Annotated in this window: 57 protein-coding genes and 2 tRNA genes; 33 read left to right on the forward strand and 26 right to left on the reverse strand. The window is 63.1% G+C overall.

Annotated elements, in window-relative coordinates; all coding sequences use genetic code 11:
- A partial coding sequence (locus NCHOL11_RS18475) for an OmpA family protein (RefSeq protein WP_255254696.1) occupies positions 1-398 on the forward strand: 398 nt, incomplete at its 5' end.
- 220 nt (positions 399-618) lie between these two features.
- Positions 619-1167, forward strand: coding sequence for a superoxide dismutase family protein (locus NCHOL11_RS03815; protein WP_097092710.1), 549 nt, complete (start codon positions 619-621; stop codon positions 1165-1167).
- Positions 1168-1194: 27 nt separating this feature from the next.
- Here the strand turns inward: NCHOL11_RS03815 and thpR are convergent, their stop codons facing one another.
- Positions 1195-1740, reverse strand: coding sequence for an RNA 2',3'-cyclic phosphodiesterase (thpR, locus tag NCHOL11_RS03820; RefSeq protein ID WP_097091137.1), 546 nt, complete (start codon positions 1738-1740; stop codon positions 1195-1197).
- A gap of 159 nt (positions 1741-1899) precedes the next feature.
- On the opposite strand from thpR, the gene NCHOL11_RS03825 reads away from it, so the two are divergent.
- Positions 1900-2634 (forward strand): Bax inhibitor-1/YccA family protein, encoded by a 735-nt coding sequence (locus NCHOL11_RS03825; RefSeq protein WP_097091138.1) that lies wholly within the window; start codon positions 1900-1902, stop codon positions 2632-2634.
- Between the two features lie 78 nt (positions 2635-2712).
- Here NCHOL11_RS03825 and NCHOL11_RS03830 read toward each other — a convergent pair whose 3' ends face one another.
- From NCHOL11_RS03830 to NCHOL11_RS03840, 3 genes are all read right to left on the reverse strand, one after another.
- A complete protein-coding gene (locus NCHOL11_RS03830) occupies positions 2713-3342 on the reverse strand; it encodes a glutathione S-transferase family protein (protein ID WP_097091139.1) in 630 nt (209 codons plus the stop codon).
- A 228-nt stretch (positions 3343-3570) separates the two neighbouring features.
- Positions 3571-5889: an ATP-dependent Clp protease ATP-binding subunit ClpA gene (clpA, locus tag NCHOL11_RS03835; protein ID WP_097091140.1), complete on the reverse strand. Its 2319-nt coding sequence runs from the start codon at positions 5887-5889 to the stop codon at positions 3571-3573.
- Positions 5890-6046: 157 nt separating this feature from the next.
- On the reverse strand, positions 6047-6244 hold the full coding sequence (locus NCHOL11_RS03840; protein WP_097091141.1) for a DUF1192 domain-containing protein: 198 nt from the start codon (positions 6242-6244) through the stop codon (positions 6047-6049).
- 101 nt (positions 6245-6345) lie between these two features.
- Here NCHOL11_RS03840 and NCHOL11_RS03845 point away from each other — a divergent pair, with 101 nt between their 5' ends.
- The 7 genes from NCHOL11_RS03845 (at position 6346) to NCHOL11_RS03875 (ending at position 13001) form a co-directional block, all read left to right on the forward strand.
- Complete coding sequence (locus NCHOL11_RS03845; RefSeq protein WP_097091142.1) at positions 6346-7350, forward strand: NAD(P)H-quinone oxidoreductase; 1005 nt, start codon at positions 6346-6348, stop codon at positions 7348-7350.
- Positions 7351-7451: 101 nt separating this feature from the next.
- Positions 7452-8312 (forward strand): UDP-2,3-diacylglucosamine diphosphatase, encoded by an 861-nt coding sequence (locus NCHOL11_RS03850; protein WP_097091143.1) that lies wholly within the window; start codon positions 7452-7454, stop codon positions 8310-8312.
- Positions 8312-9340: a glycosyltransferase family 4 protein gene (locus tag NCHOL11_RS03855; protein ID WP_097091144.1), complete on the forward strand. Its 1029-nt coding sequence runs from the start codon at positions 8312-8314 to the stop codon at positions 9338-9340. Before NCHOL11_RS03850 ends, NCHOL11_RS03855 begins: the two co-directional genes overlap by 1 nt.
- 114 nt (positions 9341-9454) lie before the next feature.
- On the forward strand, positions 9455-10138 hold the full coding sequence (locus NCHOL11_RS03860; RefSeq protein ID WP_097091145.1) for a DUF1013 domain-containing protein: 684 nt from the start codon (positions 9455-9457) through the stop codon (positions 10136-10138).
- A 62-nt stretch (positions 10139-10200) separates the two neighbouring features.
- Positions 10201-11907: a long-chain-fatty-acid--CoA ligase gene (locus NCHOL11_RS03865; protein WP_097091146.1), complete on the forward strand. Its 1707-nt coding sequence runs from the start codon at positions 10201-10203 to the stop codon at positions 11905-11907.
- Positions 11908-11950: 43 nt separating this feature from the next.
- A complete protein-coding gene (gene msrA, locus NCHOL11_RS03870; RefSeq protein ID WP_097091147.1) occupies positions 11951-12484 on the forward strand; it encodes a peptide-methionine (S)-S-oxide reductase MsrA in 534 nt (177 codons plus the stop codon).
- A gap of 262 nt (positions 12485-12746) precedes the next feature.
- On the forward strand, positions 12747-13001 hold the full coding sequence (locus tag NCHOL11_RS03875; RefSeq protein WP_176502175.1) for a hypothetical protein: 255 nt from the start codon (positions 12747-12749) through the stop codon (positions 12999-13001).
- A gap of 215 nt (positions 13002-13216) precedes the next feature.
- On the opposite strand, the gene NCHOL11_RS03880 is transcribed toward NCHOL11_RS03875, so the two are convergent.
- Entirely contained in the window at positions 13217-14173 is a 957-nt protein-coding gene (locus NCHOL11_RS03880) for an L-threonylcarbamoyladenylate synthase (RefSeq protein WP_097091149.1), read from the reverse strand.
- 109 nt (positions 14174-14282) lie between these two features.
- Between NCHOL11_RS03880 and NCHOL11_RS03885 the strand changes: the two genes are divergently transcribed.
- Positions 14283-15101 carry an ATP-binding protein gene (locus tag NCHOL11_RS03885; protein ID WP_097091150.1) on the forward strand — a complete coding sequence of 273 codons (819 nt, stop codon included), beginning with the start codon at positions 14283-14285 and terminating at the stop codon, positions 15099-15101.
- Positions 15102-15312: 211 nt separating this feature from the next.
- On the opposite strand, the gene NCHOL11_RS03890 is transcribed toward NCHOL11_RS03885, so the two are convergent.
- Both NCHOL11_RS03890 and NCHOL11_RS17980 read right to left on the reverse strand, forming a co-directional pair.
- A complete protein-coding gene (locus NCHOL11_RS03890) occupies positions 15313-16641 on the reverse strand; it encodes a PQQ-dependent sugar dehydrogenase (RefSeq protein ID WP_097091151.1) in 1329 nt (442 codons plus the stop codon).
- Positions 16642-16682: 41 nt separating this feature from the next.
- The gene (locus tag NCHOL11_RS17980; protein WP_141397804.1) at positions 16683-16982 is read right to left on the reverse strand and encodes a hypothetical protein; all 300 of its coding nucleotides are present in this window, start codon (positions 16980-16982) and stop codon (positions 16683-16685) included.
- Positions 16983-17074: 92 nt separating this feature from the next.
- On the opposite strand from NCHOL11_RS17980, the gene NCHOL11_RS03895 reads away from it, so the two are divergent.
- Positions 17075-17284: a hypothetical protein gene (locus tag NCHOL11_RS03895; protein WP_176502176.1), complete on the forward strand. Its 210-nt coding sequence runs from the start codon at positions 17075-17077 to the stop codon at positions 17282-17284.
- A 10-nt stretch (positions 17285-17294) separates the two neighbouring features.
- On the opposite strand, the gene argC is transcribed toward NCHOL11_RS03895, so the two are convergent.
- Genes argC through NCHOL11_RS03915 form a run of 4 tightly spaced genes read right to left on the reverse strand, consistent with a single transcriptional unit; the run spans position 17295 to position 20970 of the window.
- On the reverse strand, positions 17295-18239 hold the full coding sequence (argC, locus tag NCHOL11_RS03900; protein ID WP_097091152.1) for an N-acetyl-gamma-glutamyl-phosphate reductase: 945 nt from the start codon (positions 18237-18239) through the stop codon (positions 17295-17297).
- Positions 18236-19144 carry a C40 family peptidase gene (locus NCHOL11_RS03905; RefSeq protein ID WP_097091153.1) on the reverse strand — a complete coding sequence of 303 codons (909 nt, stop codon included), beginning with the start codon at positions 19142-19144 and terminating at the stop codon, positions 18236-18238. The genes argC and NCHOL11_RS03905 overlap by 4 nt, the downstream gene beginning before the upstream one ends.
- Entirely contained in the window at positions 19104-19511 is a 408-nt protein-coding gene (locus tag NCHOL11_RS03910; protein WP_097091154.1) for a MarR family winged helix-turn-helix transcriptional regulator, read from the reverse strand. Before NCHOL11_RS03910 ends, NCHOL11_RS03905 begins: the two co-directional genes overlap by 41 nt.
- A 55-nt stretch (positions 19512-19566) precedes the next feature.
- The gene (locus NCHOL11_RS03915; protein ID WP_097091155.1) at positions 19567-20970 is read right to left on the reverse strand and encodes a leucyl aminopeptidase family protein; all 1404 of its coding nucleotides are present in this window, start codon (positions 20968-20970) and stop codon (positions 19567-19569) included.
- Between the two features lie 141 nt (positions 20971-21111).
- Between NCHOL11_RS03915 and NCHOL11_RS03920 the strand changes: the two genes are divergently transcribed.
- Both NCHOL11_RS03920 and NCHOL11_RS03925 read left to right on the forward strand, forming a co-directional pair.
- Positions 21112-21315 carry a hypothetical protein gene (locus NCHOL11_RS03920; RefSeq protein WP_097091156.1) on the forward strand — a complete coding sequence of 68 codons (204 nt, stop codon included), beginning with the start codon at positions 21112-21114 and terminating at the stop codon, positions 21313-21315.
- 11 nt (positions 21316-21326) lie between these two features.
- Positions 21327-22163, forward strand: coding sequence for a DUF4163 domain-containing protein (locus NCHOL11_RS03925; protein WP_255254697.1), 837 nt, complete (start codon positions 21327-21329; stop codon positions 22161-22163).
- A gap of 78 nt (positions 22164-22241) precedes the next feature.
- Here NCHOL11_RS03925 and rimO read toward each other — a convergent pair whose 3' ends face one another.
- The 4 genes from rimO to serS all read right to left on the reverse strand — a co-directional run bounded on the left by rimO (position 22242) and on the right by serS (position 26903).
- Positions 22242-23624, reverse strand: a complete 1383-nt coding sequence (gene rimO / locus NCHOL11_RS03930; RefSeq protein WP_176502177.1) for a 30S ribosomal protein S12 methylthiotransferase RimO — start codon at positions 23622-23624, stop codon at positions 22242-22244.
- Positions 23625-23662: 38 nt separating this feature from the next.
- Positions 23663-24721 carry a potassium channel family protein gene (locus NCHOL11_RS03935; RefSeq protein WP_097091158.1) on the reverse strand — a complete coding sequence of 353 codons (1059 nt, stop codon included), beginning with the start codon at positions 24719-24721 and terminating at the stop codon, positions 23663-23665.
- A gap of 19 nt (positions 24722-24740) precedes the next feature.
- Positions 24741-25505 carry a 5'/3'-nucleotidase SurE gene (gene surE, locus NCHOL11_RS03940; RefSeq protein ID WP_097091159.1) on the reverse strand — a complete coding sequence of 255 codons (765 nt, stop codon included), beginning with the start codon at positions 25503-25505 and terminating at the stop codon, positions 24741-24743.
- Between the two features lie 120 nt (positions 25506-25625).
- Positions 25626-26903 carry a serine--tRNA ligase gene (gene serS, locus NCHOL11_RS03945; RefSeq protein ID WP_097091160.1) on the reverse strand — a complete coding sequence of 426 codons (1278 nt, stop codon included), beginning with the start codon at positions 26901-26903 and terminating at the stop codon, positions 25626-25628.
- Between the two features lie 91 nt (positions 26904-26994).
- Here serS and NCHOL11_RS03950 point away from each other — a divergent pair, with 91 nt between their 5' ends.
- Complete coding sequence (locus NCHOL11_RS03950; protein ID WP_097091161.1) at positions 26995-27432, forward strand: host attachment family protein; 438 nt, start codon at positions 26995-26997, stop codon at positions 27430-27432.
- A gap of 267 nt (positions 27433-27699) precedes the next feature.
- Here the strand turns inward: NCHOL11_RS03950 and NCHOL11_RS17985 are convergent, their stop codons facing one another.
- Positions 27700-27795, reverse strand: a complete 96-nt coding sequence (locus NCHOL11_RS17985) for a PEP-CTERM sorting domain-containing protein (protein WP_141397805.1) — start codon at positions 27793-27795, stop codon at positions 27700-27702.
- Between the two features lie 19 nt (positions 27796-27814).
- Here NCHOL11_RS17985 and NCHOL11_RS03955 point away from each other — a divergent pair, with 19 nt between their 5' ends.
- The 3 genes from NCHOL11_RS03955 (at position 27815) to NCHOL11_RS03965 (ending at position 29884) form a co-directional block, all read left to right on the forward strand.
- Positions 27815-28426, forward strand: a complete 612-nt coding sequence (locus NCHOL11_RS03955) for a hypothetical protein (RefSeq protein ID WP_255254698.1) — start codon at positions 27815-27817, stop codon at positions 28424-28426.
- 566 nt (positions 28427-28992) lie between these two features.
- Positions 28993-29457 carry an RNA polymerase-binding protein DksA gene (gene dksA, locus NCHOL11_RS03960; protein WP_097091163.1) on the forward strand — a complete coding sequence of 155 codons (465 nt, stop codon included), beginning with the start codon at positions 28993-28995 and terminating at the stop codon, positions 29455-29457.
- Positions 29458-29521: 64 nt separating this feature from the next.
- On the forward strand, positions 29522-29884 hold the full coding sequence (locus tag NCHOL11_RS03965; RefSeq protein ID WP_097091164.1) for a PilZ domain-containing protein: 363 nt from the start codon (positions 29522-29524) through the stop codon (positions 29882-29884).
- 128 nt (positions 29885-30012) lie between these two features.
- Here NCHOL11_RS03965 and NCHOL11_RS03970 read toward each other — a convergent pair whose 3' ends face one another.
- Entirely contained in the window at positions 30013-30168 is a 156-nt protein-coding gene (locus NCHOL11_RS03970; protein WP_097092713.1) for a YdcH family protein, read from the reverse strand.
- Between the two features lie 189 nt (positions 30169-30357).
- Here NCHOL11_RS03970 and NCHOL11_RS03975 point away from each other — a divergent pair, with 189 nt between their 5' ends.
- The 5 genes from NCHOL11_RS03975 to NCHOL11_RS03995 all read left to right on the forward strand — a co-directional run bounded on the left by NCHOL11_RS03975 (position 30358) and on the right by NCHOL11_RS03995 (position 38210).
- Positions 30358-30537: a YdcH family protein gene (locus NCHOL11_RS03975; protein ID WP_097092714.1), complete on the forward strand. Its 180-nt coding sequence runs from the start codon at positions 30358-30360 to the stop codon at positions 30535-30537.
- A gap of 111 nt (positions 30538-30648) precedes the next feature.
- The gene (locus NCHOL11_RS03980; RefSeq protein ID WP_097091165.1) at positions 30649-31128 is read left to right on the forward strand and encodes a DUF1465 family protein; all 480 of its coding nucleotides are present in this window, start codon (positions 30649-30651) and stop codon (positions 31126-31128) included.
- Between the two features lie 70 nt (positions 31129-31198).
- Positions 31199-33247 (forward strand): autotransporter assembly complex protein TamA, encoded by a 2049-nt coding sequence (locus NCHOL11_RS03985; protein WP_097091166.1) that lies wholly within the window; start codon positions 31199-31201, stop codon positions 33245-33247.
- A complete protein-coding gene (locus NCHOL11_RS03990; protein ID WP_097091167.1) occupies positions 33247-37422 on the forward strand; it encodes a translocation/assembly module TamB domain-containing protein in 4176 nt (1391 codons plus the stop codon). Before NCHOL11_RS03985 ends, NCHOL11_RS03990 begins: the two co-directional genes overlap by 1 nt.
- Before the next feature lie 134 nt (positions 37423-37556).
- Positions 37557-38210 (forward strand): outer membrane protein, encoded by a 654-nt coding sequence (locus tag NCHOL11_RS03995; protein ID WP_097091168.1) that lies wholly within the window; start codon positions 37557-37559, stop codon positions 38208-38210.
- A gap of 48 nt (positions 38211-38258) precedes the next feature.
- On the opposite strand, the gene pyrF is transcribed toward NCHOL11_RS03995, so the two are convergent.
- On the reverse strand, positions 38259-38933 hold the full coding sequence (gene pyrF, locus NCHOL11_RS04000) for an orotidine-5'-phosphate decarboxylase (RefSeq protein ID WP_097091169.1): 675 nt from the start codon (positions 38931-38933) through the stop codon (positions 38259-38261).
- On the reverse strand, positions 38930-39265 hold the full coding sequence (locus tag NCHOL11_RS04005; protein ID WP_097091170.1) for a DUF1049 domain-containing protein: 336 nt from the start codon (positions 39263-39265) through the stop codon (positions 38930-38932). The genes pyrF and NCHOL11_RS04005 overlap by 4 nt, the downstream gene beginning before the upstream one ends.
- Before the next feature lie 166 nt (positions 39266-39431).
- On the opposite strand from NCHOL11_RS04005, the gene ku reads away from it, so the two are divergent.
- Genes ku through NCHOL11_RS04020 form a run of 3 tightly spaced genes read left to right on the forward strand, consistent with a single transcriptional unit; the run spans position 39432 to position 43055 of the window.
- Positions 39432-40310: a non-homologous end joining protein Ku gene (gene ku / locus NCHOL11_RS04010; RefSeq protein ID WP_097091171.1), complete on the forward strand. Its 879-nt coding sequence runs from the start codon at positions 39432-39434 to the stop codon at positions 40308-40310.
- Positions 40311-40313: 3 nt separating this feature from the next.
- Positions 40314-42809 carry a DNA ligase D gene (ligD, locus tag NCHOL11_RS04015; protein WP_097091172.1) on the forward strand — a complete coding sequence of 832 codons (2496 nt, stop codon included), beginning with the start codon at positions 40314-40316 and terminating at the stop codon, positions 42807-42809.
- 60 nt (positions 42810-42869) lie between these two features.
- Positions 42870-43055, forward strand: a complete 186-nt coding sequence (locus NCHOL11_RS04020) for a hypothetical protein (RefSeq protein ID WP_097091173.1) — start codon at positions 42870-42872, stop codon at positions 43053-43055.
- Between the two features lie 110 nt (positions 43056-43165).
- On the opposite strand, the gene NCHOL11_RS04025 is transcribed toward NCHOL11_RS04020, so the two are convergent.
- Positions 43166-43543: an EF-hand domain-containing protein gene (locus NCHOL11_RS04025; protein WP_255254699.1), complete on the reverse strand. Its 378-nt coding sequence runs from the start codon at positions 43541-43543 to the stop codon at positions 43166-43168.
- A 267-nt stretch (positions 43544-43810) separates the two neighbouring features.
- On the opposite strand from NCHOL11_RS04025, the gene purB reads away from it, so the two are divergent.
- Positions 43811-45127 carry an adenylosuccinate lyase gene (gene purB, locus NCHOL11_RS04030; RefSeq protein WP_097091175.1) on the forward strand — a complete coding sequence of 439 codons (1317 nt, stop codon included), beginning with the start codon at positions 43811-43813 and terminating at the stop codon, positions 45125-45127.
- Positions 45128-45275: 148 nt separating this feature from the next.
- On the opposite strand, the gene NCHOL11_RS04035 is transcribed toward purB, so the two are convergent.
- Together NCHOL11_RS04035 and NCHOL11_RS17990 are read right to left on the reverse strand one after the other, a co-directional pair.
- Positions 45276-45352 (reverse strand) — tRNA-Pro (locus tag NCHOL11_RS04035).
- Between the two features lie 99 nt (positions 45353-45451).
- A complete protein-coding gene (locus tag NCHOL11_RS17990; RefSeq protein ID WP_255254700.1) occupies positions 45452-45796 on the reverse strand; it encodes a JAB domain-containing protein in 345 nt (114 codons plus the stop codon).
- A gap of 123 nt (positions 45797-45919) precedes the next feature.
- Here NCHOL11_RS17990 and thyA point away from each other — a divergent pair, with 123 nt between their 5' ends.
- The 4 genes from thyA to NCHOL11_RS04055 all read left to right on the forward strand — a co-directional run bounded on the left by thyA (position 45920) and on the right by NCHOL11_RS04055 (position 51065).
- The gene (thyA, locus tag NCHOL11_RS04040; RefSeq protein ID WP_176502178.1) at positions 45920-46867 is read left to right on the forward strand and encodes a thymidylate synthase; all 948 of its coding nucleotides are present in this window, start codon (positions 45920-45922) and stop codon (positions 46865-46867) included.
- Positions 46868-46972: 105 nt separating this feature from the next.
- Complete coding sequence (locus NCHOL11_RS04045) at positions 46973-48418, forward strand: 3-methyl-2-oxobutanoate dehydrogenase (2-methylpropanoyl-transferring) subunit alpha (RefSeq protein WP_255254701.1); 1446 nt, start codon at positions 46973-46975, stop codon at positions 48416-48418.
- Between the two features lie 217 nt (positions 48419-48635).
- Positions 48636-49640 carry an alpha-ketoacid dehydrogenase subunit beta gene (locus NCHOL11_RS04050; protein ID WP_097092716.1) on the forward strand — a complete coding sequence of 335 codons (1005 nt, stop codon included), beginning with the start codon at positions 48636-48638 and terminating at the stop codon, positions 49638-49640.
- Positions 49641-49643: 3 nt separating this feature from the next.
- Positions 49644-51065 (forward strand): dihydrolipoamide acetyltransferase family protein, encoded by a 1422-nt coding sequence (locus tag NCHOL11_RS04055; RefSeq protein WP_097091177.1) that lies wholly within the window; start codon positions 49644-49646, stop codon positions 51063-51065.
- Positions 51066-51107: 42 nt separating this feature from the next.
- Here NCHOL11_RS04055 and NCHOL11_RS04060 read toward each other — a convergent pair whose 3' ends face one another.
- Both NCHOL11_RS04060 and NCHOL11_RS04065 read right to left on the reverse strand, forming a co-directional pair.
- A complete protein-coding gene (locus NCHOL11_RS04060) occupies positions 51108-51407 on the reverse strand; it encodes a GIY-YIG nuclease family protein (protein WP_097091178.1) in 300 nt (99 codons plus the stop codon).
- A 71-nt stretch (positions 51408-51478) separates the two neighbouring features.
- Positions 51479-51946, reverse strand: coding sequence for a hypothetical protein (locus tag NCHOL11_RS04065; RefSeq protein ID WP_441339467.1), 468 nt, complete (start codon positions 51944-51946; stop codon positions 51479-51481).
- Positions 51947-52125: 179 nt separating this feature from the next.
- Here NCHOL11_RS04065 and NCHOL11_RS04070 point away from each other — a divergent pair, with 179 nt between their 5' ends.
- Together NCHOL11_RS04070 and NCHOL11_RS04075 are read left to right on the forward strand one after the other, a co-directional pair.
- On the forward strand, positions 52126-53280 hold the full coding sequence (locus NCHOL11_RS04070) for an AI-2E family transporter (protein WP_097092717.1): 1155 nt from the start codon (positions 52126-52128) through the stop codon (positions 53278-53280).
- A gap of 41 nt (positions 53281-53321) precedes the next feature.
- Positions 53322-53398: transfer RNA gene (locus NCHOL11_RS04075), tRNA-Asp, on the forward strand.
- A gap of 172 nt (positions 53399-53570) precedes the next feature.
- On the opposite strand, the gene NCHOL11_RS04080 is transcribed toward NCHOL11_RS04075, so the two are convergent.
- Positions 53571-53810 carry a DUF2842 domain-containing protein gene (locus NCHOL11_RS04080; protein ID WP_255254702.1) on the reverse strand — a complete coding sequence of 80 codons (240 nt, stop codon included), beginning with the start codon at positions 53808-53810 and terminating at the stop codon, positions 53571-53573.
- The gene (locus NCHOL11_RS04085) at positions 53807-54385 is read right to left on the reverse strand and encodes a 5-formyltetrahydrofolate cyclo-ligase (protein ID WP_097091180.1); all 579 of its coding nucleotides are present in this window, start codon (positions 54383-54385) and stop codon (positions 53807-53809) included. Before NCHOL11_RS04085 ends, NCHOL11_RS04080 begins: the two co-directional genes overlap by 4 nt.
- Positions 54386-54417: the final 32 nt, after the last annotated feature.

The following is a 54417-nucleotide window of genomic DNA, read 5'->3' on the forward strand; positions in this document are numbered from 1 at the left end:
CCCCGCCGCCCCCGCCGCCTCCGCCGCCGCCTCCGCCGGTCGCTGAGTGCAGCCCTGGGCCGTACATCGTCTTCTTCGAATGGGACAAGTCGGACATCACGCCTGATGCCGCCACCATTCTGGACAACGCGGTTTCGGCCTACAGCAACTGCGGCAGCGCCCAGGTCATGCTGGCAGGCTATGCGGACCGTTCGGGTTCGGCCTCGTACAACGTCGGCCTGTCGCAGCGCCGTGCGGACGCCGTCAAGGCCTACATGGCTTCGAAGGGCATCCCCGATGGTGTGATGACGACCCAGGCGTTCGGTGAATCGAACCCCCGCGTCGAAACCGCCGACGGTGTTCGCGAACTGCAGAACCGTCGTGTGGAAATCACCTACGGTCCGGGTTCGGGTCAGTAAGCAAGATCTCCATCTTTCGGGATGGATCAAGGTTGAGGGGCTGGTCGAAAGACCGGCCCCTTTTCCTTTGCGGGGTGTAGGGCGACATGGTGCTGCACAGCACCGGAGGAAAGGGGAGCGGCGGCGATCCGCTCGACGGGTTGGCATTCTGAACTATATGCGCAACAAACAGCGTCTTGCTGCGTTCGCCAGCCATGCTTCATCGGGAGTGCATTTGATCATGAAACGTGCTGCAATCGTCTTCGCGCCGCTCGCCCTTAGTCTTGCCGCATGTGCAAGCACTGACGTCAGCACCGTCAATAGCGGGGCCGCTGGAGCCTCCAGCGCCCGCGCCGTTCTTCTGGCGGCGGATGGTTCGCGCCGCGGCGAGGCCATGGTGACGGAAGCGGTGGACGGCTTGCATGTGGCGGTACGGGCGATGGGGATCACCCCTGGAGTTCATGCGGTTCATGTGCACATGACGGGTACTTGCACGCCTCCCGACTTTGCCAGCGCGGGCGGCCATTGGAACCCCACGGCCAGGCAGCATGGCAAGGACAATCCTGCGGGCATGCACATGGGAGATATGCCGAACCTCACCGCTGGTGACGATGGCACGGGTCGGATGGAGTTCGTGATAGCTGGCGCTACGCTACGTAGCGGAGCCAATGCTGTGCTCGACGCGGATGGCGCCGCGATCGTGGTTCATGCGCAGGCGGATGATAACAAGACCGATCCTGCGGGGAATGCAGGCGGGCGCGTCGCCTGTGGGATATTGTCCGCTGCATAAGGCGACATCGTGGTGGACGCACGCACTCTATAAAGCGGCGGACGTGGCGGGATAGGTCGCCGCAATCTCGTAATGCGCGCCGCTCTGGGTCAAATGGCTTTCGAACAGGGCAACTTCATCCACCGTGAAAGGCGCACTGGAGAGACCGGCATGATGGGTGATGAAGCCTTCCGTATCGCCGCCGCTCCTTCCGAAGCGCGCCAGGGTTATATGCGGCAGGTAGGCGCGTTCTTCTGCCGGGAAGCCTGCTGCGACGCAGGCGCGGTCAATCTTCCGGTGAAGGTGTTGGAGAGCGTCGTGCGGCTGGACGCCTGCCCATAATATATGGGTGCGTCCCTTGCGATCGAACTGGCCGAGGCCCGCCAAGGAGAGCGCGAAGGGCGAAAAGCGAAGGGACGACAGCGCTTCCGCAAGGTCATTGGCGTGGTGGCGGTCGGCATTGCCTATGAAGCGCAACGTCAGGTGAAGTTGATCGTCGTCCTGCCAGCGTGCTCCGGCAATGCCGCCCATCAACGACAGCAACCGCGTCCGAATGTCCTCCGGCGGGCGAATGGCGACGAACAGGCGGTGCATGTTGCCGATATAGTGATGTCTGGCCGGGGCGCCAGCGGACAAGCGTGCCGATGTGGCGCTATTCCTTCCCCGGAGCGTTGGCTCTTCCCTTGAATTGCCACTCATATGGGGCGATAATAGCGATATCGGCGAAAGTGCGCCGGCGAAGGAGACTATCTCATGGCCAATTGGTCTGACCCCCGATCGAATATTGCCGGTTTCGGCGGGGCGACAGTGGCGCGCGGCGAGGCTTTCGACGCTGGCCTGCGCAGCTACATGCTATCGGTTTACAACTATATGGCGAGCGGCGTGCTGCTGACCGGCATCGTCGCAATGCTGTTCGCGTCCAGCGGCTTTGCCTACCAGATCCTGGCTGGGCCGGGCATTCTAAAATATGTGATCATGCTCGCACCGCTTGCCTTCGTGATGGTGATGAGCTTCGGCATGAACCGGCTGTCGACGGTCGCCATGCAGGCTCTGTTCTGGGCCTATGCGGTGACGATGGGGCTTTCGCTCTCATCGGTCCTGCTGGTTTATACCGGTACGTCGGTGGCGCAGACCTTCTTCGCGACGGCTGCAGCCTTCGCGGGGCTCAGCCTGTGGGGCTACACGACGAAGAAGGATCTATCGGGCTTCGGCACCTTCCTGATCATGGGCGTGGTCGGCCTGCTGGTCGCATCGCTCATCAACCTGTTCCTGCGCTCTAGCGCGCTGGACATGGTGGTCAGCTTCATCGGTGTACTGCTGTTCGCAGGCCTCACCGCCTACGACACGCAGAAGATCAAGAACATCTACGCCCATGTCGCAGGGACCGACATGATGGGCAAGTCGGTGGTGATGGGGGCGCTGAACCTCTATCTCGACTTCATCAACATGTTCCTGTTCCTGCTGCGCTTCATGGGCAATCGCGACTGATCGCACGCTTGCGGACGAATCGAAAAGGCCCGGTGGAGCGATCCGCCGGGCCTTTTTCTATGGGTAGTTCAAGAGGAGTCAGGATGACTTTTGCATCTGCGCAATGAGTGCGCCGTCCAATTCCTTCTGCCGTTTGTAGGCCGGGCGTTCGCGCAGGCGGGCGGCATAGGCTTCGAAGGCTGGGCGGCTATCGATGGTGCCGAAGGTCAGGCCCCAATCCACTTGAGAACCGACATAAACATCGGCGGCGGTGAACTGGTCGCCGCAGATCCATTGGCCGCCCGACACCGCTTTCTCCAGTGTGGTGACGGTCTGGTCATAGCTGCCATAACCCATCGACCGTTCTCGGCCTTCGGGCACAGTGAGGCCGAGCGCCTTGTTGGAGACCGCTGCCTCGACCGGACCAGCGGCGAAGAACAGCCAGCGGTAATAGTCGGCCCGCTGGTCGACGGACGGGGCGAGACCGGCGTCCGGGAAAGCGTCGGCCAGATAGGCGCAGATCGCGGCGGCCTCGGTCACGACCTTGCCCTTGTGCACGATGGCGGGAACCTTGCCCATCGGGTTGATGGCGAGATAGTCGGCCGCGTTCATCGTGCTGTCATAGTCGAGGATGGTCATGTCGTAGGGTTGGCCAACCTCCTCCAGCATCCAGCGGGCGATTTGTCCGCGCGACATGGGGTTGGTGTAGAAGGCGATGTCTGTGGGCATGGGGTTCTCCCTTAAGTGCGTGAGCGGGAGAGTGCCGCAAGTCGAGGCTGTGGACTATCGGGAATTTTGGTTGGTGGCTGCGATCGTGAGCGCCTCGGCTGTTGCGCTGGCCCACCCCCTGGCGCCCTTCCGCTTGCGGGAGGGGGGACAAGTTGATCCCGGCCTCTTTGCCCCAAAAAAAAGGGCGGCTTCAGGAGCCGCCCTTTCATCTCATCCGCTTCAGGCCGCTTACTTGGCCGGTTCGGCGGGCTTGGCCTTGCCACCCTTCTTGCCCTTCTTGGGGGCCGCCGGGATGATCTCGAAGGCGAGCGCCTCGTCCTTCAGCCTGACATGCACTTCACCGCCATGCACCAGCTTGCCGAACAGCAGTTCCTCGGCGAGCGGCTGCTTGATCTTTTCCTGCATCAGGCGGCCCATCGGGCGAGCACCGTAGAGCTTGTCATAGCCCTTCTTGGTGAGCCAGCCCTTCGCCTCGTCGTCCAGCGTGATGTGGACGTCGCGGTCGGCCAGTTGCAGTTCAAGTTGCAGCACGAACTTGTCGATGACCCGCGCCACGATTTCCGGCGGCAGATAGCCGAATGGCACGATGGCATCCAGACGGTTGCGGAATTCCGGGGTGAAGAGCTTCTTCACCGCATCTTCCTGCACATCGTCGCGGGTCAGTTCGCCAAAGCCGATGCTTTCCTTCGCCATGTCCGACGCACCGGCATTGGTGGTCATGATGAGGATGGTGTTGCGAAAGTCCACCGTCTTGCCGTGGTGATCGGTCAGGCGGCCATTATCCATCACCTGCAACAGGATGTTGAACAGGTCCGGGTGGGCCTTCTCGATCTCGTCCAGCAGGAGGACGCTGTGCGGGTTCTGATCGACCGCATCGGTCAGCAGGCCGCCCTGATCATAGCCGACATAGCCCGGAGGGGCGCCGATCAGGCGGCTGACCGAGTGGCGTTCCATATATTCCGACATGTCGAACCGCTGGAGCGGAATGCCGAGCAGATTGGCCAGCTGGCGGGCAACCTCCGTCTTGCCGACGCCGGTGGGGCCGGAGAAGAGATAGCTGCCGATCGGCTTTTCCGGATCGCGCAAGCCCGCCCGCGACAGCTTGATCGCGGAGGACAGAACTTCGATCGCCCGGTTCTGGCCGAACACGACGCGCTTCAGATCCGTGTCCAACGTCTCCAGCACCGACTTGTCGTCGGCCGAGACGGTCTTGGGAGGGATGCGCGCCATGGTCGCGATGACCTGCTCGATCTCCTTGGGCGTGATCGTCTTCTTGCGCTTGCTCGGCACCACCAGCATCTGCATCGCGCCGACTTCGTCGATCACGTCGATCGCCTTGTCCGGCAGTTTGCGATCGTTGATGTAGCGCGCCGACAGCTCCACCGCCGCCTTGATCGCGTCGGGGGTGTATTTGACGTTGTGATGTTCCTCAAAGGCGTTGCGCAGGCCCGCGAGGATCTTGACCGTGTCCTCGACCGAAGGTTCGTTGACGTCGATCTTCTGGAACCGGCGCAGCAGCGCGCGGTCCTTCTCGAAATGGTTGCGGAACTCCTTGTAGGTGGTGGAGCCGATGCAACGGATCGTGCCGCCCGACAGGGCAGGCTTGAGCAGGTTGGACGCGTCCATCGCCCCGCCGCTGGTCGCGCCAGCGCCGATCACCGTATGGATTTCGTCGATGAAGAGCACCGCATGCGGCATCTTCTCAAGCTCGGTGACGACCGCCTTCAACCGCTCCTCGAAATCACCGCGATAGCGGGTGCCCGCGAGCAGCGCGCCCATGTCGAGGGAATAGATCACCGCTTCCTTCAAGACGTCGGGAACCTCGCCCTCGACGATCTTGCGCGCCAGGCCCTCCGCGATCGCGGTCTTGCCGACGCCCGGATCGCCCACATAGAGCGGGTTGTTCTTCGACCGGCGGCACAGGATCTGGATCGTCCGGTCGACTTCGGCGCTGCGGCCGATCAGCGGGTCAACCTTGCCCCGCGTCGCCTTCTCATTGAGGTTGACCGTGAACTGCTCCAAGGCACTGTCCTTCTTGCCCTTGCTGTCCTGCGCCTTCTTTTCCTCCTCCTGAGAGCCCTTTGCAGCGCTTTGCTCAGGAGCGGCAGTACCCTTGCCGACGCCGTGGCTGATGTAGCTGACGGCATCCAGTCGGCTCATGTCCTGCTGCTGGAGGAAATAGACGGCGTAACTCTCCCTCTCGGAGAAAAGCGCGACGAGCACATTGGCTCCCGTCACTTCATCCTTTCCGGAAGATTGCACGTGCAGGATGGCGCGCTGGACCACGCGCTGAAAGCCGCTGGTGGGGGAGGGGTCGCTTGATCCCTCCAGCTTCAGGCTGTCGAGTTCGCTGTCGAGATATTGGGTGACGGCGTCGCCCAGTTCGCCAAGTTCTACACCGCACGCCTGCATCACCTTCGAAGCGTGCTCGTCATCGATCAGCGCGAGGAGCAGATGCTCCAGCGTCGCATATTCGTGGCGGCGCTCCGACGCATGGGTCAGCGCGTTGTGCAACGTGGTTTCAAGGGCGGGTGCGAAAGATGGCATTTCTATTCTACTCCTGAGCCCGCAAGAGGGGCTGTCTTGAACCATATGTCGGCATTGCTCGACGGCGGATCAAGGAGGGGTCCCTGATCGCCGGAATTGCCAGACTGCCCGTGCCCGAAGAGACCCTGTTCAGGGCCGCAAGGGGCGGGGCGCGGGTTCATCGCTTGAATAACGCCTCGGCACTTGATTTGTGGTTAACGGCGCTTTCAATCTTTGATCTGGTGCGGGCTATTTCACCCTCCAGCGCCGCGATGCGCTCTTCCAGATCGGCAAGGGACAAGGGACCCAAATCCTGTCGAAGCAGTTGGGCCAGCGGATCATCAATCTTGCGAGGCAGATCGTCGTCCATGTCCATATATGCCAATGTTGACCCTCGCGGCGGCTCTGTCAATAAGGGGCTTGAGCCGCTGGCGAATTTCAGCTGCGGCTTGATGATGGGGCTGGGGGAACGTGATCATGGCGATTGAGGCGGCGTTGCCCCAGGAAATGATGGCGGTCGCCATTCCCGTTCCGGGCGGCCCTGAGGCGCTGCTGCTCGAACGCCGGCCTGTGCCTGTCCCGGCCGAGGATGAGGTGCTGATCCAGGTGGCGGCGGCGGGCGTCAACCGGCCTGATGTCTTGCAGCGGGAAGGAAAATATCCGCCGCCGCCGGGCGCTTCGGACATTCCTGGGCTGGAAGTTGCCGGAACCATCGTCGCGGCTGGCGGCAGCGCCGGACGGCTGATCGGCCAGCGCGTCTGCGCCCTGCTGCCGGGCGGCGGCTATGCGGAATATGCGGTCGCGCCTGCCGGGCAGTGCCTCCCCGTTCCGGACAGCTATGACATTGTCGAGGCGGCGGCCTTGCCAGAGACGCTCTTCACCGTCTGGACGAATTTGTTCGAGCGGGCCTATGTCGTCGGCGGTGACACGGTGCTGGTGCATGGCGGGACCAGCGGCATCGGCACCATGGCGATTTCGCTTTGCCGCCTGTTCGATATCACCATCATCGTCACCTGCGGCAGCGACGCGAAATGCGAGCAGGCAAAGGCGTGGGGCGCGGATCATGCCATCAATTACCAGGAACAGGACTTTGTCGAGGAGGTGAAGCGCATCACCGGTGGGCAGGGCGTGCAGGCCGTGCTGGACATGGTGGGCGGAGACTATGTGCCGCGCAATCTCCAATGCCTTGCCGAAGATGGCCGCCATGTATCCATCGCGGTGTTGGGCGGTCCAAAGGCGGAAATCTTCATTCCGGCGGTGATGTCCCGGCGGCTGACGCTGACCGGATCGACGTTGCGCCCTCGCTCCTCCGCCTTCAAGAGCCTGGTCGCCGATGAAATCGTCCGTGAGGTCTGGAGCTTCGTCCAGGAACGCAGGCTGCGGCCGGCGATGGACCAGCGTTTCCCGCTCGCCGAGGCGGCACGGGCTCATGCGCGGATGGATGCTGGGGAGCATTTCGGAAAAATCGTGCTGACCGTCTGACGCGGCGCCACAGTAGCAATTCCGTCACATTCGGCGCGGGATTGTAACATTGCCCGGCTAAGGATTCGGTCCCGAGGACAACAGCTCCAAAGGCCCGCTTCATGAATGCCATCACGCGCTTGCCCTTTCTGGCGGACATGGATGAAGGCGCGCGCAGCCTTGATACGCCAGAGCGTGCGGGGAAGCGCAAACGTTACCGCACCATCTGGATCTCCGATATCCATCTCGGCACGCGCGGCTGCAATGCCCGGATGCTGATCGACTTCCTCGACAGCGTCGATAGCGAGACAATGTATCTGGTCGGCGACATCATCGACGGCTGGAAGTTGAAGCGCCGCTTCCACTGGCCTGCCGCGCATAATGACGTGGTCTGGCGCATCATGAAGCGGGCCAAGCGCGGCACCCGCGTCGTCTATATTCCCGGCAATCATGACGAAATGTTCCGCCAGTTCACCGGCCTCAGCTTCGGCGGCGTCGAAATCAGGCGCAAGGCGATCCATGAGACCGCCGATGGCCGCAAGCTCCTCGTGCTGCACGGGGACGAGTTCGATACCATCATGCTCGCCCATCGATGGCTCGCTTTCGTGGGGGACGCGGCCTACACGTTGCTGATGCGCCTGAACGTCGTGGTGAACGCCGTCCGCCAGCGCATGGGCCTGCCCTATTGGTCGCTCAGCAAGACGGCCAAGCACAAGGTCAAGAATGCGGTCGAGTTCATCTCCCGCTTCGAGGAGGTCGTCGCGCATCAGGCGGGCACGCGCGGCGTCGATGGCGTTGTGTGCGGTCATATCCACAATGCCGAAATGCGCGAGATCGGCGGCATCCAATATTATAATGACGGCGATTGGGTGGAAGGCTGCACGGCGCTGGTCGAACATTTCGACGGACGCATGGAGGTGCTGCACTGGGCCGATGAGGTTGCCGCGCGCACCGCCGCCGCCGACGCGAAGATGGCCGCCTGATGCGCATCGTCATTGTGACCGACGCCTGGTCGCCCCAGGTGAACGGCGTCGTCCGGACGCTCCAGACCATCATGGCGGAGCTTGAGGCGCGGGGTCATGCCGTCAAGATCATCTCGCCCGATCTCTACGGTTCCCTCCCTTGCCCGACCTATCCGGAAATTCGGCTCGCATTCGTCCGATCAAGCGTCGTTGGCGAGGCGATCGCGGCCTTTCAGCCGGACGCGGTCCATATCGCGACCGAAGGACCATTGTGTCTGGCTGCGCGGCGCTGGTGCCTGCGGGGCGGGGTGCCTTTCACCACCGCATATCACACGCATTTCCCCGACTATGTCTCGCGCCGGACGGGGCTGCCCGCCAGCTGGTTCTGGTCCTATATCCGCTGGTTCCATGGTCCTGCCCGGGCGGTGCTCGTCTCCACGGGATCGGTGCGGCAGCAGCTCCGCGCGCATGGCCTGGCGCAGGTGCGGCCGTGGGGCAGGGGCGTGGACCTTGCCGCCTTCACGCCCGAGGCAGAGCCGCCAGCGCTCTTCGCTAGCTTGCCGCGGCCCATCCAGCTCTATGTCGGCCGCGTCGCGATCGAGAAGAATCTCGAAGCGTTTCTCGGCAACGCGCATCCCGGCAGCAAGGTCGTCGTTGGGGATGGTCCCGCCCGGGCCCAGCTGGAAACCGCCTATCCCAACGCGCATTTTCTCGGTCCGCTGTTCGGGGCGGAGCTTGCCGGCGCCTATGCGGGGGCTGACGTGTTCGTCTTCCCCAGCCGCACCGACACGTTCGGCCTTGTCATGATAGAGGCGATGGCCTGCGGGACGCCCGTCGTCGCTTATCCCGTCAGCGGCCCGATCGACATCGTGACCCCGGCGAGCGGCGCGCTTTCCGATGATCTGGAGGACGCCATCACCCTCGCGCTGCGTTGCGATCGTGCCGCCTGCGCCGCCCAAGGCCGACGCTTCAGCTGGGCACGCAGCGCCGACGAGTTTCTCACCGGCCTCCACTGCATCGATGTCGCCGCGAGAGACAGCGCGGCCTGACGCTTTTCCTTGCTCCACCGGGCTTCTTGCACTATCTCAGGACGGGCGTGGCCGCCCTGCTTGGGCGGCCCTTGTTGTTTTTAGTGCCGGAGAATCCTCGTGTCCCAGCCTCTCATGCCCCATGCGACCGCCAGTTGGCTGGTCGACAATACCGCGCTCGGCTTTGATCAGATCGCGGAATTTTGCGGGCTGCACATCCTGGAAGTACAGGCGATCGCCGATGACACGGCTGGCATCAAATATACCGGCCGCGATCCCGTCCGCGCCCATGAAATCACCATGGACGAAATCCACAAGGGTGAGGCGAACCCCGATTACCGTCTCAAGATGCTGAAGGGTCCCGAGCCGGTTCGCCGTACCAAGGGGCCGCGCTACACGCCGGTGTCGAAGCGTCAGGACAAGCCAGATGGCATCGCCTGGATCCTGCGCAACCATCCGGAAATCTCGGACGGCGCGATCGGCAAGCTGATCGGCACCACCCGCACCACCATCGCCGCGATCCGCGATCGCACGCACTGGAACATCTCCAACATCGTGCCCAAGGATCCGGTGACGCTCGGCCTCTGTTCACAGCGCGAGCTGGATGCGCTGGTGACGAAGGCCGCCAAGAAGGCGGGAATCGAAGCGCCGACCGACTCCCGCCTGGATGGCGACCGCGAAGCGCTGATCGAAGAACTGCGCCGCGAGCGCGACGATGCCGCCCGCCGCGCCGAGGAAGCGTTGAAGAGCGAGTCCGACCTGATCTCGGGCGCCGCGACCATCCTCGACCCGTTCAGCAACAACCAGGGTCAGGTCTGATCCTCTTCTGATGCCCTGCTTTACGCTTGCGTAAAGCAGGGGTCCGGCTTACACCTGCCTTAATGGAGAGCAGCGAAGCGGTCTGGAAAGACCATTATAATCATCCCAATGCCTGGGATCAGTCCTTTCCCCCCCTGTCGATGGTCGACATGGTCGTCGCCAGCGCGAAGGCCAATCCCGACGCGGCGATGATCGATTTCCTCGGCCGCCACACAACCTATGGCGAGATGCTGCACGCCATCCGCCGCGTGGCCAAGGGCCTTCAGGACATGGGCGTGCGCAAGGGCGACCGGGTCGGCCTCTACCTTCCCAACGTCCCCCATTATGTCGCCGCCTATTATGGAGCGATGATGGCGGGGGCGATCGTCGTCAATTTCTCCCCCCTCTACACCGCCGCCGAACTGGAACATCAGGTCGAGGATAGCGGCACAAAGATCCTCTTCACGCTGTCCGCCAAGGCGCTGCTGCCGACCGCGCTGGAGGTGCTGGACAATAGCAGCCTGGAACGGCTCGTCGTCGGCTGCGTGGCGGAGGCCTTGCCCCCTGCCAAGTCGGTCCTCTTCCGCCTCTTCAAGCGCAAGGAGACGGCGCAGATCCCCCATGATCCGCGCATCACCAACTATGCCGACCTGCTGCGCCATGGCGAAGATTCGGCGGCTGTGGAGATCGATCCCGTCAACGATGTCGCCCTGCTGCAATATACCGGCGGCACCACGGGACGGCCCAAGGGCGCGATGCTGACCCACCAGAATCTGACCGCCAACGCCCGCCAGATCCGCCTCATCGATCCCCACCCGGAGGCCGTCGATCGCATCATCGCGGTGCTGCCCTTCTTCCACGTCTTCGCCAACACCTGCGTTCTCAACCGCACGGTGCTGAATGGCGGAGAGATGGTCATGCTGCCCCGCTTCGAAGCCGTGCAGGTGCTCGCGGCGATCCAGCGGACCAGCCCCACATCGATGCCCGGCGTGCCCACCATGTTTCAGGCGCTGCTCGATCATCCGGCGACGCCCAATATCGACTTCTCCTCGCTGCGCCTCTGCATTTCCGGCGGCGCGCCATTGCCGCTGGAAGTTAAGCAGCGGTTCGAGGCGGCGACCGGCGCGAAACTGGTCGAAGGCTATGGCCTTACCGAAAGCAGCCCCGTCGTCTGCTCCAATCCCTATGAAGGGCTGAACAAGTCCGGCACCGTGGGCCAGCCGATCCCCGGCACCCACGTCAAGCTGGTCGATCGCGAAGACCCGACCCGCCCGCCACCACCCGGAGAACCGGGCGAATTAGTCTTCGCCGGGCCGCAGATCATGAAGGGCTATTGGCAACGCCCCGACGCCGACAAGGATGTCTTTGTCGATGGCTGGCTCCGCACAGGCGATGTCGGCCTCATCGACGAGGACGGCTATGTGAAGATCGTCGACCGTTTGAAGGACATGATCGCCGTCGGTGGTTTCAAGGTGTTCCCAAGCCAGGTCGAAGCGGTGCTCTACCATCACCCCGCCGTCAAGGAAGCGCTGGTGATCGGCATCCCCGACGCCTATCGCGGCGAATGCCCCAAGGCGTTCGTCACGCTTCAGGAGGGCGCGGACATCGATGGGGAGGGCCTGAAAGCCTGGCTCAACCCCCAGCTCGGCAAGCATGAAAAGGTCTGCGAGGTCGAAATCCGCCTGAACCTGCCCAAGACGCTGGTCGGCAAATTGTCGCGCAAGGAACTGGTCGCCGAGGAACGGGCCAAGGCGCAGTCAGCGACGCGGCAGGCTGGAACCACTGCCTGACCGTCCCTATCTTGTGCGCCACACAGGATAAGGAACCAAGCGAATGGCCGAAGACATCGCGACGCTGGCAGGTGGCTGCTTCTGGTGCACCGAGGCGGTCTACCAAAATCTGAAAGGCGTCCGGTCAGTCGAGAGCGGCTATATCGGCGGCCAGCTGCCAAACCCGAGCTATGAGCAGGTCTGCTCCGGTGCGACCGGCCATGCCGAAGCGATCCGCATCGCTTATGATCCGGAGGAGATCTCCTATGGCGACTTGCTCGACATCTTCTTCGCCACGCATGATCCGACGACGCTGAACCGCCAGGGCAACGACATCGGCACCCAATATCGCTCGGCCATCTTCCCCCATTCGCCAGAGCAGGAAGCGGAAGCCAAGGCTGCGATCGCCCGCGCGCAACCGGATCATCGGAACTCGATCGTCACCACGATCGAGCCTGACGCGCCCTGGTATCCCGCCGAGGACTACCACCAGAAATATTGGGACCGCGTCGGTGACCGGAACCCCTATTGCATGGCGGTCATCCCGCCCAAGCTCGCCAAATTGCGCAAAGGCTTCGCCGAACGGATCGAAGGCTGATTACCAAAAATAGGCCCCTCCCTTTTAAAGGGAGGGGAAAGGCGTGGGTAACGAGCGCCAGCGAGCCGCTTCTTCCAACACCCTTCCTCCGTTCGCCCTGAGCCTGGCGAAGGGCGTTCTTCCTTTTCTTAGAAGAACGAGGCTTCCACAGGCTCATCCCAGACGGGAATAGATTGGAAACCCCAAAAGCGCTTAGGCTAAGGTTAATCCAGACCATGCCATGCCCGCAGCAGTTCACAGGGGAATATCCATGCGCCCATTCATGACGATCGCCGCAGCCACTATCATGCTCACGCTGCCGGGCTGCATCGCAAAGACGGCGCTCGACGTCGCCACGCTGCCGGTCCGCGCCGGGGCGCAGGCCGCCGACTGGGCGACCACCAGCCAGGAAGAGTCCGACCGCAACTACGGCCGCCGCATGCGCAAGCAAGAGGCACGAGAAGCCCGCGAACGCAAGCAAGCCGAAGAACAACGCCGTCGCGAGTGCAAACGCGCTGGCTATCGGGATTGTTATTGAGCGCGCAGGCCCCGCTAACCTCAATACTCTCCTCCGTTCGCCCTGAGCCTGTCGAAGGGCTCCACTTTTTAAGGACAGAGGGGCCCTTCGGCAGGCTCAGGGGAGGCTTCGACAAGCTCAGCCCGAACGGGGTGGGTGTGATTTCGATCTAAGGCACTAAGCCACGACATCCTGTGCCTCCGCGCCCCACGCACCTAAACCAAACACCCGCCGGATCAAGCCGCCGCCCGCCGCAACCGATCATTGATCGCCACCCCGATCCCTTCGTCCGGGATGGGCGCAACCGCGATATGCGACGCAGCGCTCGCATCGGCCACATGCAGCGCCGCGAACAGGTTGGCCGCCGCTTCCTGCACATCGGCATCGGGGCTGAGGTTCAGATTGCACGGCATCAGGCCAAAGCCGATCAGATATTCATCCTTCTCCGCCCGCAGCGCGTTCAGCCGCACCGGCTTGGATGGCGCATAATGGCTTTCCAGCTGTCCCGGCGCTTCGATCCTGGCCTTCTCCGCCCCGACCACCACCGGTAGCCCGCTCGCGTCCTTCAGCATCGCCGCCGTCACCGGTCCAGGCCGCAGCAGTCGGATGCGATCCTCCTCTGGCGCAACAATCGTGGATTCCAGTCCTTCGCTCGTCGGCCCTTCGTCCAGGATCAGCCGCACCTTGCCGTTGAGGCTGGCCAGCACATGCTCCGCCCGCGTTGGGCTGATCGCGCCGCTGCGATTGGCGGACGGCGCGGCAAGCGGCCGGTGACTCTCCCGGATCAGCGCCCGCATCGCCGGGTGCGCGGGCAGGCGCAATGCCACGGTCGGAAGGCCCGCCGTCACCAGCGATGACAGGCCGCTTCCTTCCCGCACCGGCAGCACCATGGTCAGCGCGCCGGGCCAGAAGCGCGCTGCCAGCCGGTCCGCCACTGGCGAAAAGACGGCAAGCCGCTCCGCCATCTCCTGGTCCGCGACATGGACGATCAGCGGGTTGAAGCTTGGCCGCCCCTTGGCGCTGTAGATTGCCGCGACCGCACTATCGTCCGTCGCATCGGCGGCGAGCCCATAGACCGTCTCGGTCGGCACCGCGACGGGCTCGCCCGCGCGGATCAGCAAGGCGGCCTCGCGCAGGGCTTCGGTGCCATAGCGGCAGATGCGGGTGGAATAGACAGGATTTGGGATGGTCACGGCCCCCGCGATATAAGCCCCTCCGACGTGGAGTAAAAGTCCATTACTACAGAAGAATGACAGGCCCGTTCGCCTTGCCGGGGCGGGGCAGGGGGGCTAAGCCCGCCGCATGACCGACGATATCCTCAGCCGCATCGCCAGCGCGCTTGAGCGCATGGCACCGCCGCCCGCGCCCTCGGCGGACCTCGGCGCCGCATCCGCCTATGTCTGGGACGGCAGCGCGATCCAGGCTGTCGACGCGTTCGAGCCGGTAAATTATGACCTCCTGACCGGCATCGATGCGCAAAAGGCGACGCTGCTCGAAAACACCCGCCGCCACGCCGCGCACCATGCCGCGCATGACGTGCTGCTCTGGGGCGCGCGCGGCACGGGCAAGTCCGCCGTCGTCGCCGCTGTCGTTGACCGGCTCCAACGGGAAGGGGCGGACATCGCCCTGCTGCAATGCGCGATCGATGAACTGGCCAGCCTGCCGCGCCTCTTTTCGCTCCTGCGCACGACGCAGCGGCCGTTCATCCTCTTCCTCGACGACCTCGGCTTTGACGAAGGCGGCGTCGGCGACGCACGCGCGCTGCGCTCCCTGCTTCAGGGCGGGACGGCGGCGCGGCCCGCCAATGTCCGCCTCTACGTCACCTCGAACCGTCGCCACATCGTTCCGCGCCACCTTTCCGAGCAGGATGACCCCGTCAATCCGCGGGACGTGATCGATGACAAGATGGCGCTGTCCGATCGCTTCGGCCTCAGCCTCGGCTTTCACGCCATCGACCAGCAGGCCTATGTCGATATCGTCACCGGCTATGCCGACAGTCTCGGCCTCAGCTTCGACCCGCTCGAAGCGATTCAGTGGGCGACGCAGCGCGGCAGCCGTTCGGGCCGCGTCGCCTGGCAATATGTGGTGGAGCTGGCAGGCCGCAACGGCCGCGCGCTCTGATCCTTTGTTTGCCGATTTCCTAACCAGCACTCGGTTTGGAGCGCTTGGAAATCGTCCATGATCATGTTTTGAATGATCGTCACCCCGGACTTGATCCGGGGTCCCGCTTCTTATCTCACGCCGCCCGGGGAGCGGGACCCCGGGTCAGGCCCGGGGTGACGGAAAAGGAGCCTTGGTGCGGATGCGCCCGCATATGCGATCACGGCCTCAATCACTTGCCCCCAGTCACCCGCCAGATCACGCCGCCGACATCGTCGCTGACCAGTAGCGCCCCCTTCGCGTCGCCAGCGACATCGACCGGCCGCCCCCGCGCATGCCCGTCCGCATCCAGAAAGCCGGTCAGCACATCGACAGGCTTGGCCTTGCTCACTTCGCCATTGGCGGCGAAGGGCACGAAGACCACCTTGTAACCCGCCGCAGGCTTGCGGTTCCAGCTCCCGTGCAGTCCGACAAAGGCTCCGTTCGCGAACGCGCCGCCGATCTTCACCTTGTCGGCAAAGGCCAGCCCCAGCGGCGCGACATGATTGCCCAGCGCATAGTCGGGACGCTTGGTATATTCGCGCACTTCGGGCCGCTGCGGCTGGACGCGGCGGTCTTCGTAACCGCCCCAATAATTCCACGGCCAGCCATAAAAGCCGCCGAACTCGATCCGGGTCAGATAGTCGGGCACCAGGTCGCTGCCCAGCATGTCGCGCTCATTCACGACACCCCACAGCGCGCCGCTCTTGGGCTCGAATGCCAGCCCGACCGGATTGCGCAGGCCCGAAGCATAGATGCGATAGTCGCCGGTCCTGGGATTGACCTCCAGCACCGCCGCCCGGTTCGCTTCGCCTTCCAGACCGTCTTCGGCGATATTGCTGTTGGACCCGACGCCGACATAGAGCAGCCCCGTCGGGCCAGCCGTCAGGCTCTTGGTCCAGTGCATGTTCGGCGCATTGGCGGGAAGGTTCAGGATCTTGCGCCCCTTTGCGGTGATCCGCGTCTCGCCCTCCTTATAGGGGAAGGCCATCAGCGCGTCGGTATTGGCGACGTAGAGCGTCCCATCGACCAGTGCCATGCCATAGGGCGAATTGAGCCCGGTCAGGAACGGCGTCTTCACCTCCGCGCGCCCGTCGCCATCGGCGTCGCGCAGCAAGGTGATGCGATTGGCCGAAGGCACGCCCGCGCCCGCCTTGTTCATCAGGTAATTCATCACCCGATCGACCAGCCCACCGGACGGGCGCGGCGGGCTGTTCGTCTCGGCCACCAAAATATCGCCATTGGGCAGCACCAGCATCGATCGCGGATGGGCGAGTCCGTCGGCAAAGCGCGCGAGGGCAAGGCCCTTGGCCGCCACCGGCTTCTCGCCCGCCGTCCACACCTTCACTTCAGCGACGTTGATCGTGGGGATGAGTTCGCTGCGAGGAGCGGTGAACACCGGCTCCTTGCCCGTATCGGCGCCCGCCGCCAGCTTCGCCTTATCCCCTTGCGCCAGATAGAAAATGACGCCCCCAGCGATCAGCAGGAGGATAAGGGTGATGGCGATCAGATGCTTCTTCATGGCGCTTGTCTATGCTGCCGCAACGCGCGCCGCAAGGCGTGCTATCGGTCCCGTTCGCGCAGCCACAGCAGCAGCGCGATCACGCCGCCCAGCGCCGCGCCCGCCAGCAGCCCCGCGCTCGGCTGGCCCATCATGCCGCCGATGATCGCGCCGCCCAGGATCAGCAGCGCGATGATGGCGCCCGCGCCCGTCGGATTCTTCTTGCCATTGGTCATCGCCACCGCCCTTGCCACGACCCGCGGGCCAAGGCCAGCGCTTTGCTCACCGGCCCGCCATGGCACATGCCCGTCCCGATCCAACACAACTGTGCCGCAACGGGACTTGGCTAACGGACCATTCACCCTCGTAACCCGCCGCAGCCCGTCAAAGCATCAAACTGGCACGGCGCTTGAACCGTGCCTCCCATCGGGGTAAGTTTTTTCAAGGGGTTCTCATGCAGTTGCCATATCTGTCCGGCCGCAAAAGCTATGAGGATGCGGCGGAACTGATGGCGGCCTTTGGTGACAATGCGGGCTATGAAGCGGCAGCGCGCGCCGACCGCAGCCGCGACCTTGGCAACTACATTCATTTCTGCCACTGGCGCCAGATCGAGCGGCTGATCGTGCTGCTCGCGCACGACATGCCGCTCGGCACGGTTCACTAAGCGCCGGGGTTCAGAGCCGCAGCCCGGCCGTCTCCGGCAATCCCGCCAGGATGTTGAGGTTCTGCACCGCAGCACCCGCCGCCCCCTTGCCCAGATTGTCGAGCGCCGCCACCAGCCGCACCTGACCCGCATCGTCATTGCCGAAAACGAACAGCGCCAGCCGATCCGTCGCACCGACATGCTCGATCGCGACCTGGCCAAGCACGGCGCTTTCCTCAAGCGGAGCGACGCTCACGATCGGCGATCCCGCATAAGCGTTCGCCAGCGCCGCATGGATGTCGGCAACCTTGGGCGCCCCCGCCATCGCGCGCAGTTGCAAGGGCACCTCGACGATCATGCCGCGATAGGCGTTAGCCACCGCAGGCGCAAAGATCGGCGGATGCGACAGCCCCGAATAGCGCAGCATTTCCGGGATATGCTTGTGCGTCAGGCTAAGCCCATAAGGCCGGAAAGCGCTCGGCGCGCCGCCTTCACTCTCGAACTCCGCAATCATCGCCTTGCCGCCGCCGGAATAGCCCGACGCGCCCGACACCGTCACCGGCCAGTCTGCTGGCAGCAGTCCGCCCAGCACCAGCGGCCGCACCAGCGCCAGGAAGCCGGTCGGCCAGCAGCCCGGATTGGACACGAACCGCGCGTTTGCCAGCTTTTCCCGATGACCCGGCTCCAGCTCGGCAAAACCATAGGTCCACCCATCCGCCACGCGATGAGCGGTGGACGCATCGATCACGCGCGTGCGGTCATTGTCGATCAAGGCCACCGCTTCGCGCGCGGCGTCGTCGGGCAGGCACAGGATCACGATATCGGCGGCGTTCAAAGCCTCCCGCCGTGCCGCCGCATCCTTGCGCTTGTCTTCGTCCAGCGTGATGAAGGACAGTTCGGGCCGTCCTGAAAGCCGCTCGACAATCTCAAGCCCGGTGGTGCCGATCCCGCCATCGATGAAAATCTTGTGAGTCACGCGCCGATCCTCCGCCGCGAAATAATGGGTTCTGCATGATCATCCGCCAGCCGGGCGACCACGTCCGCCAAGGGTTCGACCACCACGGCCATCCAATGCGCATTGGCATGCAGCAGATTGTCGCCGTCCGTCATGATGCCGACATGGCCGGGGAAGAAGACGAAGTCGCCCCGCCTCAACGGCTCGTCGGAGGGCAGGGGGTCGCCAATGCCCTCGCGCTGCAAGTCCGTGTCGCGCGGCGCCTTGATCCCGCACTGGCCAAGCGCGACCTGGACAAGCCCCGAACAGTCGATGCCGCGATGGCCGCGACCGCCCCAAACATAGGGCTGGCCCAGATAGCGTAGCGCCACCGCGACCCAATCGCTTTCCAGAACTTCGGCGCCCACGGCATGGCGCTCATGCACATAACCTTCGGCGCAGGCGATAAAGCCGTCCTCGGCTTTTCCGGTGAAGAGCGCGCCGCCCGGCCAATAGTCGCGAATGGGCGACTTGATGTCGGCCGCGCTGAACAGGGGCGCTGTACCAGCGAACACCCGATGATCGGTCTGTTCGTGCACGTCCAGGGCGTCGCGCCGCACATAGCCGACATAGCCGTCATGCCCGCAAAAGCCCCAGGCCCAGTCCGTCGTGACGTCCAGCGCATGAAAGCTTTCGCCGCGCAGCAATTCGCTTACCGCAGTCGCGGTAACCGTCGCTGAGGCAAGGACCGGCGCTCCCGCCGCGACGCAGGTCAGTTCGATCGAGCGGGCGTAATGGGCTGAAAACAGCACCCCTGCCAACGACAAGTCGGCAAGATCGCCGCGCGCGGCATGGATGCGGCTGTCCAGCTTGACGGAGCGGCCGTCCAGTTTGAACCGGATGCGTTCAGGCGGTGCGTTCCGCAGAGTTGAAGTCGTGGCGTTCATCGCGGCCGGTTCCTGCGATGAAATGGTGAAACGCGTCAAGGAATTCCGCCCCTTTGGCGGTCCGGGTGATGAAAATATTGCGCCGGTCGGCCGCATCGCGCTCCCGGCGAAGATATCCGAGCGCGGAAAGCTTGTTCAGCGCCCGGGTAATCACTGGCTTCGACACATGCAGCGCTTCCGCGAGTCCCCTGACCGTATGCGGCCCGGAGCTGATGTACACTGTCATCATCAGCGCCATTTGCCGATTGGTGAGGTCGGGCCTGCCGGATCGCACATAATCGACCAGCGTTCGCATCCATTGGCCGAGTTGTTTCAGACCGGGGCGGTTGAGCTCAGAGCTCTGATCATGTGCAGAGGCGGCATCCATGCCCCCGTAACGCATAATGCACAATCCGGTTGCGTAACGGCCTCATGCCACAGGATCATTTCCGCCCTGATTTTTCATAACGTTGTTCCAGCAGACGGAAAACGGCGCGCAGGCCCAATGCCTCACCACCCTTGGGCCGCCCCGGCTTTGGCGACGGCCGCCAGGCGAAGGTGTCGAGATGAATCCATTTCGCCTTGTCCGGCACGAACCGCTTCAGGAACAGTGCGGCAGTGATCGCGCCAGCAAAGCCGCCTTCGCCCGCATTGTTGATGTCGGCGATGTCCGACTTCAGCATGTCGGCATAGCCATCCCATAATGGCAGGCGCCAGCTCGGGTCGTCCACTTCGCCGCCCGCCGCGTCCATCTCTGCCGCCAATGCATCATCATTGGTGAAGAGGGCAGGGAGGTCGGGTCCAACGGCGACCCGCGCCGCCCCCGTCAGCGTGGCATAATCGATGACAAGCTCCGGATCATCTTCGCCCGCCAGCGTCAGGGCGTCGGCCAGCACCAGCCGTCCTTCCGCATCGGTATTGCCGATTTCCACCGTCACCCCCTTGCGGCTGCGCAATATGTCCCCCGGCCGGAAGGCGTTCGCGCCCACCGCATTTTCCGCCGCCGGGATCAGAACATGCAACTGCACCGGCAGGCGCGCGCCCATGATCAGCCGGGCGAGCGCCAGCGCATGCGCCGCACCGCCCATATCCTTCTTCATCAGGCGCATGGCCGATGACGGTTTGATGTCCAGTCCGCCGCTGTCGAAGCAGATGCCCTTGCCGACGATGGCGACGCGCGGATGCTTGGGATCGCCCCAGCGCAGTTCGATGAGGCGCGGGGCAAACTCCTTGCCCGCCGCCCGCCCCACGGCATGGATCATCGGAAAGCCCTGCTCCAGCGGGTCGCCCTTCGTCACCGTGAAGCGCGCGCCGAAGCTTTCCGCGACCTTCGCCGCTTCCTCCTCCAGTTGCGCAGGCCCCATGTCGCCCGCCGGAATATTGACGAGGTCGCGCACCAGCGCCACCGCCTGCGCCAGCCTTACCGCCGCGTCGATCTGCGCCACCTCGCCGGTCAGCAGCACGCGCGGCCCAGCGGCATTGTCGTCGCGGCGATAGCGGTCGAACCTGTATTGCGCCGTCAGCCAGCCAAGCATGGCTGGCCCGGCCGTCCCCTCCGCCAACCGATATTGCCCCTCGGGCAATGTCTCCGCCAGCTTGGCGAGGCACCAGCTGCTGAGTTTCGACCTGTTCGCGACCCCCGCGACCACCGACCAGTCCGAAGGCTCGTCGCCCGGAATGATCGCATGCTCATAACCTTTGCCCGCGAATTTCTGGGCGGCAACGATGGCGCGCACTCGCTGCGGCTGGGCGGAAAGCCAGCTTTCGAAGCTTTCCGCATCGACGATCTGGATCATATGGGCGGGCTGGTTGTTATCTGCTTTCAGCAGGTCGGAATAATCGGTCATGGGCAGGGTTCTGGACAAGGATGGCAGGGTTGGAAAGCCCCATTTTCGCCGCGCTGCCGTCTCCATCTGCCCTCGCCATGTTTGCGCCTCAGGCGCGAAAGGCCTAGATTGATGTCAACGCTAACTGGCAAGGAGAGAGACATGGTTATGCATGGCGATGATGCGCGGCAGCAGGCGCTCCGTGCACGTGCCTATCAACTGGCGGAAAGCGGAAGGTTCGACGGCGCACATGCGGTCGAACAAGCCCTGATCGCGGAAGGTTGGCCCAATGCCGCCGCCGCTCTTCAGAGCAGCTATGCCCGCAAGGCGATCAGCGAGCGCTGTCTGGCGGCCAAGCCGCATTGATGCAGCAATCGATGATGCGAAAGAAGGCGGGGCCGGTCGCAGGACTGGCCCTCTTTCTCTGTGCCTGCACCCCGACCGCCAGTGATCAGCCGGAACGGCGCGCCGACAAGGGTGAAGATGCCGCTACGGCAAATTTCCTCAACCGCATGGCAGGCGCGGAACAACCCAAGCCGCCGTCCGAGCCTTTCCAGCAGGCTGAAAAGACCGATCTGCTGGAGTTTCTCTACGCCTGGCCCGCCCAGGCGTCTGCCGTGCCGCAGATCGCCGCCAAGTTGCGCAAGGATATGGAAAGCGGCAAGGTGGACGCGCTCAAGATGGCTGCGGACGACCGGAAATCGGCGCAGCAGTCCGGCTTTCCTTTCCACGCGCATAGTCTGGAGACGCGCTGGACCGTCGCGGCCGATACGCCGCGCTTCCTGTCGCTTCGCTCCAGCCGCTACACCTATACGGGCGGCGCGCATGGCATGACGGGCTATGACGTGCTGCTGTGGGACAAGGCGCGCAAGCGGGAAACCAGCGTGAACGCGCTCATGACCTCACCCGCCGCCTTTGCCGAAGCCATCCGCACGTCCTTCTGCGACGGCCTGGACAAGGCCCGCGCGAAAAAGCGGGGAGGGCCGATCATGCGCGGCGATGATCCTTTCACCCAATGTATCGATCCGATGAAGGAAGTGCTCGTCCCCACATCTCGCGGCGGCAAGCTGATCGACCGGATCGTCGTCGTTGTCGGCCCCTATAGCGCGGGCTCCTATTCGGAAGGAACCTATGAAGTCCCGCTCGCGGTAGACGCCGCCATGCGGAAGGCGATCAAGACCGAATATCAGAACGCGTTCGCGGGAGGCTCATAACGACACCTCTCCCCCGTTCGCCCTGAGCTTGTCGAAGGGCCTTTCCTTTAGCCTGTCGAGACCTCTGGTTAGGCCAGCCTAAGCCACCGGCGCGCCATAAAGATCATGCTCGTCGGCATCCTCGATCACCACATCCAGGATGTCGCCAGCTTTCAGCCCTTCACCAACATCGCGCAGGAACACATTGCCGTCGATCTCCGGCGCATCTGCCTGGCTCCGCGCGGTCGCGCCGACCGAACCATCCTCGTCCGGCTCGCCGACCTCATCGATGATCACCGGCAGCACGCGCCCGACCTTCGCCTGCAACTTGGTGGCCGAGATCGCGGCGGTCTTCTCCATGATCCGCTGATAGCGTTCTTCCTTGACCTCTTCCGGCACCGCGCCCGGCAAGTCATTGGCCGCCGCGCCCTCCACCGGCTCGAACCGGAAGGCGCCCACACGGTCCAGTTGCGCCTCGTCCAGCCAGTCGAGCAGATATTGGAAATCCGCCTCCGTCTCGCCGGGGAAGCCGACGACGAAGCTCGAACGGATCGCGATGTCCGGGCAGATGTCCCGCCACTTGCGGATGCGGTCGAGCACCTTCGCCTCGTTGGCGGGCCGCTTCATCGCCTTCAGCACATTGGGCGATGCATGCTGGAACGGAATGTCGAGATAGGGCGTCAGCAGCCCCTCGGCCATCAGCGGGATCACATGATCCACATGCGGATAGGGATAGACATAGTGCAGCCGCACCCACGGAGCCGCGCCCTCGCTCGTCCTGAACTGGCCCAATTCACGCGCCAGGTCGGTCATATGCGCGCGCACCTCACGGCCCTTCCACTGGCGCGGATCATGCCGCGTATCGACGCCATAGGCAGACGTATCCTGGCTGATCACCAGCAGTTCCTTCGTGCCAGCCGCGACCAGCTTCTCCGCTTCGCGCAGCACCGCATCGATCCTGCGCGATACCAGGTCGCCCCGGATCGAGGGAATGATGCAGAAGGAGCAGCGGTGGTTGCAGCCTTCCGAAATCTTGAGGTAGCTGTAGTGACGCGGCGTCAGCTTCAGCCCGCCTTCGGGCACCAGGTCGACAAAGGCGTTGGGGATCGGCGGCGACGCGTCATGCACCGCATTCACCACCTGCTCATATTGATGCGCGCCCGTAACGGCCAGCACCTGCGGGAATTTCTGGCGGATCAGTTCCGCCTCGTCGCCCATGCAGCCCGTCACGATGACGCGGCCATTCTCCGCGATCGCCTCGCCGATCGCCTCCAGCGACTCTTCCTTCGCGGAATCGAGGAAACCGCAGGTATTGACCAGCACCACGTCTGCCCCGGCATAATCGGCCGACATCAGATAGCCGTCGGACCGCAGCTTGGTCAGAATGCGCTCGGAATCGACGAGGTTCTTCGGACAGCCGAGCGACACCATGCCGACCTTCGGCGCTTCGGGAATTTTGGTTGCCATGATCGGCGCGCACATAGGGATTTTCGCGCCAAATGTCACGCCCGTGCGAAAGATCAGCCGGGGCTGGGCGCCTCACCCACGCCATGCCCTTGAACAATCTCGATGATAAGGTCGCCGGGCTCCAGCCTTTGTGCCCCCTCTTCCCAAAAGCCGATGACCCGCTCGCCACGATAGATGCGCACGCCCAGCCCGGTGCGGATCGCCGAGAGCGGCCCGCCGATCTCCTCCGCCACGGCCGGGCGTTCATGCAGTTTCACCGCGCCGCCGGACGCCGCCAGGTCCGCCATATAGTCCGCGATATGCCGCCCGCTCGTGCTCCCCGCCAGCAGCAGCCCGGCAAAGCTCACCGGGTTGATCACCGTCGTCGCGCCAGCCTGCCGCGCGGGCAGCTCATTATCCTCGTTCCGCACGACGATGCTGATCGGCAGCCGAGGGGCGAGATGCCGCGCCGTCAGCGTGATCAGGATCGACGTATCGTCCCGCCCGGCCGACACGATCATGGATCGCGCCCGATCGATCGCCACGTCCTTCAGCGTCTTGTCCCGCGTCGAATCGCCGCACATCACGTTGCAGCCCAGATCCTCCGCCTCCACCAGCGGCTTTTCCTGCGGATCGACCACCACGATCTCGCGCGGATCGACGCCCCGTGCCAGCAGTTCCCGCACCGCCTCGCTCCCGCTGGTGCCGAAGCCGGTGACGACGATATGATTATGCAGATCGGCCTGAATGCGAGCCATGCGCCACCTGTAGAAGATGTTGCGGAAAAAGAGATTATAGGCCGTCCCCAGAAAGATCAGCCATACGAACAGCCGGATCGGCGTCACCAGCAGCGCCTCGAACAGCCGCGCTTCCGGGCTCACCGGCACGATGTCGCCATAGCCGACCGTGGTCACGGTGACGGTCGTGAAATAGAGCACGTCAACAAAGCTGATCTGGTCGTCCAGATTGTCCTTCAGCCCGTCGCGCCCGACCCAGTGGATCAGCAGCACCAGCGCGATCAGCCCGAACACCAATCCCACCCGCCAGGCAAGATCGGCCCACACCGGCATGGAGGACCGCCGCCGCAGGAAGCCGGTCTGCGCCAGGGGAGGGCGGGCGGGGTTGATCCTCATCGCGCGGCCCGGTCGCCCCTCACGCCTCGAACAGCCGCGCCGTCGCCGCCATCGCCCCATCCTGCGTCAGGTCGTAATGGAGCGGCGTTACGGTCACATAGCCTTCCGCGATCGCGGCCAGATCACTGCCCTCCGGCACCGAAGAGCTGCTGCCAAGCCCGAACCAGTAATAACGATAGCCGCGCGGATCGGTCCCCTCCACGATATGCGTGCGATCGACGTCATGGAAACCCTGCCGCACCACGCGAATGCCCTTCACCGCATCGGCGTCGATCGCGGGGAAGTTGACGTTGAACAGCAGGCGCGGGCTCGCGGGCATGTCGACCAGCGGGCGCAGCACCTTCTCACCCCAGGCACGCGCAGCGGCGAATGGCACTGCATCGCCCATCCCCTCGCGCGCATAGACCTGGCTCAGCGCAATCGACTTGATGCCGGAAATCGCCCCCTCCATCGCGGCGGACACCGTGCCCGAATAGGTGACGTCCTCGGCCAGATTGGCCCCGCGATTGACGCCCGACAGCAACAGGTCGGGCTTGGCATCCTTCATCAGGTGCCCGACCGCCATCATCACCGCATCGGTCGGCGTGCCGGTGACGCTATAATGTTTCTCGCCATGCTGCCGGATGCGCAGCGGCCGGGTCAGCGTCAGGCTGTGCCCCGCGCCCGACTGCTCCTCGGCAGGCGCGACGATCCAGATATCGTCCGAGAGCGTCCGCGCAATCTCCTCCAGCACCTTGAGGCCGGGCGCATGCACCCCATCATCATTGGTCAGCAGGATACGCATGCAGACTCCTCAACCCTTCTTCCTACCGTCATCCCAGCGAAAGCTGGGATCTCAGGAGATGTCGCACAACCCGGCCTGAGACCCCAGCCTACGCTGGGGTGACGGCGCAAGACGGAAGCCTTACCTCGGCTCCAGCCTGTCAATCCCACCCATATAAGGCTTCAACACCTCAGGCACGATCACGCTGCCATCTTCCTGCTGGTAATTTTCCAGCACCGCGACCAGCGTCCGCCCGACCGCCAGCCCCGACCCGTTCAGTGTATGCAGGAAGCGCGTCTGCTTCTCCCCTTCCGGCTTGAACCGCGCATTCATCCGCCGCGCCTGGAAATCGCCGCAGTTGGAAATGGAGCTGATCTCGCGATAGGTCTGCTGGCTCGGCAACCACACTTCCAGGTCGAATGTCTTCGCCGCCGCAAAGCCCATGTCGCCGGTGCACAGCAGCACCTTGCGATAGGGAAGCTCCAGCGCCTGCAACACGCCTTCGGCCGCCGCGCACATGCGTTCATGTTCGGCCTCTGATTCTTCGGGCTTGCAGATCGCGACCAGTTCCACCTTCTCGAACTGATGCTGGCGGATGAAGCCGCGCGTATCCCGCCCCGCCGATCCCGCTTCCGACCGGAAACAGGGGGTCAGCGCGGTCAACCGCATCGGCAGGCTCGCGACATCGACAATCTGCTCGCGCACCAGATTGGTGAGGGAGACTTCGGCGGTCGGGATCAGCCAGCGCCCATCGGTCGTGCGGAACAGGTCCTCGGCAAATTTCGGCAGCTGCCCCGTGCCGAACAGCGCCTCGTCCCGCACCAGCAGCGGCGGGTTCACTTCCTCATAGCCATTGTCGCCTGACTGGCGGTCCAGCATATATTGCGCCAGCGCCCGGTGCAGCCGCGCCATCTGCCCGCGCAACGCCGCAAAGCGAGCGCCCGAAAGCGCTGCCGCGCCCTCGAAATCCAGCCCCAGCGCCGGACCGAAGTCGGCATGATCCTGCGGCGCAAAGTCGAACGCGCGCGGCTCACCCCAGCGGCTCACCTCGACATTGTCCGCCTCGTCCGCGCCCTCGGGCACATCTGCGGCTGGCAGGTTGGGAATGGCCGACAGCAGCGCGTGCAGCTTCTCGCTCACCTCCCGGTCTTCATTCTCCAGCGCGGGCATGCTTTCCTTCAGCGCCGCGACTTCGGCCTTCAGCGTCTCGGCCTTCTCCATGTCCTTGGCCGCCATGGCCGCGCCGATCGCCTTGCTCGCTTCATTCCGGCGCGCCTGGCTCTGCTGCAATTCGGTCTTGATCGCCCTGCTGCGCTCATCCAGCGCCAATATGTCCGCGCTTGAAGCGGCAAGCCCCCTTCGGCCAAGGCCGACGTCGAAAGCTGCGGGATTTTCGCGGATGAAACGGATGTCGTGCATGGGTCAGCCCTATGCCGTTCCGCGATCAGCCGCGCAACCCTGCGCGCTCCCGTCCGTTAGGGACTGCAAGACATAAGGAAAGGAGCCGCTGATGTGGATCGATCATGACGCAATGGTGCTGGTGGCCGATGGTCGCAAGATGCTGTTCTTCCGGAACAAGGGCGACCGCATGGCGCCAAATCTGGAAGCGGAAACAGTGAAGGTTCAGGAAAATCCCGCAGATCGCGATCAATCCACCGATCTGGCGGGGAAAGCGCCATCGATCATTGGTGGTCAGGCGACCATGGGCAAGACCGACTATCATGAACAGGAAGAGGCGCGCTTCGCCGTCGAAGCGGCTGACATGCTCAAGCGTCGCGCGCTCGCCAATGATTTCGAAAAGCTGATCATCGTCGCCCCGCCGAGCGCGCTCGGCGAAATGCGCAAACATTATCACAAGGAAGTGCAAAGCCGCCTGGTGGGCGAAATCGCCAAGGATCTTTCCAACCATCCGGTTCCGGAAATCGAAAAGATCATCGCCCAGAGTTGAGCTTGCCAACGAAAAAAGGGGCGGCCCCCCACAAGCCGCCCCTTCTGCACGCCCCCGCGTGAAAGGCTGAAATGGCCGGATCCGGGCAGCTAACGCCCACCTCCAGCTCCGGTAAATCTTAGCTCCAACCCCAGTCTCCGTTCGGGCTGAGCCTGTCGAAGCTCGTCCTGAGCGCCTGCTGCAAGCAGGCAGTCGAACGGGCCCTCTGCTCCTTTCCAAACGGCCAAGCCTGGTCAAGAAGGCACAGGCTGGTCGATACCCAAAGCTTCAGTCCCGCTTCGCCTTCCGCTCGGCAAAGCGCCGCCGCGCGACCAGCGCGACCGCGCCCGCGCCGAACAGCAACACCATCGGCGGCGCAGGCACATCATGCCCGCCGCTGCTGGTGGAACCGCCCGAGCTGCTGGACGAGGTCGAGGAAGATGTGCTCGACGATGTCGAGGTGGACGAGGATGTGCTGGACGACGTCGAGGATGATGTCGAGCTAGACGTTGACGTCGACGAGCTGCTCGTCACATTGCCGCTGGAGGTGGACGTCGAAGAACTGCTCGTCACGTTCCCGCTGGACGTGGAAACATTCCCGCTGGAGGTCGAGACGTTTCCGCTCGACGTCGACACATTGCCGCTCGACGTGGACACGCCACCAGTCGAGGTGGAGACTCCGCCGGTCGATGTCGAAACGCCGCCCGTCGTCGAGCTGGTCGAACTGCTGATGCCGCCCGTCGAGCTGCTGGTCGAGGAAATCACCACCGATCCGCCGCTGCTGCCACCGCCGCTGCCGCCGAAAAATCCTCCGAAGAAACCGCCGCCGCCAAAGCCGCCGCCGCCGCCCGCCAGCACCACCGGGGCAGCGCCGCCGCCGGACATGGGCATTTCAGCTGCTGGAAGTGGAGCGGGCAAGGGAATCGGCGCGCCTTGCGTCACCACAGTGATGGTCTGCGGCTTGCGGGGAGCGGCCCGCTTCACGATCTTGCGCTTGAGCGGGCGGACGGCATAGCGCTTGGGCGCGGCCTTCACGCTCTTGGTGCTCTTGACCACGGCCGGGCGCGCGCTCTCCGCGACATGGACGGCGCCACCGCCGATGATCGCGCCACCGCAGGTGAAAGCGCATAATTTGGCCAGTGCCATCCGTACCGACATAGCTATCCACTCTTCTTCGTCTTGAAGCTTCGGGCCGCGTCAGTCGCCTTTGGCAGCCATGAAACTGTTCTGTGCTTCTAAAAAGGGGGAAGAACAGTTCAACTTCAACGTCATTAACCTTGAATATAGGCTATAAGTTGGTGGGCGACGTAGAACAGCACCAATCTTTATGGTTAACGTCTCGTTTTGATACGCTGGTTGTTAACGATTGGATTGTGTTTTTCTTTGCAGCGGTGCGCTGGCGGATGAGGGCGGAATCGGCCGGGGCAGGGGCCGTTTCCCCTCCTCGGCGCTCTTGCCTCTCTGTATGGCTGATGATTGCGCGCTTGTGTCGTCCCGCGCCGCTCGTTATTAGGCGCCGTCAATCATAAGTCACGGGCTACCGGCGCTTTTGAGCCGGAGCCTCTCGAGTCGGAGAGCCAGATGGCATCGGTCCTGAATTCCGATAAAGACGGCCATAATCCGCCGAAATCGGCTGTTATACTTCCCCCCGACTATCGTCCTTCGCCCGACGAAGAGTTCATGAATCCCCTCCAGCTCGAATATTTCCGCCAGCGCCTCTGGGACTGGAAGAAGCAGATTCTGGCTGAGGCGGAAGGCACGCTGGCCGTGCTGCAGAACGAACCCCTTCGCGAGCCCGACCTCAACGACCGCGCGTCGAGCGAGACCGACTGGTCGATCGAACTGCGCACCCGCGACCGTCAGCGCAAGCTCATTTCCAAGATCGACGCCGCGCTCCGCCGCATCGATGATGGCGAATATGGCTATTGCGAAGTGACCGGCGAACCCATTTCGCTCGGCCGTCTCGAAGCTCGTCCGATTGCGACCATGACCGTCGAGGCGCAGGAACGGCATGAGCGGCAGGAAAAGGTCTCGCGCGACGATTAACGCTTTATCCACCGATCCCTGCCAATGTCCCGGCAAATAAGCGGGTCATTGCAAGGTATTGGACATGGATAAGGATCAGGAAATGGCGGAACGGGGTCCGGCACGGTCGGGTCCGCGAGACAGCCTGTTCCTGCTCACCAATCTGGCGACGGAGGAGGGCAAGCCGCTCGGCCGCGCCCGGGTGCGCAACCTGTCGGCGACCGGGCTCATGGCCGATTGCGAACGGCCCGTACCTCCGGATGCGGCGATCGTCCTCGAACTGCGCGGAGTCGGCCGGGTCAGCGGCCGCGTCGTCTGGTCGAAAGATGGCAAGATCGGTATTGCATTCGATCATGAGATCGACCCTGCGCTTGCCCGCAAACCCGTGGCCTCCGGCACCACCTCCCGCGCCCCTTCCTATCTGCGCCTCCACCAGATAGGACGCTAAAATCGCGAAACGCGGTTTTCCCGCTATTTCCTTCATGAAAAAAGCGGCCCGCCTTCAGCGACGCCGCATTCCGTGCGCTCAAAATGAGGAAAGGGCGAACTTTCGCTCGCCCTTCTCAAAATGCCGGATCAATTCCGCGTCATTTCCTCTTTCACCCGCAATTTCTGCTTTTTAAGCGAAGCAACCAGGATTGCATCGGGCATCGGCCGACTCGTCTCCGCCTTGATCCGCGCTTCAAGGCCGGCATGCTTGGCTGAAAGAGCTGAAATGTGGCTGTTTTCCATGACATTCTCCTGATGAGGGTGATGGACGAATGAGTAGATCATGATTCGCCCCTCATGTCTTCGCGCTATCCGTTCTTTGCGACGGGCCGCGTGCAAATTTGCGATGGTCCGACCGGGTTTGCGGAGTTATCAGGATGCTGTCCGCAACATGGCCGAGAAAGTGGGTAGTGGGTGAGCCGGGAAGACATCATGCGACGGCTGGAACTGCTGCGAGTCGAGCATCGCGACCTTGACGGCGCGATCGAAGCCCTCGTCGATGCCGGCGGCCGTGACCAGATGCAGGTCGCCCGACTCAAGAAACGCAAGCTCCGGTTGCGAGATGAGATAGCGCTTCTTGAGGATGCGCTCGTCCCGGACATCATCGCCTGATCGCATGTCCGCCTGTTTGTTGGTTAACAACGGCCCTGAATGAGACAATCCAGCCCATGTCCGCTGCATCTTAACTGACAAGCAGCAGCTTTTATGTCAGTGATTCGGTCCATGTCTCCGTCCGTCACTCTTGACCGTGGTTTGCATCGGCGTCTGGTCGATGGCCTGTACCTGGAAGCCATGGTCATGGCCGATGAAGCGCGTGCCTATTTCGACCATCGCGATACGACAGAGGCTGAACTGCAGGATCCACTTCGCCGCGTGTCTTTCGCTTGCGAATCCCTCAAGGTCACGACCCGGCTGATGCACATCATCGCCTGGCTGCTCAGCCAGCGGGCGTGGCAACGTGGCGAAATCTCGGACGCGGACCTTGTGGACGAAAAATACCGTCTGGGCCGCGCAACGGAAACGGACCCGGACATTGCGGCCGCTTTCCCCTTTGCCGCCCGCGCCCTGATCGACGCTAGCCAGGAACTATATGGCCGCGTCGCACGCCTGCAGGACCGGATGGATCATATGGCGCGTCCTCGGGGTCAGGTGGAAAGCAGCCCGGCGCGCGCGCTGATGGATCGCCTGAACACTGCCTTTTAAACGGCAATCGCCCATCATCGGCCATCTTACAGGCTGGCGCTTCCTTTCTAACTTGGGCTAGACCGCTGATATGAATACGGGCTTGCGGCCTTGCCGCCGCGTATCAGCCATGTCGCAAGCCTCCCGGCTTCTCCTCCTGCCTCTGCTTTTGGCGGCTCCTGTCGTGCACGCCCAGAGCGCCGAACCGCCCACGGGGGCGGTCGATCAGGACCTGCCGCTTGACCCCATGCCCGACCTGGGTGTCGCATGGCCCGACCTTGGACAGGCTGATACCGTCACGTCCTTGCCGCCCGATCCCGTGGACGCTCCAGATATGGCCGGGCAAGCGGCTGATGCCGCCGTTCCGGACCCCGGTGATGAGGTGCCTGCCGAGGTCGCGGCCTTCGCGGACTCCGGCGAAGAAAAGCGTTACTTGGTACAGCTCAATGGCGTGGAGCAGATCGCTGACCCGCAGTTCGACAGCCGGTTCAAACAATTATCGGTCCTGCGGGAAGGCGAAGGGAAGCCTGCCAATATCGCCCAGATAAACAGGCGGATCAAGGAAGATAGCGAACTGCTCGAGCGGCTGTTGCGAGCCAAAGGCTATTATGCCGCGCGCGTCCGCAGTGCCATTTCCGTTTTGCCCGGCACTGAAGACCGGCTGGCTGTGCAGTTCGATATAGCAGCGGGTCCCCGTTATCAGCTTTCTTCGGTTGATCTGCCGGGATTGAATGAGGCGGGCGAGCGCGAAGCGAAATTGCGCGAAGCCTTCGCTGTCCAGGTGGGCGATCCCGTCGATGCCGATGCGATCCTGGCGGGGCAGGCCTCCTTGTCGCTCGCGCTCAGCGAGAATGGCTTTCCCTTCGCCCGCGTCGGCGAACCGGAAGTGCGGATCGATCATGAAGAGCGCAAGGGAGAGCTGGATATCGTCGTTACACCCGGCGCCTACCGGACTTTCGGTTCGATCATCCTCAACAATGAAAAGCTCTTCAGCGCTCGTCATGTGGCGCGGATCGCCCGCTTCGAACGGGGCGATCCTTATAACATATCGGACGTCGAGGACCTGCGCGGCGCGATCGTCGCCACCGGGCTCATATCTTCGGTCACATTGACCCCCAAGGACGCTGGTGACGGAGAGCATGTCGACCTGGCGGTCGATGTACGCCCAGCACCGTTGCGGACCATTGCGGGCGAATTGGGCTATGGCACCGGAGAAGGCTATCGTGCCGCCGTCAGCTGGCAGCACCGTAACCTGTTCCCGCCCGAAGGTGCCGTCACATTGCGCGGTGTTCTGGGAACGCAGGAGCAGACAGCATCCTTCACCTACCGGCGTAACAATTTCCGGGAGCGCGATCATGTGCTGACCGGACTTGTGTCGATCAGCAACATCAAGCGCGACGCCTATGACGCCCGCACGATCACCCTCTCCGGGGCGCTCGAACGGCAAACCAACATCCTCTTCCAGAAAAAATGGGTGTGGCGGGTCGGAGCAGAACTGATCGCATCCGACGAAAAGGATGCGTTCAGCGGCGGGAACCGGCGAACCTTCCTGATCGGAGCAGTGCCGCTCAGCCTGACCTATGATGGCAGCGACGATCTGCTCAACCCCAGCCGGGGCTTCCGCCTGGGCGGCCGGTTCAGTCCTGAGCTGTCCTTCCAGAACGGCACCTTCGGCTATTCCCGGGTGCAGATCGACGGCAGCGTCTATCAGCCGATGACTGAGCGCGTGGTCCTGGCGGCGCGCGCCCGCTTCGGCACCATATTGGGTTCGACGGTCGACCGGATTGCGCCGTCGCGCCGTTTCTACGCAGGCGGCGGCGCTTCGGTCAGGGGCTATGGCTATCAGGATATCGGCCCACGCGACGCGAACAACGATCCGATCGGCGGCAAGAGCCTGGCCGAATTCTCGCTGGAGTCACGCGTCCGTTTCGGCAATTTCGGCGTCGTGCCCTTCATAGACGCAGGCAACATCTCCACCAGCTTCCTGCCGCGTTTCCGCGACTTGCGCATCGGGGCGGGCTTGGGCCTTCGCTATTATAGCAGCTTCGGCCCGATACGGATCGATGTCGGTACGCCGTTGAACCCGCAAAAGGGTGATCCCCGCGTCGCTGTCTATGTGTCCTTGGGCCAGGCTTTCTGATGGCGGAGGGGGATATCCAGCAGCCCCTGCGGCGGCACCGCGCATGGGACGGTCCGTGGCAGCGCTGGATTACCGGGCTGCTGGCCGTGCTGGTCGTCATATCGGCAGCAGCGCTTATATGGCTGGACACGTCGGCGGGGCACCGCTTTCTCATTACGCGTATCGACAAGATCAGCCCGCCGTCGGGTTTGCGCATCCATGTCGATCGGATCGAAGGCAGCATCTATCGCCGGGCCATTCTGCATGGCGTGACGCTTGCAGACCCGAACGGCGCTTTTTTAACGGCGCCGCGGGTAGAGCTGGACTGGTGGCCGCTGGCGTGGCTGTCAAACCGTCTGGATATCGATCGGCTCAATATACCGGCTGCAACGCTGCACAAGCTGCCCCGCCTCAACCCCGCCAAGCAGCAAGGCCCCATCCTCCCAAGCTTCGACATCCGGTTGATGCAGTTTTCGGTCGGGCGGCTGACCATTAATGACAGCATCAGCGGCAAGGTGCAGCAGGCAACCATTTCCGGCGATGCCGACATCAGGGGGCGGAGGGCCGTCATCGATCTTTCCGCGCGCGTATTAGGGCAGGAGGACGCGATAAACCTCGCGCTCGACAGTCGGCCCGACGATGACCGGTTCGATCTGGATGTGACGGTGAACGCCCCATCGGGTGGCGTTCTGGCGAACCTGGCAGGGCTGCGGCAGGACGGCAACCTGCGAGTTCGGGGGAAGGGGAGCTGGACCCGCTGGGACGGGCGCTTGTCCGGCACGCTGGACAGCGAACCGGCGATCGACCTCATGTTGGCGGCGCGCAGCGGCACCTATTCAGCAACGGGATCGATCGAGGCGCAGGCGATAGCGGGCAAGGGATTGGTACAGCGCCTGTCCGCACCGCGCCTTTCAATAGAAGCTAGGGGGTCTCTGACAAACCGGATCGTTGACGGCAAGCTGTCGCTGCGATCGGAGGCGATGCAGTTGAATGCCGATGGGGCGCTCGACCTACGCAACTCCGCGTTCGACAATCTGCTGATCGATGTGAGCCTTGTCCGGCCCCCGGCTTTGCTGAAGTCGATGCGCGGGCGGGACGTCACTGCCCGCGTACGGCTTGACGGTCCCTTCGCCGGGTATGGCTACGAGTATCTGCTAAGGGCTCGGCAGCTGGCTTTCGACCGCACCCTGATCAGCGACGTCCGCGCCGAAGGCAAAGGGCGCAAGGCTGCCAATGCGCCGTTGCTCATCCCCGTCCATTTGCGCGCCCGGCGACTGGATGGACAGGGGGAGCTTGTCGAAGGCATCGTCCGCAATTTCGTGCTCGACGGTGTGCTGCAGATCAAGGGCCAGCAACTCATCAGCAATCCCATGCCGATCCGCTCCGACAAGCTGAGCGGCAAGCTCGTCATGCTCGCGGACCTCAAGACCGGGCGCTATGATTTTGGTCTGGATGGGCAGATACGCGGCTTGGCCATTCGCGGCCTCGGCATCGTGGACCTGACCTCCAAGTTACGCGCGGTGCCGGGGAAGAACGGTGCTTTTGGTTTGAGCGGGACTGCGATGGCGCGGATGCGCCGGTTGGACAACAGCTTCCTGCGCAGCTTGGGCGGAGGCCTTCCCGTGGTAAAGAGCGGCCTTTCGCTCGCGCCGGACAAGCGACTGATGTTCACGGGCTTGCGTCTGGAAGCGCCGTTGCTCAGCCTTTCCGCCAATGGCTACCGGCGCCCCGACAGGAGTTTCCATTTCGAGGGCAGTGGAACCCACAAGCAATATGGGCCTTTGCGTCTGACGCTGGACGGCAAGATCGAACAGCCGACGATCGATCTGCTGCTGGATCGGCCGCTGGACGCGCTGGGCGTCGCGGGGATGCGGGCGCATCTCGTGCCGGACAGCGCCGGTTATCAGTTTACGGCCCAAGGCGGCTCGACGCTTGGCCCCTTCACCGGTGCTGGCCAGATCCTGCTGCCGCGCGGAGGCCAGGCGGTAGTGAGAGTGGCAAAGCTCGCGGTATCCGGTGTCGTGGCAAGCGGTGATCTGCGCCCGGTGACTGGCGGTCTTGAAGGGCAGCTGAATGTTGCCGGGCCTGTCAAGGGAAGTATCGCGTTCGCGCCGATCAACGCTGTCCAGCAACTGGTTTTGAAACTCGACGCCACAGACGCCAGCTTTGACGGGCCAACGGCCATCGCCGTCCGCCGTGGCAAGCTGGATGCGACCGTCCTGCTTGACCCGTCGGGAACGTCGATCAACGCGGTGATGCAAGCCAGGGGACTGCGTGTTGGTGGCGCCCTGATCGGCAGATTGGCTGCCAATGCAGACCTGAAGGGCGGCTATGGCACTGTAAAGGCCAGCCTGTCAGGACAGCGCGGGCGCCTTTTCGACCTTCAGGGCGAAGCGAAGGTGGAACCAGATCGTATCCGTGTCGCGGCTCGCGGGACGATCGACAAGCGCCCGATCCGACTGACGCGGTCAGCGCTGTTGACCCGCAGCGCGGACGGCTGGCGGCTGTCTCCGGTGACCATCAGCTATGCGGGCGGCTCGCTGCAATTGGGTGGAGAACTGAGCGGGCAAACGACCCGGATCGAAAGCCGTGTGCAAAAGCTCCCTCTTTCGCTGCTGGATATCGTCTATGACGATCTTGGCCTTGGGGGGACAGCCACGGGCTCGCTGACCTATGTTCACAGCCGTGGCGGCATGCCGAGCGGCAAGGCGGAACTGCGCGTCCGGAGCTTGTCGCGGTCGGGATTGTCCCTCAGTTCCCGTCCGGTGGACGCGGGGATCAACGCCGTTCTCATGCCGGACGGGTTGGCGGCACGCATGCTGTTCGCAGCCGATGGCCAGACGATCGGAAGGGCTCAGGTGCTGCTGACGCCGCTTGGCACGCAGGGAAGCCTTGTCGATCGGCTCAATAGCGCGCCGCTGTTCGGGCAGCTTCGATTGAGGGGCGCCGCTGATACCCTTTGGCGGCTGACCGGGGTCGAGATCGTGGACATATCCGGACCCGTGAGCGTGTCTGCCGATGCGCGGGGTACGCTGGGCAATCCGGTCATCACCGGGGCGCTTGCAACGGATAGTGCAGCGATAACCAGCGCGGTCACCGGCATGCGGCTGCACGATGTGCAGGCGCGGGGAAGATTTTCGGGCGCGCAACTTGTCATGTCCAGCTTCACCGCTACCGCCAAGAATGGCGGCATCGTGACAGGTACGGGCAGCTTCACTTTTGCCGGGATCGCGGGCGTCGGCATGAATTTGCGCCTGCAGGCGGAAAACGCCGCGCTGCTGGAGCGGGATGACATAGCCGCGACTGTCACTGGCCCGATCACTCTGCATTCGGATGGCGTCAACGGCACCATCGGTGGTGATCTGCTGCTCAACCGCAGCCGCTTCACGCTCGGGCGCGCGGCCGCCATCGCTCAAATCCCCGAGTTGCGAGTGACAGAGGTCAACCGCAATGGGGAAGAAGTCGAGCGCCCTCGCGCAAGTCGGCCATGGGCTATGGCGGTCAAGGCCCGTGCGCGAAATCGCCTGACGGTCAGGGGACTGGGGCTGGACAGCGAGTGGCGCGCCAACCTGGACATCGGGGGAACCGTTACCAGCCCGGCGATCTCTGGCACGGCAGAGTTGATCCGGGGTGGCTACACTTTCGCCGGGCGCCGTTTTGAATTGCGCGAAGGCAAGATCCAGTTCGACGGCCGCACGCCCGCTAATCCGACGCTCGATATCGATGCCGAGGCAGACGTCAGCGACCTCAAGGCGATGATCCATGTGGGTGGAACCGGCCTGAAACCCGACATCAGTTTCACCAGCATGCCCGCTTTGCCGCAGGACGAACTGCTGTCCCGCATTCTGTTCGGGACCTCGATCACCAATCTTTCCGCGCCAGAAGCATTGCAACTCGCATCGGCCGTCGGATCGTTGCAGGGCGAAGGCGGGCTCGATCCGATCAATGCCGTGCGCAAGGCCGCGGGGTTGGATCGCCTGAGGATCATCGCGGCCGATCCTACGCAGGGGCAGGGAACCTCCATCGCGGCGGGGAAATATCTGACGCGCAAGACCTATGTCGAACTTATCACCGACGGCCAAGGCTACTCAGCGACGCGCATAGAATATCAGGTGACACGTTGGCTTTCCCTGCTCGCAGCGATCTCTACGCTTGGACGAGAGAGCGCAAATGTGCGCATTTCGAAAGACTATTGAGTTCGGGGCGACACCGATTTCGTTGCCCAAATGCCACATTTTCAGCCGTTTATCTTGGGTTCATGAAACCATGAGCTGTGCTTGGGACTTCCAGCACTTCCTCCTGAAGGAGGTGAGTGACAATGGAGTACCCTATGCGGAAAATAATGGTCGCAACCCTGCTGGCCGGATCGGCCGTAGCCGCTCCCGCCCTGGCCCAGGATGCTGGAGCCACTTTCGCCGGGCCCCGGGTCGAAGCGATTTTAGGCTATGACCATACCGGCGCGGGCAGCAGCGTGGACAATGACAATGGCGATGATGACCAGTCGATCGATGGCCTGCTCTATGGCGTCGGCGCCGGTTATGACTTCAACCTTGGCAGCGCCGTCGTAGGTGTTGAAGGCGAATTCACCGACTCTACTGCCAAGAGCAGCCGGAATCCTTTCACCGACCAGTTCGGCTTTGGCCGGGTCAGCCAAGGGCGTGACCTCTACATCGGCGCGCGCGCGGGTATTCTCGCCAGCCCCAACACGCTCGTCTATGTGAAGGGTGGCTACACCAACACCAAGTTGAACGTGCTCGCAGGCGACACCAATCAGTCAACCGACACGGCATTCAAGCTCGACGGCTGGCGGGTCGGCGGTGGCGTTGAGCGCGCGTTCAACGAAAACATGTTCGGCAAGCTGGAATATCGTTACTCGAAATATGACAGCGCTCATATCGACTTTGTAAATGGCGCGACAAGCAGCGAGTTCGATATCGATACTGACCGTCATCAGGTCGTAGCCAGCGTAGGCTGGCGCTTCTGACGGGGAGGGAGGACTGGCTTTGGCCGGTCCTCCCATCTCACCACTCTCTTACAATGTTGCTTCGATCTCTCGTGCAGCCTGATCCGGATTTTCCGCCAAGCTGATGGGCCTGCCCACGACGAGGATCGACGCGCCACGATCCAGAGCTTCTCGCGGCGTCACGGCGCGCTTCTGGTCGCCCATGGCCCCTCCTTGCGGACGCACGCCTGGCACCACAAAATATCCGTCGGCCCAGGCCCGTTTCGCAAGCGCGACTTCTTCCCCCGAACAGACGATGCCGTCCAACCCGGCACTTCGCGCAAGATCGGCGAGGCGCGCCACCTGATCTTCCGCCCTGCCGCCGACACCGATGTCCTGAAGGTCACTGTTGTCGAGGCTGGTAAGGACGGTGACTGCCACCACCTTCGTATTGATGCCCGCCGCCGCCTTTGCATCCTCCAGCATGGCGCGGCCGCCGGCCGCATGCACGGTGAGGATCGCTGGCTCCAGCCCGTTGAGCGCCTGCACGGCCTTTGCCACCGTGTTGGGGATGTCATGAAGCTTGAGGTCGAGGAAGATCGGGAGGTCAAACTTCATCATCTCCCGCACGCCATGATGGCCATGCGCGCAGAAAAATTCGAGCCCCAGCTTCAACCCGCCCACATGTCCACGTACGCGCCCGGCCAAATCCTGGGCTTTGCTGAGGTCGGGGGTGTCTATGGCGACGTAGATGGGGCTGCTCATGCTGTTCCTGTGGCAGGGTGGGAAGGTGAGGCGGTCGTAAGATGGTCAGCGGTGTCGCTGGGCAGGGAAGCAGGCGCCGCCGTCGCGGTCGCCGCCACAAGGGCACGCTCGGTATTTTCCAGCTTCCGCTTCATCCGCCAGCGCGTTGTGCGTGCCATGATCCAGAAGGGAAGGCACCCCGCGAGAAATGCGATCAGGATGGGAAACCAGATACGTGTCTCCCAAACTATGTCACCCCAAATCTTGATTTCGGTGGGCCGGTTGTTCGCCTTGCAAAAAAGGGCGATCGCGACGGCCAAGACAACCCAGAAGGCAGTCCGTAGGAATTGCATTCGGCATGTCCTTTAGCTGCTGATCCGGTCAGCTTAGGCCATTTCGGCGCAGTTCGAAAGCGCCTCGTCGGATTTACCGGCATCATGCGAAGGGAAGATGCGCTGCGCGATCCCGGAACCCTTGTGCCGGGCTGCGCATTTTTCTCGATGGCAAGGAGGTTGAAACATGGCGGCGCGTGCATATTGGCAGGGGCAGATCAGGCTTGCTCTCGTCTCCATTCCCGTTGAAATCTACGCTGCCACCAAGTCTGGCGCGCAGATCGCCTTCCACCAGATCCATGAACCCAGCGGCAAGCGGGTGCGATATGAAAAAACGGTGCCCGGACTGGGGCCAGTGAAGCCCGAGGACATCGTCAAAGGCTTTGAGGTCAGCAAGGGCGACTATGTCCTGCTCCAGCCGGACGAGATCGAAGCGGTGAAGCTGGAGAGCAAGAAGACGCTGGAACTGACCCAGTTTGTCGATGCCGACGAGATCGACGTTCTCTATTATGAACGGCCCTATTATGTCGTGCCCGCCGACGATCTTGCCGAGGAAGCCTTTGTCGTCCTGCGGGAAGCTTTGCGCCGGGCGAGGAAAGTCGGATTGGGCCAGCTTGCGATGCGCGGGCGGGAATATATCGTTTCGTTGAAACCATGCGGACGCGGAATGGTGCTGGAGACGCTCCGATATGCCGATGAGGTCAACAAGGCCCAATCCTATTTCCGTGAAATAGACGATGTAAAGCCCGACCCGGAACTGCTCGACCTGGCCGAGGCGCTCATTGAAAAGAAGACGGCGCCGTTCAAGCCGGACAGCTTTCACGACCGCTATGTCGATGCGCTCGAAAGGCTTATCGACAAGAAGAAGAAGGCCAAGGGTCGCCGCATCATCGAGGATGAGGACGAAGCGCCTGCCAAGCGCAGCGGCAATGTGATCGACCTGATGGCCGCGCTCAAGAAATCTGTCGATAGCGGCGCGAAAGGCGCGGCGGCAAAGCCTGCGGCAAAGAAACCGGCGGCCCGGCGGAGCTCTGCTACCAAGGCTCGCGCGCGCAAGCGGGCCTGATATATGGCCGAAGCCGACCCCCTGAAGGAATATAATCGCAAGCGCGACTTCACCCGGACGAAGGAACCTGCCGGAAAACGGGAGCGCCGGGGCGGGAACAGCTTCATCGTCCAGAAACATGATGCCACTCGGCTACACTATGATTTCCGATTGGAAGTCGACGGCGTCCTTAAAAGCTGGGCCGTGACGCGCGGCCCCAGCCTTGATCCCGCCGACAAGCGCCTTGCCGTCCGCACCGAAGATCATCCGCTATCCTACGCCAGCTTCGAAGGCACCATCCCCAAGGGTGAATATGGCGGGGGCACCGTGATGTTGTGGGATGAAGGCACCTGGGAGCCAGTGCCCGGCAAGAGTGCGAAGGACTTGGCGAAAGGCCATCTCCACTTCGTTTTGCACGGCCAGCGGATGAAGGGCGAATGGCTGCTGATCCGCTTGAAGCCTCGGCCTGGTGAAGGAAAGCGGGAGAATTGGCTGCTCCGCAAGATCGATGATGCCTATGCCGGTCCTGCGGAGGATCTGGTCGGGCGCGAACTGACCAGCATCAAGAGCGGCAGGACCATGGGGGAGATTGCGGCCAACGCGCCTGCGATCTCGCTCAAGGGGAGGCGTGGCAAAGCATTCGACGCCGCGATGAGCGAAGCGGAGAGGGCGACCCCGACGCGCCCTGCGCCCAAGCGGAGTAAACTGGCAAAGGCTCCTCCATTCCAGGCGCCGCAACTGGCGACGCTGGTGGACGCCGTCCCCACCGGCAACAACTGGCTGCATGAAATCAAATATGACGGCTATCGCAGCCTCGTCAGTGTGGCGGGCAGTCGCGTACAGGTATTTACCAGGTCCGGCCTGGACTGGACCGATCGCTTCGCATCCTTGGCGAAGGAGGTTGCGGGCATGAACCTTCCCGCCATGCTGATCGACGGCGAAATCGTGGCGCTCGGGCCGAGCGGAAATCCCGATTTTTCGACATTGCAGCAGGTGTTGAAGGGCGAGAACAAGGGAGCGCTACATCTCTTCGCCTTCGATCTCCTCTCCCTGGATGGCGAAGATCTGACCTGGCAGCCCAATATCGCCCGAAAGGAAAAGCTCGCGGCTTTGCTTGGGCAAGGGAGCGCGCATGTGCACTTGTCCGACCATATCGTGGGCGCTGGCGAAAAGCTGTTCAGGACGATGTGCGAGGCGGGGCAGGAGGGGATAATCTGCAAGCGCGCCGATGCTCCATATCGCGGCGCGCGGACCAAGAATTGGCTGAAGGTCAAATGCACCCGCCGCCAGGAATTCGTCATCGTGGGATGGACGCCAAGCACGGCCAGTGGCCGTTCGCTCCGTAACATCCTGCTTGCCCAGAATGACGATCAAGGCCTCGTCTATGCGGGCAAGGTCGGGACGGGGTTCAATGCGCAAAATAGCGAGCGGCTTCTAAGCCAGCTAAAGGCGCGGGCCCGGCAGACCGCCGCCTTGCAAGTTCCGCGCAGCGAGGCGCGGGGTGCCAAATGGGTGCGGCCTGATCTGGTTGCGGAGATCGCCTTCGCCGAGTTCACCAGCGACAATGTCGTACGTCATGGCAGCTTCCTGGGCCTTCGCGAGGACAAGAAGGCGAAGGACGTTTCCCGGGAGAAGGTGATGGCTGTACCCGAACAGGAAAGCGATGTGCATGTCTCAAATCGCGATCGGCTGATCTTCCCCGAAGCGAAGGTGACCAAAGGACAGCTCGCCGACTATTATGAGGCGGCTGGAGCGATCATGCTGCCCTGGATTGCGCACCGGCCGATCAGTCTGGTGCGTTGTCCGCAGGGACGGGCAAAGAAATGCTTTTTCCAGAAGCATGACAGCGGCAGCTTTGGCGATCATGTGAAGCATGTCCCTATTCGCGAAAAGGACGGGGACGAGCAGGACTATCTCTATGTGGATGACATAGACGGGCTGGTTGCCTGCGTTCAGATGGGCACGATAGAATTTCACGGCTGGGGATCGCGGGTCGAGGATGTCGAAAAGCCGGACCGGCTGATCTTCGACCTCGATCCTGACGAAGGGCTGGACTTCGAGGATGTGAAAAAGGCTGCCCGTGATATTCGCCGTACCCTTGAGGATATTGGCCTCACAAGCTTTCCCATGTTGTCCGGCGGCAAGGGCGTGCACGTCGTAGTGCCGCTTACGCCGGAGGCCGAATGGCCGAAGGTAAAGGACTTTGCCGATCGCTTTTCGCGCGCCTTGGCTTCTGCCGAACCCGACCGCTTCACCGCCACCATGAGCAAGGCGAAGCGGAAGGGGCGAATCTTCATCGACTGGCTGCGTAACCAGCGTGGCGCTACGGCGGTGCTCCCCTATGTGGTGCGAGCACGTGAGAATGCACCGGTGGCGGTGCCCGTGACCTGGGACGAATTGGAAGATATCGACCGCCCGGGCGCTTACACGATCGCGGACATCGACAAATTGCTCGCGCGGGCGGGATCGAGGGAATTGCGCGGTTGGGGCGAAGCGCGCCAGACGCTGCCGGACTATTGACGCAGATATGCCGGGGCCATCTTTCCTCGCAGGCGGCCTTGCTGCATAAGCTGATTCACCATGACCCAACCCAACGACAATGCGCCCGAAGGCGAAGCCCCCGAGCAGGCAACTGAAAACAAGTCCGATCTGGCATCCGCTGCGCGGAAGACCGCGGGCAGGGGCGTGTGGATGGGGACTGCGGTCGGGATTGGATCGGCCGCGATCGTGGCGGCGCTTCTATACGCGAACAAGAAGCGCGGCTGACCAGCTTGGATTTTAGAAAAAAAGAGGCGGCATGGCCTTCGCTCCATGCCGCCCCATGTTGCGACCCTTTTGGGTTGGGGTTTTTCTAATCCGCGTCGAATGCTCCGCGATCAGGAAGCGCCGCGGCTCAGGTAAGAAATCAGCTCGGGCTTGCTCACCGACATGCTCTTGTCGGCGTCGGCCGTCTTGAAAGCGCCGTCAGTCCAGGCCACGACATCAGCGGCCGCAAGCTTTTGGCCGCTGCTCTTCATCTCCTGATCCTTCAGCGCCGCCATCCAGCGTGAAAATTCGGCTTTGTCGAGTTGCGCGTCTCCATTGGCGTCATAAGCTGGAAACTCGCTGTCGACGATCGATGCCACCGTGTCTGCCGGGGTTTGGGCTTGCGCGGGTACTTCCGGCTGCACGGCTGCGGGCGCATCGGCGGAAGTCTGCGCGACCGCCGGGGTGGCAGCAGACAGGACAGCAGCAGCAATAAAGGCGCGAAACATAATCTTCTCCATCAGCGATCGAGCAAGTCGGGCGCGACCGCTTCATGGAGCAAGAATACATGAATGACTATCGTGTTTCCTGAATGGTTGTTCAGCATCAACATCTTACCCCATGAACGGCCTCATCTGGTCTTCAAATACTGCCATAATCAGGGTGAAAAGCGGACAGGAGGGTGAAGGGAAGACGAAAGAAGCCGCGATTTGCCCTTGAAAGGCTCGCCTGCTAGGCGGCGCGCGATCTTTCACCAGCAAATCAGGATTCGTTCGATGGTCCCGCGCTACGCCCGCCCCCAAATGACAGCACTCTGGGAACCCGAAGCCCGGTTTCGCATCTGGTTCGAAATCGAGGCCCATGCCACGGAGGCGCTTGGTGAACTGGGCGTGGTTCCCAAATCCGCTGCAAAGGCGCTGTGGGATTGGTGGGCAACCAATCCGGCCATCGACGTTGCTGCGATTGACGCGATTGAAGCAGTTACCAAGCATGACGTCATCGCGTTCCTGACATGGGTGGCTGAACAGGTCGGCGACGAAGCGCGCTTCATGCACCAGGGCATGACCTCGTCCGATGTGCTCGACACCTGCCTTGCCGTGCAGCTATCCCGGGCGGCGGACATCCTGATCGACGATCTTGACCAGCTGCTGGCAGTCATCAAGCGCCGCGCTTTCGAACACAAGCTGACGCCGACCATCGGCCGTAGCCATGGTATTCACGCCGAACCCGTGACCTTCGGCCTCAAGATGGCTGAAGCCTATGCCGAGTTCAGCCGGTGCCGGACCCGCTTGGTTGCCGCGCGCGAGGAAGTTGCGACCTGCGCCATTTCCGGCGCGGTGGGCACGTTCGCGAATATCGATCCGCGTGTGGAAGAACATGTCGCGGCCAAGCTCGGGCTCGCGATCGAACCCGTTTCGACGCAGGTTATCCCGCGCGATCGCCACGCCATGTTCTTCGCGACCTTGGGCGTCATCGCAAGCTCGATCGAGCGCCTGGCCGTCGAGGTCCGCCACCTGCAACGCACCGAAGTGCTGGAGGCCGAGGAATATTTCTCACCGGGCCAGAAGGGCAGTTCGGCTATGCCGCACAAGCGCAACCCGGTTCTGACCGAGAATCTCACCGGCCTTGCTCGCATGGTGCGCAGCTACGCGCTGCCAGCGATGGAAAATGTCGCGCTGTGGCATGAGCGGGACATCAGCCACTCGTCGGTTGAACGCTATATCGGCCCCGACGCCACCATCACGCTCGACTTCGCTCTGGGCCGCCTGACGGGGGTCATCGACAAGCTGCTCGTTTATCCCGAGCGGATGATGAAGAATCTCGACAAGATGGGCGGTCTTGTTCACTCACAGCGGGTGCTGCTCGCCCTGACCCAAGCCGGTGTGTCGCGCGAGGACAGCTATCGTTACGTCCAGCGCAACGCCATGAAGGTCTGGGAGTCGGATGGCCAGCTGTCGCTGCTCGAACTGCTGAAGGCGGATCAGGACGTCGCTGCGGCGCTGACTGCTGAACAGATCGAGGAGAAGTTCGACCTCGACTATCATTTCAGGCAAGTGGACACGATCTTCCGCCGGGTGTTCGGCGAAGCCTGACTGGAGCGGCAAGGCTCAAGTCGATGAAAGGGCGCGGAAACGCGCCCTTTTTTGTGCTTGCGAAAGATCAATAGTTTACGCGAATTCAAGCTGAGCACAAAACCGCGCTCGCGCGTGCCAACCTAAACCTTTGATGTGAAGAAAAATGTGGTCGGGGAGAGAGGATTCGAACCTCCGGCCCCTGCCTCCCGAAGACAGTGCTCTACCAGGCTGAGCTACTCCCCGACCGATAGCGGCATTGCTTGCAACGCCGCTGGGCAGGCGGGGTCTATAGAGGGGGCTTTTCGGACTGGCAAGCGGCTGGGCATGCTTTTTTTGCCTTGGTCAAAGCAGGCCTGCGGCGCGGAAGCTGAACTGTTCCCGGCCGCCCTGAATGACATGGTCGGCGAGCTTCACTTCCATCGGCCGGAGGCGGCGCGCTATCGAGCGGGCGAGGCGGATATCGTCCCGTCGCGGATGAGGGGAGCCTTCGTTTGGGCGCACCTGCTCGACGATGAGCCAATGGCTGCCCTGAAGCAGCAGTTCCTGCAGGACGTGGCGCCAATCCCTTCCCCCATCGACGCGGCCCAGGGGACGCCACTGATCGTCCAACAGCAGGAATCGGATGCTTTCCGTAGCGGCCATTGCCTCAAGATGCTGCGACCGTCCGCTGCGATCACCGCGAACCATGTCCACTATGGAGTGGAACGGGCGGAGAATGGTCCGAAGCGAAAGCAAGATTGGCGAGCTCGGGCCTGCTCGGCTAAAGCGAGGGCGGCGAATGTGGAATCGCCGCAACAGGGAAGAGCGTCGTTGACCGCAATCATCACTCCGAAAGAAGCGCATTATGAGCAGCAATATCTGGACCTGATGCGCCGGATCTGGACGGAGGGGGATGAGCGGGTCGATCGCACCGGCGTGGGCACGCGGTCAGTGCTGGGCGCCACCATGCGCTTTTCGCTGGCGAGTGACGCGGTGCCGCTGCTGACGACCAAGCGTGTCTATTGGAAAGTGGCGGCGCGGGAAATGCTGTGGTTCCTGACCGGGGACACCAATATCCGCGAGCTCGTCCGTCAGGGCGTGCATATCTGGACCGACTGGCCGCTGGCCTCTTATCGCAAGGCGACCGGCGAAGAGATCAGCCGTGACGACTTCGAGACGCGGATTATCGAGGATGAAGCCTTCGCGCGGCAGTGGGGCGATCTGGGGCCCGTCTACGGGGCGCAATGGGTGAATTGGCCGCGCTACGAAGCTGTTGGCGATGGGCTGTTCCGCCGGGCCGAGAAGGGGCACAACCAGATCGCGGAACTGGTCGAGGGGATCAGGAACAATCCGGGGTCGCGGCGTTTGCTGTTCACTGGATGGAATGTCGCGGAAGTCGCGCGCATGGCCCTGCCGCCCTGTCACATGACCTATCAGTTCCAGGTGGCCGATGGACGGCTGAATGGCCTGTTGTTCCAGCGCAGCTGTGACCTGGGGTTGGGATTTGCGTTCAACATCTTCGGGCTGTCGATGATCACCCGGATGTTAGCGCAGCAATGTGACCTGGAGCCGGGGGAAATCGTCTGGCAGGGCGGGGACGTGCACCTGTACCTCAATCATGCCGCGCTGGTGGAGGAGCAGATCAGCCGGACGCCGGGCGGTGCGCCGAAACTCAGGATGAAGAGGCGGCCGGAGAGCATTTTCGGATATCGGATCGAGGATTTCGAAGTGGTGGATTATGCGCCGCAGAGTCACATAGCGGCGCCGGTGGCGGTGTGATTGCAAGAAGGAATTAGCGGGAAAACAGAACTCTTGCTTTTTGCGAGCGTTGTAATATTATAATTGCATCAAGCAATAATATTGCAAGTTCGATTAGGAGGCGGGATGGGCGACCGGGATGATTCGGGCGCTGGGAAGGCCGGGAAAGAGCAGGGCAAGCGGCTGGGCGAACAAGACGCTCGGCGGGCTGGTGAAAATCTTGCTGCTCGGCCGGGCAATGCTGACCTGCCGACCGTCCCGTCGGGACCGGGTGAAGCCGACCGCGCTGATTTTGCCGCGGAAACCACGTCTGGTGGCGGACGCAACTTGCCCCAATTGCGCCTGCATGTGCCAGAACCCCAGTTCCGGCCGGGCGACGAGGCGGACTTCAACCATTTCGACATTCCCGCCGCCGGAACCGCACGGCGGCCCGATGAGGCGGCGGACGCCGGTACGATGCGGGAATTGGCCTACGACCTGGTCCGCGTGCTGGATGAGGAAGGCCGCGCGGTAGGGCCGTGGGACCCGAAACTGCCGCCCGAGATGCTGCTCCGCATGCTGCGCGGCATGGCGCTGACCCGCGCGTTCGACGCGCGCATGTTCCGTGCCCAGCGCCAAGGCAAGACCAGCTTCTACATGAAGTCGACCGGAGAGGAGGCGGTGTCGATCGGCGCGGCGGCGGCGCTCGCGAGCGATGACATGTGTTTCCCGAGCTACCGCCAGCAGGGGATATTGATCGCGCGCGGCTGGCCGCTGGTCGACATGATGAACCAGATCTATTCGAACAAGGGCGACCGGCTGAAGGGGCGTCAGCTGCCAATCATGTATTCGGCGCGGGAGGCGGGGTTCTTCTCCATCTCCGGCAACCTGGCCACCCAATATCCGCAGGCGGTGGGCTGGGCTATGGCGAGCGCGGCGCGCGGGGACACGCGGATCGCGGCGACATGGTGCGGCGAAGGATCGACCGCGGAAGGGGATTTCCATTCCGCCTGCACCTTTGCCAGCGTGTATCGGGCGCCTGTCATCCTCAATGTCGTCAATAATCAATGGGCGATCAGCAGTTTTTCCGGCTTTGCAGGCGCGGAGGCGACGACCTTTGCGGCGCGGGCGATCGGCTATGGCATCGCGGGACTGCGGATCGACGGCAATGACGCGCTGGCGGTCTATGCCGCGACGCGCTGGGCAGCGGATCGGGCGCGGGCCAATCATGGGCCGACGCTGATCGAGCATTTCACCTATCGCACGGAGGGACACAGCACGTCCGATGATCCGAGCGCCTATCGCTCGGCTGATGAGGGGAGCCGCTGGCCGCTGGGCGACCCGATCGCGCGGTTGAAGCAGCATTGCATCGCCATCGGCGTCTGGGACGAGGAACGGCAGGCGGCGATGGACAAGGAACTGGCCGAGCAGGTGCGCGACGCGGCGCGGGAAGCGGAGAAGAACGGGATTTTGGGACATGGCCTGCATCAGCCGATGGAGAGCATGTTCGAGGATGTGTTCGAGGAGATGCCCTGGCATCTGAGGGAGCAGCAGCAGCAGATGCTGGATGAAGCGAAGGCGGCTGGGTTGTGACTATTTCCGGTTTTCGTCATCCCAGCGGAAGCTGGGATCTCGTTTCAGCTTTAAGCATGGTGCGAACAGGCGGAGAGATGCCAGCCTGCGCTGGCATGACGGGATTTGGTCAGGGAGCGGTGCTGCTTTCCCCTCTCCAAGCTTCGCTAGCCAGCGGGCTGGCAAGCTTCGCTATCCTCTCCCCTGAAGGAGAGAGGAGATGAGTCAGGCGCGCCAGATGAGCATGATCCAGGCGATCAACAGCGCTCTCGACGTGATGATGGAGCGCGATCCCGATGTCGTGGTCATGGGGGAGGATGTCGGCTATTTCGGCGGCGTGTTCCGCGCGACGGCCGGATTGCAGAAGAAATATGGCAAGAACCGGGTGTTCGACACGCCGATCACGGAGATTGGCATCATCGGCGTTGCGGTGGGAATGGGCGCCTATGGCTTGCGTCCCGTGCCGGAGATCCAGTTCGCAGACTATATCTATCCCGCGCTCGATCAGCTGGTGAGCGAGGCGGCGCGACTGCGTTACAGGTCGGCGGGAGAATTTATTGCCCCGATGACGGTGCGGTCGCCCTTTGGCGGCGGCATTTTCGGCGGGCAGACGCATAGCCAGTCGCCCGAGGGCATCTTCACCCATGTGTCGGGCATCAAGACGGTGATCCCGTCGACGCCTTATGACGCCAAAGGGCTGTTGATCGCAGCGATCGAGGATAATGATCCGGTGATCTTCTTCGAACCCAAGCGCATCTATAACGGGCCGTTCGATGGTCATTATGACCGTCCGGCGAAAAGCTGGGCGGGGCATCCGGGCGCGATGGTGCCGGAGGGCTATTATCGCGTTCCACTGGGGCAGGCGCGCACGGTCCGTGCGGGCGAGGCGCTTACCATACTCTGCTATGGCACGATGGAACATGTGATCGAAAGCACCGTCACGGAGATGGGCGTCGACGCCGAGATCATCGACCTGCGCACGCTGGTGCCGCTGGACATAGAGGCCATCGAGCAGTCGGTGAAGAAGACGGGCCGCTGCCTGATCGTGCATGAGGCGACGCGGACCAGCGGTTTTGGGGCAGAGCTTTCCGCGTTAGTTCAGGAGCGGTGCTTCTATCATCTGGAAGCGCCGATCGAACGGGTGACGGGTTTCGACACGCCCTATCCGCATAGCCTGGAATGGGCCTATTTCCCGGGGCCGGTGCGGATCAGGGAAGCGATCACGAAGATCATGAGGGATTGAGCCATGGCGCTGTTCACGTTCAGGCTGCCCGACATCGGCGAAGGCATTTCCGAGGCGGAGATCGTCGGTTGGCATGTGAAGGTCGGAGACCGGGTGGAGGAAGACCAGCCCATCGCCGACATGATGACCGACAAGGCGACGGTCGAGATGGAAAGCCCCGTCGCAGGCGTGGTGAAGCGGCTGGCGGGAGAGCCGGGCGAGCAGGTGGCGATCGGCGCCATGCTGGTGGAGATCGAGGTCGAGGGGGAAGGGGAGGTCGCTTCCGGGGCGGAGGCTCCGATGCCTTCGCAGGAGGAGATCGAGGCCGAGACGGCGGGGGGACGCGAGGTGGCGGGCGCGTCGGTTAACGGGATTATTTCGTCGGTTGATCGGCCTTATCCCGACGAGCAAACTGCAGAGCCCTCTCCCCTTCAGGGGAGAGGGTTGGGAGAGGGGGAGCCAGGCGAGACGTGGGCATTACAGCCCCTCTCCCCAGCCTCGCAGGGAGTCACGCGCCTCCCTGCGACCCCTGAAGGGGAGAGGGAGCAGGGCAGCACGCGTCGGCCACCGACCTCTGAAGGCGAGAGAAAGTCACTCGCATCCCCTGCCGTCCGTGCCCGGGCCAAGGAGTTGGGCATCGACCTGTCCCAGGTGAAAGCCAGCGGCGATCATATCCGGCATTCGGACCTCGACGCATTCCTGCTTTACGGCGCGGGGCAGGGCTATCGGTCGCCCAAGCCGCGCGCGCGGCGGGAGGATGAGGTGGTGAAGGTCATCGGCTTGCGCCGCCGGATCGCGGAGAACATGGCGGCCTCCAAGCGGCATATTCCGCATTTCTCCTATGTCGAGGAAATCGACGTCACCGAATTGGAACGGATGCGCGCGCAGTTGAATGGCGCGCGTGGGGATCGGCCGAAGCTGACCGTGCTGCCGCTGCTGATCGTGGCGATTTGCCGGGCTCTGCCGGACTTTCCGATGTTGAACGCCCGCTATGATGACGAGGCGGGCGTGGTGACGCGCTTTGGCGCTGTGCATATGGGCATCGCGACGCAGACTGACGCGGGGCTGATGGTGCCGGTGATCCGCGATGCGCAGGATCGCAATATCTGGCAGCTGGCGGGCGAGATAAAGCGGCTGGCAGAGGCCGCGCGCTCGGGCAAGGCGAAGGTGGAGGAGCTTTCCGGATCGACCTTGACACTGACGTCGCTGGGGGCGCTGGGCGGGGTGGCGACCACGCCGGTCATCAATCGGCCTGAGGTGGCGATTGTCGGGCCCAATCGGGTGATCGAGCGGCCCGTTTTTCGCGGGAGCGAGGTAGTGGCTGCGAAGCTCATGAACCTGTCGATCAGCTGCGACCATCGGGTGGTGGATGGATGGGACGCGGCGAGTTTCGTGCAGGCGGTGAAGCGATTGCTGGAGACACCAGTGTTGTTGTTTGCGGAGTGAGGCATTCGTCACCCCGGGCTTGACCCGGGGTCCCGCTTCATCTCAGACCAGCAGATCGAACATGTCCCTCCAGTCCGGATTGGCGCGTTCGACAAGATCGAACTTCCAAGTGCGCCGCCATCTTTTGATCCGCTTTTCTTGCTCGATGCAGCTCATCATGGCTTCGCCCCATTCCGCCCAAACCAAGCGAGATAGGCCATAACGCTTGCAGAAGTCCGAGCCTGTGCCAGAACGATGTTGCTGAACGCGAGAAACGATGTCCGCCGTCACGCCGACATACATGGTGCCGCGATATCGGTCGGCCATGATATATACCCAACCGCCTTGGCGTGCCCGTCCCATGCCGTCTGGATCGAATAAGCGGGACCCCGGGTCAAGCCCGGGGTGACCAACATCGATATTTCAGCTGGTGCTCACCGCATCGTCGCCCGGTAACTCAGGCGCGCGGTTTCTCCCGGCGACAGGCGCGCAGGGCCTGCCCAGCGGATATGGGTGATGTCGGCCGCGACGGCCCGGCGGACGCCGCCGAGCGGGGTCGGGAGCCATAGCTCGTCAAGGCGGCCCCAGCGTTGCCCGCCATCGACCGACACTTGCATGGACGGATCGGGCGCGGTGAGGAGCGCGCCGCGCGGGACCGCTTTGGTGAGGGCGACGCCTTGGACGGTAGCGCGCCCTTCATTGCGCCAGTTGACGACGAAGAGGATCTGGTCGCCAGGGGCAGCGCGCGTGGCGCTGGCCAGGGTGCGGCGGGCGCGGCCGTTGATGTCGGTATGCACGCGCTCCACGAACATCTGCGTTTCCATCCGCAGGTCGGCACGGGCCAGCGAAGGCGCGGGCAGCATGCCCCATGCCGCCAGTCCAAGTAGCGCCCCTATACGCATCATCCGTTCAAAGCCCCGATCCCCGTTTCGCTATGGCTTAGCACGGGGAGAGCGAAAATTTGGTTAACGGGCCTTAGCCATGTTCGCGCGTGGCGGATTGAAATTGACGCGCTGTTGCGGCCCGGTACACATTGCAGAAATGCGGGCAGGGCAGACATGCGGGCAGGATCGACCATTACGTGACACCTCATGAACAGCAGGAAATCAACCGGCGGCGGGATCGGCTGCTGGCGTCGATCGCGCTGACGACCGGGGTCGGGCTGCTTCTTGCCATGCCCTTCGCCTTGCGCGAGGGCGCGGAATTCTTCCTGCCGCTGACAGCCGCGGTGGTGATCGCGATCGCGCTGGTGCCGTTCCTGGAATGGATGGAGCGGCGGCGGGTGCCTTCTGCGGTGGCGGCGCTGGCTGCGGTGATCGCATTCCTCGTGGTCGCGAATACCGCGCTGGTGCTGATCGTGGTTCCGGCGACCGACTGGTTCAGGCTGCTGCCGCAGCGTCTGCCCAAGATTCAGGATAATCTGGCGCCGCTCATCGATTTTTATTCCCAGTTGCAGCATTTCGTCGACGAAACGGTGCAGATGCTGGCGACCGGACCGGTGGCGGCGGCGCAGACGGCGGCGGTGGATGCGCCGCGATCGCTGTTGCAGTTCGCCGCGACCTCGGCCCCTTCGGCGATCATCCAGATGGTGTTCGCGCTGCTCATCATCTATTTCTTCCTTGCCGGCTGGACGCGGCTGCGGCGGCGGACGATCAACAGCCGGGGCAGCTTCGATGGCGCGATGGCGGTGGCGCGGGTGATCCAGAATGTGGTCGATGCGACGTCGGCCTATGTGCTGACGATCGCGACGATCAACCTGTGCCTGGGGCTGGCGGTCGCGCTGGCGCTTTGGTTAATCGGCATGCCTTCGCCGCTGATGTGGGGCGGGATCGTCGCCTTGCTCAACTTTGTGCCCTATTTCGGACCGATGCTGGCGGCGGCCTTGCTGGCGCTCGGCGGGCTCATGGTGTTCGATGATGTGTGGCGGGCGCTGGCCCCTGCGGTGACGCAGATCGGCTTTCACCTGGTGGAGGCGAATGTGATCACGCCGATGGTGCTGGGGCGGCGGTTGACGATGAACCCGCTGCTGATTCTGGTGTCGCTGACCTTCTGGGGATGGGTGTGGGGGACTCCGGGCGCGCTGCTGGGCGTGCCTTTGCTGATCATCATCCAGACCGTGGTGGCGGCCGCTGGAACCCCGGATATCGCCGGTTTCCTGTTCGAGCGCGGGACCCTGACGGTGGCGCCGCGCGAAGAAAATGACGAGAAAGAAGAAAGTGGTGAAAGAGCCGGTTGACAGGTCCGGCGCACCCGCATAGATGCCCGCCCACACCGAACGCGGGTGTAGCTCAGTTGGTTAGAGCGCCGGCCTGTCACGCCGGAGGTCGCGGGTTCGAGCCCCGTCACTCGCGCCACTCTTTTGGAAGAGTGGATGGTCCTGAAGGGCCGGATTTATCCCGAAATTTTGATATGTCGTCATGCCAGCGCAAGCTGGCATCTCAGGCCCTGGCGTTTGGCCTCTCCTCACAAGATCCCAGCTTTCGCTGGGATGACGGAGTGGGGCGTTTTAGCAGCGCTGTGAGCGCGTCAGCCGCGCCGCCAGCGTCCGGTTTCCATCCAGGCGAGCAGGCGCTTCAAGGGCAGCACCCAGATCCAGACGATGCCGAGGAAAACATAAACCGGCACCTGCGCGATCATCGGCAGGCTGCCGATAATGCCCGACAGGCTGCCCACCAGCACCGCCCAGAGCAGGATCAGCCCGATGATGAGGAGCATGCCCACAGGCTTGCGCCAGCTGGGTTCGTAGGGAGCAGGCTGGCGGTTCACGCGTCGGGTCCTTCGATCAGTTCGACTTCGGAGAGGATGATGTGGAGCGGCAGGTCCCACGGGTCGGCGGGCAGGGCGTCCTGCTCCTGCACCGACCAGGCGAGGCCGATCCGCAGGGCGTCCGGATAGCGGGCGAAGGCGCGGTCATAATAGCCGCCGCCCTGGCCCAGCCGGTTCATGGCGCGGTCGAAGGCGAGCAGCGGGGCGATGATGATGTCCGGAGCGACGGACGGGCCGCTGGGTTCGGGATGGTGCGTGCCGTAAAGGCCGGGATGGAGCTGATCCTCCGGCGTCCAGGTGAGGAAATCCATGGTGCCGAGCCGGTCGATGACGCGCGGGAGAGCAAGCGTCTTGCCCATCGCCGCGAGTTGAGGCGCAAGCCGCTGCGCGGGCGCTTCGTCGTCCAGCCCCATGTAGAGCGCCACCGTCCGCGCGCTGTCGAGGCGGCGGGCGAGCGGCGAGGGGATCGCCTTGAAGGCCAGCCGATGCGCGAGCGGGTCGAGCGACTGGACGAAGGCGCGGCGGCGCGTCCGGGCGAGGGTGCGCAGGGCGGTCTTGTCGGTGTCTTCGCTCATGGGCTCGCGTTTAGAGCAGCGCGCGGCAAATT

The sequence above is a fragment of the Novosphingobium sp. Chol11 genome, assembly GCF_900218065.1.
Classification (GTDB): Bacteria; Pseudomonadota; Alphaproteobacteria; order Sphingomonadales; family Sphingomonadaceae; genus Sphingobium; species Sphingobium agri.

Excerpts from the sequence above, each read along its gene's own strand:
- msrA (WP_097091147.1), top strand. The coding sequence starts at position 11,951 with ATGGCCGAAGACATCGCGACGCTGGCAGGTGGCTGCTTCTGGTGCACC.
- NCHOL11_RS04065 (WP_441339467.1), bottom strand. The coding sequence starts at position 51,946 with ATGCGTATAGGGGCGCTACTTGGACTGGCGGCATGGGGCATGCTGCCC.
- NCHOL11_RS03815 (WP_097092710.1), top strand. The coding sequence starts at position 619 with ATGAAACGTGCTGCAATCGTCTTCGCGCCGCTCGCCCTTAGTCTTGCC.
- NCHOL11_RS03905 (WP_097091153.1), bottom strand. The coding sequence starts at position 19,144 with ATGAACGCCACGACTTCAACTCTGCGGAACGCACCGCCTGAACGCATC.
- serS (WP_097091160.1), bottom strand. The coding sequence starts at position 26,903 with ATGCACGACATCCGTTTCATCCGCGAAAATCCCGCAGCTTTCGACGTC.
- clpA (WP_097091140.1), bottom strand. The coding sequence starts at position 5,889 with ATGCCATCTTTCGCACCCGCCCTTGAAACCACGTTGCACAACGCGCTG.
- NCHOL11_RS03915 (WP_097091155.1), bottom strand. The coding sequence starts at position 20,970 with ATGACCGATTATTCCGACCTGCTGAAAGCAGATAACAACCAGCCCGCC.
- NCHOL11_RS03850 (WP_097091143.1), top strand. The coding sequence starts at position 7,452 with ATGAATGCCATCACGCGCTTGCCCTTTCTGGCGGACATGGATGAAGGC.
- NCHOL11_RS03920 (WP_097091156.1), top strand. The coding sequence starts at position 21,112 with ATGGTTATGCATGGCGATGATGCGCGGCAGCAGGCGCTCCGTGCACGT.
- NCHOL11_RS03865 (WP_097091146.1), top strand. The coding sequence starts at position 10,201 with ATGGAGAGCAGCGAAGCGGTCTGGAAAGACCATTATAATCATCCCAAT.
- NCHOL11_RS03825 (WP_097091138.1), top strand. The coding sequence starts at position 1,900 with ATGGCCAATTGGTCTGACCCCCGATCGAATATTGCCGGTTTCGGCGGG.
- NCHOL11_RS03990 (WP_097091167.1), top strand. The coding sequence starts at position 33,247 with ATGGCGGAGGGGGATATCCAGCAGCCCCTGCGGCGGCACCGCGCATGG.
- ku (WP_097091171.1), top strand. The coding sequence starts at position 39,432 with ATGGCGGCGCGTGCATATTGGCAGGGGCAGATCAGGCTTGCTCTCGTC.
- NCHOL11_RS03950 (WP_097091161.1), top strand. The coding sequence starts at position 26,995 with ATGTGGATCGATCATGACGCAATGGTGCTGGTGGCCGATGGTCGCAAG.
- NCHOL11_RS03830 (WP_097091139.1), bottom strand. The coding sequence starts at position 3,342 with ATGCCCACAGACATCGCCTTCTACACCAACCCCATGTCGCGCGGACAA.
- thpR (WP_097091137.1), bottom strand. The coding sequence starts at position 1,740 with ATGCACCGCCTGTTCGTCGCCATTCGCCCGCCGGAGGACATTCGGACG.
- ligD (WP_097091172.1), top strand. The coding sequence starts at position 40,314 with ATGGCCGAAGCCGACCCCCTGAAGGAATATAATCGCAAGCGCGACTTC.
- surE (WP_097091159.1), bottom strand. The coding sequence starts at position 25,505 with ATGCGTATCCTGCTGACCAATGATGATGGGGTGCATGCGCCCGGCCTC.
- purB (WP_097091175.1), top strand. The coding sequence starts at position 43,811 with ATGGTCCCGCGCTACGCCCGCCCCCAAATGACAGCACTCTGGGAACCC.
- pyrF (WP_097091169.1), bottom strand. The coding sequence starts at position 38,933 with ATGAGCAGCCCCATCTACGTCGCCATAGACACCCCCGACCTCAGCAAA.
- rimO (WP_176502177.1), bottom strand. The coding sequence starts at position 23,624 with ATGTGCGCGCCGATCATGGCAACCAAAATTCCCGAAGCGCCGAAGGTC.
- NCHOL11_RS03975 (WP_097092714.1), top strand. The coding sequence starts at position 30,358 with ATGCGACGGCTGGAACTGCTGCGAGTCGAGCATCGCGACCTTGACGGC.
- NCHOL11_RS03845 (WP_097091142.1), top strand. The coding sequence starts at position 6,346 with ATGGCGATTGAGGCGGCGTTGCCCCAGGAAATGATGGCGGTCGCCATT.
- NCHOL11_RS03875 (WP_176502175.1), top strand. The coding sequence starts at position 12,747 with ATGACGATCGCCGCAGCCACTATCATGCTCACGCTGCCGGGCTGCATC.
- NCHOL11_RS04005 (WP_097091170.1), bottom strand. The coding sequence starts at position 39,265 with ATGCAATTCCTACGGACTGCCTTCTGGGTTGTCTTGGCCGTCGCGATC.
- NCHOL11_RS03995 (WP_097091168.1), top strand. The coding sequence starts at position 37,557 with ATGCGGAAAATAATGGTCGCAACCCTGCTGGCCGGATCGGCCGTAGCC.
- NCHOL11_RS03980 (WP_097091165.1), top strand. The coding sequence starts at position 30,649 with ATGTCTCCGTCCGTCACTCTTGACCGTGGTTTGCATCGGCGTCTGGTC.
- NCHOL11_RS03855 (WP_097091144.1), top strand. The coding sequence starts at position 8,312 with ATGCGCATCGTCATTGTGACCGACGCCTGGTCGCCCCAGGTGAACGGC.
- NCHOL11_RS03970 (WP_097092713.1), bottom strand. The coding sequence starts at position 30,168 with ATGGAAAACAGCCACATTTCAGCTCTTTCAGCCAAGCATGCCGGCCTT.
- NCHOL11_RS04045 (WP_255254701.1), top strand. The coding sequence starts at position 46,973 with ATGGGCGACCGGGATGATTCGGGCGCTGGGAAGGCCGGGAAAGAGCAG.
- NCHOL11_RS03925 (WP_255254697.1), top strand. The coding sequence starts at position 21,327 with ATGATGCGAAAGAAGGCGGGGCCGGTCGCAGGACTGGCCCTCTTTCTC.
- NCHOL11_RS17990 (WP_255254700.1), bottom strand. The coding sequence starts at position 45,796 with ATGGTTCGCGGTGATCGCAGCGGACGGTCGCAGCATCTTGAGGCAATG.
- NCHOL11_RS03965 (WP_097091164.1), top strand. The coding sequence starts at position 29,522 with ATGGATAAGGATCAGGAAATGGCGGAACGGGGTCCGGCACGGTCGGGT.
- NCHOL11_RS03890 (WP_097091151.1), bottom strand. The coding sequence starts at position 16,641 with ATGAAGAAGCATCTGATCGCCATCACCCTTATCCTCCTGCTGATCGCT.
- NCHOL11_RS03840 (WP_097091141.1), bottom strand. The coding sequence starts at position 6,244 with ATGGACATGGACGACGATCTGCCTCGCAAGATTGATGATCCGCTGGCC.
- NCHOL11_RS04060 (WP_097091178.1), bottom strand. The coding sequence starts at position 51,407 with ATGGGACGGGCACGCCAAGGCGGTTGGGTATATATCATGGCCGACCGA.
- NCHOL11_RS04020 (WP_097091173.1), top strand. The coding sequence starts at position 42,870 with ATGACCCAACCCAACGACAATGCGCCCGAAGGCGAAGCCCCCGAGCAG.
- NCHOL11_RS03885 (WP_097091150.1), top strand. The coding sequence starts at position 14,283 with ATGACCGACGATATCCTCAGCCGCATCGCCAGCGCGCTTGAGCGCATG.
- NCHOL11_RS03860 (WP_097091145.1), top strand. The coding sequence starts at position 9,455 with ATGCCCCATGCGACCGCCAGTTGGCTGGTCGACAATACCGCGCTCGGC.
- NCHOL11_RS03910 (WP_097091154.1), bottom strand. The coding sequence starts at position 19,511 with ATGGATGCCGCCTCTGCACATGATCAGAGCTCTGAGCTCAACCGCCCC.
- dksA (WP_097091163.1), top strand. The coding sequence starts at position 28,993 with ATGGCATCGGTCCTGAATTCCGATAAAGACGGCCATAATCCGCCGAAA.
- NCHOL11_RS04055 (WP_097091177.1), top strand. The coding sequence starts at position 49,644 with ATGGCGCTGTTCACGTTCAGGCTGCCCGACATCGGCGAAGGCATTTCC.
- NCHOL11_RS03985 (WP_097091166.1), top strand. The coding sequence starts at position 31,199 with ATGAATACGGGCTTGCGGCCTTGCCGCCGCGTATCAGCCATGTCGCAA.
- NCHOL11_RS04085 (WP_097091180.1), bottom strand. The coding sequence starts at position 54,385 with ATGAGCGAAGACACCGACAAGACCGCCCTGCGCACCCTCGCCCGGACG.
- NCHOL11_RS04025 (WP_255254699.1), bottom strand. The coding sequence starts at position 43,543 with ATGTTTCGCGCCTTTATTGCTGCTGCTGTCCTGTCTGCTGCCACCCCG.
- NCHOL11_RS04050 (WP_097092716.1), top strand. The coding sequence starts at position 48,636 with ATGAGCATGATCCAGGCGATCAACAGCGCTCTCGACGTGATGATGGAG.
- NCHOL11_RS03895 (WP_176502176.1), top strand. The coding sequence starts at position 17,075 with ATGCAGTTGCCATATCTGTCCGGCCGCAAAAGCTATGAGGATGCGGCG.
- NCHOL11_RS03935 (WP_097091158.1), bottom strand. The coding sequence starts at position 24,721 with ATGAGGATCAACCCCGCCCGCCCTCCCCTGGCGCAGACCGGCTTCCTG.